This is a genomic window from Leptolyngbya sp. FACHB-8 (assembly GCF_014695575.1).
In the GTDB taxonomy this organism is placed as follows: Bacteria; Cyanobacteriota; Cyanobacteriia; order Elainellales; family Elainellaceae; genus Vacuolonema.
This window is the reverse complement of record NZ_JACJOO010000080.1, coordinates 1-57,671: the sequence shown is the minus strand read 5'-3', so window position 1 is coordinate 57,671 and position 57,671 is coordinate 1. Positions and strand designations below refer to the sequence as shown.

Sequence of the window (57,671 nt, the reverse complement as noted above, 5' to 3'; positions counted from 1 at the left end):
AGCTGGATTTTTATCTCAATAACCCGATTACGGGATAAGCCTAGATGGGCGTTTTTGAGTGCAGCGTACGGCGCCCGAAAACGCCTTTAACCCGAACTCAGGTTCAATAAATCCTCTTCGTTCAATCCAGTTACTTGATACATCAGGATACACAGCACAATGTGCCATATGTTTTTACGTTGACAACAAATTTGATACTTCAATCAAATTGCCGTCGGGGTCACGGATGTAAATGGAGAGAATGGAGCCGGTGGCTCCGGTGCGTTGAACGGGACCCTCAATAATGGGAACATTGCAGGCAGTGATGTGAGCGATCGCCTCCTCTAAAGGCACAGTAGTCAAAAAACACAAATCCGCAGAACCGGGGGTTGGGACGGTCGCTTTTGGCAGAAATTCCTTCCCTTGTTGATGCAAATTGATCTTCTGGTTACCAAAGGCTAATGCCCGACGCCCCTCCCCAAAGGCGATAACCTGCATTCCCAATACCTGAGTATAAAAATCACAAGTTCTGTCAATATCTCGCACGGTCAATACAAGATGGTCAAGATGGCTAATGTTCATATCCAGTGACATGGCACCCAAGGTGAAAACGTGTGTTCAGTAATATGTAATTCTCTTTGTAAAGATGTTGCTGTACCGATGCCCTCACAAAGAGAATTACATATTAAATAAATAAAACCGAGAGAGTGGGCTTCGCCCACTCTCTCGGTTTTATTTTCAAGCAAGTTCGTAATCACTAGGAACGCTATGAACGAGAAACCCATCGTCGATGTTAGGAGATTTCCAGAAAAGAACTTCCCCATTTTTTGGAAAAAAGGCGCGGCTTTGCCGCGCCTTTTTTCCAAAAAATGGGGATATTGTTTCCCAGAAATCTCCTTAGTTTGTGAATTTGATGAAAATACCTCACGCGCAGGCGTCCGTCGGCTGGAAATTCGGTATCAGGTCGATGACGAAACCTGGAAGGAACTAACCCAGCAGGCAAGGATGGTATTTCAGGGAGAACCTTACTTCAACCTCGCCCCGTAAAAGGCTCGAAGTGAGCCTCACAAGGTAAGACATGTCACACCCCAATTCTGCCTCTCAATCACTTGACGCAGCTTATAACTCGCTAGTCGGATTAGCGGTTGGTGATGCTTTTGGTGATCAGTTTTTTCGGCTTTTGGCGCAGTACGAATCACCCGCTGAAAATCGTATTCTTCCGCCCAGGCCCTGGTCCTGGACCGATGATACCAACATGGCTCTTTCGATTTATTCAGTGCTTCGACAGGATGGCCATATTGAGCCCAATCGTCTGGCTCAAGATTTTCTTGAGCGTTATAACCCAAGCCGTGATTACGGCCCGGCGCTGAATCGCTTGTTGCGTGAAACAGCCTGTGGAGCAGACTTGGTACAGGCAGCCAAGACTCAATTTGGTGGGCAAGGCTCTTACGGTAATGGTGCGGCAATGCGAGTCGCTCCGCTTGGTGCTTTTTTTTCGGCTGATTTGTCGGCTGTTGTGGAGCAAGCTCGGGCATCAGCGCTCACCACACACACCCATCCAGAAGCCGTAGCGGGAGCGATCGCCGTTGCAGTGGCTGCAGCTTATGCAACTCAGTTGTGTGGAAGTCCACCCCCAATACCCCGCGAGTTTCTCACCCTGGTATTGCCCCTTATCCCACCGAGCGAGGTAGCCTCAAAGGTTGCGCGGGCATGCGAGTTTGAACCGGGGATGTCGGTTTACCGCGTTGCGGCAAAATTGGGCAGTGGCTCTAAGATTTCGGCGCAGGATACGGTTCCATACACACTATGGTGTGCAAGCCAGCAGCTAGGGAATTATGAAGAAGCCCTATGGCTGACGGTAAAAGGGTTAGGTGATGTAGATACAACTTGTGCGATAGTCGGGGGCATCGTGGCGTGCTATACCGGGCAAGCTGAAATTCCCATGGAGTGGAAAAATGCCTGTGAACCGCTACCCTCTTGGATTGATTGAATAAAGAGAGGGGGGTGCTTAGCACCCCCCTCTCTTTATTCAATCGCGATAGTAAAGCGAAACGTTACTGGGGAATTGTGATATCGACCGGAGTCACTCTGCCATTGGGGGCAATGGTAGAAAGGGAGGGTTGAATTCCTGCCGCGTTACCGACAACGAGGGTAACCAACTGCTCAGGCTTCAGTTGACTTTGGGCCGCTTCCAAAACGTCTTGAGGAGTAATCGCTTCCACTTCTTTCTGGTAGCGGAAGATGAAATCATCGGGGTAGCCGTAGTACTCGTAGCGGATCAGGCGGGAGAGCGTTTGATAAGGTTCCTGAAAGTTGAAAACAAAAGCATTCAGTACCGCTTCCTTGGCGCTAGCAACCTCCGCCTCACTCACAGGTTCCTCCCGTACTTTCTCAACCTCAGACATAAACGCCTGGATGAACGGAACCGTAGCATCGGTACGAGTCTGCCCGCCACCGACAAATAGGCCAGGGTAATCAAATCGCGGGCTCCAATAGGCATATACCACATAGGCTAAGCCCTGGCGCGATCGCACCTCATTCACCAACCGTCCCCCAAAGCCATTCAGCACTTCGTTCAGCACCGACATGGCTGCGTGGCTTGGGTTATCTAACTGTCCACCCAGATGGCCGATCTGGATGTAGCTTTGGGTCAGCTGCGGTTGATCAACCAGGAAGACACCACCCGTTTGGGCCTGGGCAACCGGGGGTAGCTCCGTGCGGGCACGGTTAGCCTGGGCCGAAGCGGGCCAGTTATTGAAGGTGGTCTCAATGAGCGATCGCATCTTCGCCGAGTCAAAATCTCCCAGAATGCCCAGAATCATGTTGTCGGGGTGGAAGTATTGCTGGTGAAAACGCACCAGATCATCGCGGCTAATCGCGTTGAGCGTGGCGTACTCCACCGTTCGAGCGTAGGGGCTCTCTTGACCGTAGATCAGCTTATTAAACTCACGGCTGGCGATGCCATCAGGCTCATCGTTACGGCGGGCAATGGAGCCTTGCCACTGGGTTTTGGCCAGGTCGATTTTGTCCTGGGGAAAGGCAGGTTGGCGTAGCACTTCGGCAAACAGGGTGAACACGGTATCCAGATCCTCAGTCAGGCTGCTAAAGCTGACCGATCCACTGGTGGTATCAATGCCCGTTTCAATGTACGCAGCCCGCTGTTCTAACAGTTGATTCAGCACATCACCGGGATGGGCCGTACTGCCGCCAATCCGCATCACCTGGCCAATGATAGCGGCTAAACCAGTTTGGTTCGCTGGTTCCAGGCGAGCACCCGTACGGATGGTAGAAAACCCGCTCACCAGGGGCAATTCGTGGTCTTCCACCAGATACACCACCATGCCGTTGCTCAGCTCGAACCGGGTGTAGTCGGGCAGCGTCACCTCAGGCAAGGGGGGAAACTGAATCTGGTCGTAGTGCAGAGCTTCATTGGCTCGAACTGGAGATGGTAACCCCATCAGTGCAACCATCAAGCCTGCCAGAAAAAACATCAGGGAGCGTTTGTAGAATCGTCGCCCTGGGACGAGCCCACGCTGACGGGAAAAAATTGTCTGTATCGGTACCCACAACATAGGGGTCAAAGTCTCCTTTCAAGTCGCTGGATAAGATCGATGGGTGTCACAACCCCTCAATCGAAATCGTGTTTAAGGATTTTTCTGTGCATCTTGCCCACAGAAGAACCTTCAATCTAGGGCTGCGTTAGAGCAGTTGTTTTTCGTACGCTTGGCACAAAAAACCCGTTGACCTAGGGCTGTGTTGTGGTGGACAGGAGCCGACCCACAGTTAATTTTTCCGGTACAAAGGTCTGTTGAGCCACCTGCTGTACCTGTGCAGCATCAACAGCTTCCAGCGCTTTCAGATCTTCGAATAAATTGCGCCAACTCCCGGTTTTGGCTTCGTATTCAGGCAACAGGCTCGCCATGCCCTGATTGGAGGACAGCGTTTGCAGGGTACCAACGCGCACCTGGGTCTTCACGCGATCCAGCTCCTCCACGGAGACGGGTTCGGTCTTCAGCCGTTCCAGTTCCCGATCCAAAACAGTGGCAACTTCTTCAATCGTATGACCGGGACCCGTGAGGGCATAGAGCAGCATGGCGTTGGGGTAGCGATCGCCCGGAAAGCTATTCGCCACATCCACACTTAGAGCCAGGCCAGTTTCCACCAGCGTTTGATAGAGGCGGGAAGTGCGACCTCCAACCAACAGAGACGTTATCACCGAATAGACCTCATCCGTGGGGTCTGTAAGGCTGGGACGCTGATAGCCTTCCAGATACCAGGGTTCACTCTGGAGGTTAAGCACAACTTCTCTGGGCGCAGTTTGCTGGGGAGCCTCGGCCACAACATCCGGGGCTCGCGATTCTCGATTGAGCCGCCCGAAGTAGGTTTCAGCCATGCGTTTCACGGCCTGGGTATCTACATCACCGACCACAGCCATCACCATGCGATTGGGGGTGTAGTAGGTGTTGTAGAAGTCTGCAATATCCTTTCGAGTCAGCGTCGCAAGGTCTTCTGCATAGCCGATCACAGGCCGACCGTAAGGGTGGCCCGGAAATGCGGCTTCCAGAAACGCTTCGATCATTTTGCCGATGGGAGAATTATCCGTCCGCATCCGGCGTTCTTCTAGAATCACGTCTTTCTCTTCGTAAAATTCACGAAAGACGGGTTCCAAAAAGCGTTCAGATTCCAGCGACATCCATAGCTCTAGTTTGTTGGAGGGGAAGCTATAGAAGTAACGGGTGGCATCAGCGGAGGTGGTAGCGTTCAACCCAACTCCCCCGGAGCGCTCAACCAATTGCCCGAACTCATTTTGCTTCACATAGGTGGCCGCCTGCTGGCGCAAGGTATCAAATTCGGTCTGTAGCTGAGCCACTTCAGACTCTTGCTGCTTAGCTCGGGCATCCAGGAGTTTGCCAAACACCTGATCCATCTGCTCGAATAGCCGCTTTTCTGCATCGTAGTTGGTGGTTCCGATACGATGTGTTCCTTTAAATGCCAGGTGTTCCAGGAAGTGCGCCGCCCCGGTTTTGCCTTCCGTCTCGTAGGCAGCACCCACGTTTACGTAGGTCATGAACGACACCACAGGGGCTTGATGGCGTTCCATGACGATAAATTTCATGCCATTGTCGAGGGTAAACTCGCTGATGCGATCCAACACTCGGTCGATGTAGGGCTGAAGGTCGAGCGTCGGTGAGGCGGTTTCGGTGCGGGCGATCGCCGTCAAGGGCAAACTGCACCACATCCATACCCCCACCAGCACCATCAGAACCAGGCGCTTAAGGGAATTGACCATAAAATTTCTAAGTGCGATGAACGAAACGTGGGGGACTCTAAACCTTGAAGGTTGGCTTGCTATAGCCACCCCTCGGCATGGTAACCCAGGAAACTAAAGACAGGGATTGAGCTTGAAGGTTTCTGAGATGTCGATCTCAGGGTCCACTTAATCCACCGTCCACTATAGCCTTCCAACGAGCTAGGCGGCTCTCCGCTCATTCCGGCAAAATCTCTTTATATAGCACTACGCGCTTAGAAGCAGCAGGATTGTTTTTGGAAAGCCTTGCTGCACACAGCTTTCCAAAAACAATCGATTCTAACCAAACGATATAAAGCGATATATAGCAATGTGCAAGTGCGTTAAGTACAGCAACGGTGGTGTGGGGCACTTAGTGCCCCACACCACCGTACTTAATCGACCCGCACAGCGATATAGGCTGTTGAACCCAAAATTTTGGATGGATTGGCGTGTTACCGCGGTTCCTAGGCAAAATTTTGGGTTTAACAGCCCAGATACGCAAAATCCCTGGCTTGTCGACAAGCCAGGGAAGAGGTGTAGTCAGCATAGCCAGCGGGTGTAATGCCCTATTGCATCGGATGATTGTGAACAGCACGGTGATATTGGTGATAAAACACCAGGTAAGCATCGAAGAGGAACCCAACGAGACTACAGGCCACCGCAATCGTTAGTACGCCTGTAATCCAGTGGCCAGAGCCAAAAATTTGAAAAAATTGTAGGACTAACTGATTCAGCTCTTGCCCAATGGGGGCAATACCTGGAATGTGGCTCGCCAGGGCCGTGGTTCCTACAAGCCCGGTTAGCAGCAGCAGCGGTACCAGGAATGCAAAAAAGCTGGCGATAAAGAGCGATCGCATCAAACTCATCATGTCAATCATCAGGGTGACAGGGATCAATGTAGCGAACTCAGACAGCACAAAAGCGCAAGCTTTTCGTGCAGAGAGGCGATAATTCTACGATAAGGGGTGGAAGGGCGATCGCCTGTAGAATGCCAGAAATCTTAAATCGCTCTCAGAAAAGCCAGAAAATTTTGCGTAGGCTTCTCATATAGTGAGCAAGGCAGGTTAACAGGGGTTCATGAAGCCGTTTGTTACGACGACAGCAAGTAGGTGGCAGCATGGCACAGGATGTGGGAACAGGTAGCTTGAGACGGTGGGCAGAGCGTCTTACCGCCGCCGTTTTCTTGGGAGGGCAGGTGCTGGTGCATCTGTTAGGCGGGAAAATCCACCGCCGCAACATTATGGAACAGATGGCTATGGTGGGGCCGGGGTCATTGCTGATTGCCCTGCTCACCGCTGCCACTGTGGGGATGGTGTTTACCATTCAGGTATCCCGCGAGTTCATTAATTTGGGGGCAGGGACTGCGGTTGGGGGGGTATTGGCCCTGGCCCTTTCCCGCGAGTTGGCTCCGGTACTGACCGCTGTGATCGTGGCGGGTCGGGTTGGCTCGGCCTTTGCTGCCGAGATTGGCACTATGCAGGTGACTGAACAGATCGACGCATTGTATATGCTGCGTACCGACCCCATCGACTATCTGGTAATTCCCCGGGTAATTGCCTGCGGATTGATGTTACCGCTGCTGTCTCTGCTGTCGTTCGTCACTGGGATGTCTGGAGGGGTACTGATTGCCAACACGATGTTTGGTATTGACCCCAAAGTATTCCTTGATTCTGCTCAAAATTTCTTGATGGTTTCCGACTTAACCAGCGCCATCATCAAATCTGTGGTGTTTGGGGTTTTGATTGCCATTATTGGCTCCAGTTGGGGGCTGACCACCACGGGCGGTGCAAAAGGGGTCGGGCAATCGACCACGACTGCTGTGGTGACATCCTTGTTAGCGATCTTTGTGACTAATTTTTTCCTGTCCTGGCTGTTATTTCAGGGCTTAAGCTAGTCCTGCACGGTGAAATCAACCTGTGTTGGATGGTGTGGCATACGAGACCCCTCACCACCCAACATAGACAAAATTAGGAGATTTCCAGTAATGGAATTACCCCCAGAATGTTGGTACTTTGCCCGCGAAGCGGGCAAAGTACCAACATTCTAGGTAAATTCTTATGCAGAAACCTCCTTAAGCCGCTGAATAGGCTTTTTAGGAGAATTCCTCTAGCAAGTTGAACCGAAAACACGTCAGTTCGGGAAAGCCGAACCGCCCATTATTGCGTGCGCGACGCGCACGCAATAATGGGCTTTTTCGAGTGCCGCGCTTCGCGCGGCACTCGAAAAAGCCCTTAACCCGACTGACGTTAAAACCACTCATTGCCAACAGCGCATAAAGCTGATCCTCTCCCACCGATGCGAAGCGCCACATTCACCTCCCATCAATAACCCTTTAGCGCAAGGGGGTCTGGGGGAAGGTGCCCCGTCCTCCAGCCGAGGGGTTTGGGGAGCAGCGCGTCCCCAAGCAGAGTCTCTAATACTCCCCCCTGATTGCACTGTTCAAGTTAATTCAGTGCAAAAGGTAGTGTGTGGCGTGTAGTGCCACACACTACCTTTTGTACTGAATCAACCTACTAACACCGTAGGACTTGCTGTGAAGGATCACCTTCTTTCAGGTAAGTACTGACCACCATCAACCACACCAACAATTTCCAGATCATCATTAAAAATGGCGAGGTTAGCGATTGCCCCCTCCCCAATCCAGCCCAGTTCACCATCGACGCCGATCGCCCGCGCCGGATATAAAGTCGCCATCCGAAGCGCTTCCTCCAGGGGAATATCAACATGGTGAACGCAGTTGGCAACGGCTTCTATCATAGTCAGTGCCGAGCCACCCAAGGTGCCATCTGCCGACACACACATTCCATCCCGATAGAAAACCTCTTGCCCACCAATCATGAACGATGCCATGTCAGTCCCGACAGGCGGCGTTGCGTCCGTAACCAGAATCAGCTTCTCGCCCTTCAGTTGTTTGGATAGGCGAATGCTGTCGAAATGAACATGATGCCCATCTGCAATAATGCCAGCGTAAACATCAGGCCTACAGAAAACAGCCCCGACCATACCGGGATTGCGTCCTTGCCAGGGGGTCATGGCATTAAACAGGTGCGTTGCCATCCTCACCCCAGCATCAAACCCAGCGATCGCCTCCCCATAGGTGGCATCCGTATGCCCGGCCGACACCAAAATGCCCTGCTCTGTCAGCACTTGAATTTGTTCAGCACTGGCCTGTTCTGGAGCCAGGGTCACCAGCTTCACCGTCTCTCGGCCCGCAGCAGCGATCGCCTCCAACATTTCCCAGTCAGGCTTTCGAACAAAATCGCCGTTGTGAATGCCCTTGCGTGTTGGGTTTAGGTATGGCCCCTCCAGATGCAGGCCCAAGACCCGGTAGGGGTGGGCCTGACGATAATGGGATACGAGGGCGATCGCTTCCCGCATATCTTTATCCCCAGCCGTAATTAATGTGGGCAGATAGCTGGTAGTTCCACTTTGTAAGTTCGTCTGGTGCATGATGTCCAACGTTTCCGCAGTGATAGCGTCATTGAACATCACCCCACCACAGCCATTCAGTTGCAGATCAATGAAGCTGGGGGAAACGTTGGCCCCAGCTAAATCGATCGTGGGGCAATTGGCGGGTAATGCATCCAGGGAACTGAAGGAGTGGATGCGATCGCCAGCGATGACGAGGGCGCGATCGCGTACTATCGCCATCCCCGTGTAAAATGTCCCATTCACCAACGCGTACTGATTCATACCCCTCACTCCCACACTGAGCTACTACAGGCCTTACTTCCTGCAACACCTAATAATTTAACGGCACAGTTCATCCTATCGCGACACTTTATTTCTTCAATTTCTACAGTGCTGGATGGATCGATTCAGCAGTTAATGTGTGGAGGTAATCTCCACACATTAACTGCTTGTGATTCTATACAAGTGAAATGCCTTATTTAATTTAATCAACATCATATGCTATACAGCGACTATAAATCCATATATCTACAATCACCTATAGCGGCACGGAATCAACCTACATAGCACCTTTATCCTTCATTAAGTGGATGTAGTAATAGATATTGCATAACGTTTGAGACACCACGAGCTTATCTCCCAGAAGCATTTTATAGATCATCTAAGAATGCTTCTTTAACATCCTTGAATGATCTTCCATTTCTCGGAAATAGCGTACCGTCTTGACTTTTAGTTCCAGGGTTGCATCGTCATCACACGCTATGAGTGCACGCGGATGCCATTGCAACGCCGACACAGTCCACATATGATTAACGCCTCCTTCGATCGCCTGTTGAACGGCCTGGGCTTTCTTAAATCCCTGCGCTAGAATCATCACCTCACGGGCATCCAAGATCGTGCCAACTCCCACGGTTAAGGCTAATTTTGGCACCTTACTCAGATCATCCTGAAAGAAGCGGGAGTTAGACAGGCGGGTGCTGTAGGTCAACGTCTTCAATCGCGTGCGAGACTTTAAAGACGAACCAGGTTCGTTAAAGGCAATATGACCATCTTCCCCTACACCGCCAATAAATAACTCAATCCCGCCATACTGTTCAATTTTGGCTTCATAAGCTGCACACTCGCGATCGGGATTATCGGTATTGCCATCCAAAATGTGAATTTGGTCAGCCGGGATGTCAACATGATCAAAGAAATTCTGGCGCATGTAGGTGTGGTAACTTTCGGGATGATCCTTCGGCAGTCCCACATACTCGTCCATGTTGAAAGTAACGACGTGACGAAAGCTGAGGTCACCCGCACGGTGAAACTCGACTAAACGGCGATACATCCCGCGAGGCGTGCTACCTGTGGGCAGACCAAGAACGAAGGGGCGATCGCTCGTTGGCCCAAACTCCACAATCCGCTGCCGCACATATCGCGCCGCCCACTCTCCAACCTGACCGTTGTCACATACAATCAACCGCATTGCTGTTCCCTAATATCCTGCGCGTCTGGTTTTTATTGTGATGGCCCCTCGACCCTATCAGCTATAGGTGTTTACCGCTGATGCCCCTTAAAAAAGGGAGTCCCCTGCTACCAGAAAACTCCCCCTATCTTTATTTCACACCGTGCAGGTTTTAAGTACCGGCCCCCTGAGTCAGATGATTCTGAATCTCATTGGCATATTGATCAGCTCCAAGACCTAAAAGGATGTGTAAAACCCCCTCTGGTAACCGCAGAATTCCTTCTGCCCCTGCATTCCGTAAACCTGCCTCATCGACGGCGTTACTGTCGGCCACTTCCACCCGTAAGCGGGTGAGCGCCACAGGCTCAGCTCGACGAATATTCTGTATCCCACCCAAAGCACGGATAATAGTGCTTGCCTTTTGAGCCGCTTGGGGGTCGCGTTGTTGAGCGGGAGGGCTCGCCACTCCATTCGTCGGCTCTGCTGCTACCAGATTCGCAGGAGGAGCCTCAACCACATCAGCTTCTGGCCCAGCCGTTTTGAGATACTCACTCATATCCGTCTTCAAGTTCTCAGAGCGAGGGCCAAAAATAGCCTGAACACTGTTGCCCACCTCCAAAACCCCCGTGGCTCCCAGAGCTTTTAGCTTGCCCTTGTTCACCTTGGCTTTATCCTCAACAGTAACCCGCAGACGGGTAATACAGGCGTCTAACACTGCAATATTGTTGCGACCGCCAAAGGCCCGTACCAGTTCTCCAGCCATACCGCCCGTGGCTGCCGCAGCAGCCACCTCCCCAATGCCCTCGGGGGTGACCTCCTCATCTTCTCGACCTGGGGTTTTGAAATCCAGAACGCGAATGGCAAAGCGGAAGACGAAATAATACACCGCCGCCACCACAATGCCGCCACCAATGATGAGTTTCCAAACCTCGCCCTTGTCGCCGTTCCAGTTACCCAACTGATTAAACAGCGCAAAGTCAATAAACCCCTGGGAGAAGGTAAAGCCCATCCGTCCCCCCAGCGCCACAAACAGAAAATCACAGATTCCAGCCATGACGGCATGGATCACATAGAGGAGCGGGGCAACGAATAGGAAGGAGAATTCCAGCGGTTCGGTAATCCCTGTCAGGAACGAGGTGAGTGCGGCTGACACCATCAAACTACCCGTGATTGCACGGTTTTTGGGCTTAGCGGAATGCCAGATGGCCATCGCCGCAGCTGGAAGGCCAAACATTTTGAACCAGTAGCCCCCGCCTAAAATACCTGCGGTGGGATCCCCGGCAAAAAAGCGGTTAATGTCACCCCGTACCAATTGATTCGTTACCGGATCGGTGTAGGAACCAATTTGGAAGAAGAAGGGTACGTTCCAAACGTGGTGCAGGCCGAAGGGGATGAGCGATCGCTCCACCAACGCATAGGTCCCCGCCGACACTGGTATGTTGCTGCCACTCGCCGCTGCGTTCGCAAAGTTATTGATCGCACCACCCACAGGAGGCCAGATTATGCTCATCAGCACCCCAACGACGATCGCCGTCAACCCGGTAATAATCGGGACGAAGCGCTTTCCGGCAAAGAATCCTAAATACTGGGGTAACTGAATTCGGAAGAAGCGGTTGAATAAATAGGCAGCAATACAACCGATGATCAAACCGCCGAAGACCCCCGTATCCAGCGTTTCAATCCCCAGAACGGGCTTCATCCATACCGCAGGGGTTGGGTCCCCTGCCTGAATCAGTTCCTGCACCTGGGATTCAGTGACAAATTCTCGAAATGCTCCGACCGCTCCCAGAGATGCGATGAACACCATGAAACCAACCGTGGCCGCCAGAGCCGAAACCCCGTCGTTACCGGTATAGGCGATCGCCACGGCAATGGCAAAAATCAGCGGCAAGGCCCCAAAAATGGCATCCCCTGACGCCTTCATAATGGTCGCTAGAGATTCGGGCAACCACCAGAAGGTAGCCTTGTCAATCACACCACTTTCCAGGTTTTGCAGTTCAATCAAACGAGCGCTTCCCAACCCCAGCAGCAAGCCAGCAACCGGAAGCACCGATACAGGCAGCATCAGGGCCTTTCCCATCTGCTGCAATAGCGCAAAAGCTCTTTTCCACATAATGACGAACGTCGTGAAGGGATTTATTTAGATGGAAAGGTTTAAGACACCCAGCGTTTTCCAAACCATGGGTGTCTACCCGGACAAACTACTCTTCGATGAAGGGGCTGAGGTCGCGCACAGCAGCGGCAGTCTCTGCAGCCAAAGCCCTTGATGCTAATTCTCGGCACTCTACCAGGCTCAGGTTACGGATCTGGGCTTTAATGCTGGGAATGGTGGGTATGCTCACGCTCAACTCTTTCACACCCAGCCCAATGAGGATCGGTATAGCTTGAGGATCGCTGCCAATTCCACCACAGACCCCGACCCACTTGCCGTAGCGGCTGGCTCCGCGCACCGTCAGGTCAATCAACCGCAGTACCCCTGGATCCAGACCGTCAATGAGGGGGGCCAATTTGGGATGGCCACGGTCCATCGCCAGGGTGTACTGAGTCAAGTCATTTGTTCCAATGGAGAAGAAGTCGACTTCCTGGGCAAACTGGTCAGCCATCACCGCAGCCGAAGGCACCTCAATCATGATGCCAACTTCGATGGGAGCCACCCCCAGCCGTTGCCGTTCCTCCTCTAACATGGCTTTGGCCATGCGGATTTCGTCCAGCCGCGCAATCATGGGAAACATGATCCGCACAGTGCCTTGCTGAGAAGCTCGGAGAATCGCTCGCATTTGGGTACGCAAAATTTCGGGGCGATCGAAGCCAATGCGAATCCCCCGTTCTCCCAAAAACGGATTTTCTTCGTGGGGCATGGGCATATAGGGCAAAGGTTTATCCCCCCCCACATCGAGGGTCCGAATGATAACCGGACGGCCCTTCATTACAGCAGCGATGTTACCGTAAATTTGGCTTTGCACCTCTTCAGATGGGGCACTGGCGCTTTCCATGAAGACAAACTCGGTGCGCAGCAAGCCTACCCCTTCACCACCGAGGCCAATAGATTTTTCGGCCTCCTCCTGGTTGCCAATGTTGGCAACCACTTCAATTGGGTGGCCATCACGAGTGGTAGCAGCTTGTTCACGGGCAGCAAAGTCTACTTTTCGCTTCTCAGCCACGCGCTGAATTCGCTGGCGGGTGCTCTCCATTTCCTCAGAGCTGGGATTTAGCCGCAGACGTCCCTTGCTACCGTCAAGGATGACCGGCATGCCATCGGCTAGCCCCATTACCCGTTCTTCAGAACCCGCGATCGCCGGAATATCCATTGATCGGGCCAAAATTGCTACGTGTGACGTTGACCCACCAGCCACGGTGCAGAACCCAATGACGCGGGTGCGATCGAGGGTAGCCATATCCGATGGCGTCAAGTCTTCAGCCACCAGAACGGTCTGTTCGGGATAGGTTGCCGTTTCTGTCGTCACGCCGGTCAGAATCCGGAGTACTCGCCCGCCAACGTCTCGCAAATCGTTGGCTCGCTCAGCCAGGAGGGTATTCTGCAACTTTGCCAACTGATTGGCCTGGCTGGTATACACGTGCTTCCAGGCATAAGCAGCACTTTTCCCTTCGGTAATCAGGCTTGCCGTTCTGTCATAAATCTCTGGATCCTCCAAAATTTCCTGGTGAGCCGCAAAAATTGCAGCCTTCTTGGGATCCCCCTGGCCATGGACCTTGGCCCGCAGAGCTTCCACCTCTAATCGAGCCTGTTCAATCGCCTGTTCCAGCTTGCGCTGTTCCTGATTCGGCGTGCCCCCGACCTCTTCTACGGCAATTTCCTGATTTTTGACCTGGTGCAGGTAACCGACAGCCATCCCCGGAGATGCGGCCACGCCTAGAATCACATTGGGGTCCTCCGAACGAGGGCGCGGGGCGGGTTTAGCCTCTTCCATCTGGGCAATGCTAGAAGGAGCGGGCATTGGCTTTGCTCCCTCTTCACCCAGACCGGAACGAATCGCTTCAGAGAGCTCAGCGATCGCCCCCTCCGCATCATCCCCCCGGCCCTCCAGAATAACCACATCTCCCCGGTTGATTTGCATCCCCATCAGGGCAACGACACTGCGGGCATTGGCCTGGTCATTACCACGCCGTAGCCGCAACTCAGCCTTATACTTCTTGGCCAAATTAACCAGCACCGCTGATGGCCGCGCGTGCAACCCTTCAGGGTTCGGAATCACAATTTCCTCGGAACGCACCACATTTCCCTCCGTGGAGAGGGCTCCGGTGGCAGCAGCTGAGAGGGCGAGTTCCAGCACCATATCGCGGCCTGCAACCACGTTGCCCGTTTGTGGAACGAATTGCGCCACGCGATCGCTATTGGTAATCACGACCTGGGTCAGCAAGCTGACAGCATGAAGCGCGACATAATCAGCATCAAAGGCGATGAGGGGATCTCCAACTTTGACGCGATCGCCCACTGCCACCTTCGGGCTAAATCCCTGACCCCGTAACGTTACGGTATCCAGACCAATATGCATCAATACTTCCAAGCCCTCTGCCGTACGAAGAGTAATGGCATGGTTGGACGGATGCAATTGGATGACTTCCCCATCACAGGGAGCTTGCAAAATTTGACTGGTTGGATCAATGGAAATGCCATCACCCACCATTTTCTGGGCAAAAACTGGATCCGGAACACGGTCAATCGGTAAAAGCATACCCGAAAGCGGAGCTACCAATAACACACGGGTCGCAGACGACTTCGCGGTTGTTGTATAGGCCATTTAGTCTCTCCCAAGCTTCTATTTTTAAAAGTGACTTCAAAGCCTTAAAAATCAGATGTGTTTTGAAAGACTGACGTCAGCTACTGATCACTTAAAGTCATTGGATAATATTCCGATTGAGAATCCATGTGCCTTAAGCAACGTTTTCATTTAAGAAGCTTGAAGACTTATTACAACTGCTCCAAACAAATAACACTTCTCAAACCATATTCGCGAACGATAGCCCTTCTAAATAGGACTCAAACGCACGCGTATTCGGCTTGCGCACATATATAACCCTTACGGCTCCGGTAAAGGACGAGGGATGGATACGAGAGTTCGGTCCACATCCATCTCTCATCCCTTCTAAAGCAAAAAATGCTGTAAGTGCGAACAAACGCTTTGCTTTTTTTCAAAAGTTCCCCATAGATACCTGCTATCTATTTACCTCGTTTGTAATGCCGCTTTCCATTTTTAATTTGCTTGTTGTTCTGAGTTTTAATACTTAATAACAGACGGTTTCTCTCTATCTTACTGAGTAGCCTGGCTGTTCTTTTTATCACTACAAAGAAGGAGTCTAGAATAGGATTTAAGCCCTTAAAAAGCTGTATCAATCTAATACAGCACTGTGTGAGTTGATTAAGTACAGAAGGTAGTGTGTGGCACGCCACGCCACACACTACCTTCTGTACTTAATTAGCCTGGATACCGCTATATTTAATGACTGAAGTTTGCGTATGTTTAGAAATGGACTACTATTCCGACTGAGCAACGCCATTTACTAGCCGTAATAGTAGAGAAGGGTGAACGCTTAGCGCCCACCCTTCTCTACTACTACGGGTCGTTCAATAGTTATTCAGCAGAGACTTCTTCTACGGTTTCTGTGCGCGTCTCTAAAGCAGTCACAGCGTGTTGCCGGGTCTCTTCCAGCCCATCTACAGTCGGCAGAGCCTCCGTTACAGGAGTGGATTCTAATGGCTGATTGCGCTTAGAAAAACCCCATATGAAGAGGAGGGCGATCGCCCCAATCATCACAAACTCGGGCGGAACCAATTCTGGATGGATCACGCGAACCAGCAACCGCAGTCCCACCAGGGATACCGTCAAGTAACCGGCATCTTCCAAGTGCGTGTATTCGTCCAACCAGCGAATAAACAATCCCGCCATTAGTCGTAACGACAGCACTCCAATCAGCCCACCCGTTAGCACCAGCCAGATCTCATCGGAGATAGCAATCGCGGTCGTCACACTATCCAGAGAAAACGCCAGATCCGTAATGGCGATCACCGGAATCGCTTGCCAGAGGGAGCGAAACCGCGGCCCACGATGATGAGCTTCGCCACCCACCTCTTCTTCGTCAGAGGTGAAGTATTGAAACACCAACCACAGCAAATACAGGGCACCCGCCAGCTCAAACTGCCAGAAACGAATGACCCAGGTGGCCGATAGAATCAGTACCACCCGTAACAGAAAGGCTGCCAGCAAACCCAAATTTAGCGCTTGTTTCTGGAGTTTGGCTGTACCCAACCCCTGGGCGATCGCCGCCAACGCAATAGCATTGTCTGCTGACAAGACAGCTTCTAGCGCAATTAGGACGGGCAGTAACAGCAGAGTATCTGCCCCAAAATTTGGCTCAAGTAAAGAATCCAGCATGAACCCCACATCAGACGACTGGTGAATTGCAACCGGGGAAGCGATCGCCTCTACCCGGGTAGTCTTGGCTTACCGGGACAAAAGTGCTACAGCTTGCAAATTCCCTTTAATCAGCTTAACGTGGAAAACTCATAGAAGCTTGATTTTAGATTTGAGTTACCGGGGAATCGCCTCACGGGAGAGCATGGCGTTGTTGGATAGTTTACTTATACAGTTGCGGGCAACCTGGCCTATGGCAGTGGTTGTAGCCGAGTTTGTGACCGTACAGGATGGGCAGTTCATCGTCCGGGCATTAGTCCAGGTTAATGGTATGGCTCTGGCATCAGGTCTGGCCGCCGCTCATACGATTGAAGCCGCCGAGGATCGGGCTAAAGAACGGGCTATTCAAGCACTCAAGCTCCCAGCAAGCCCCTCATCTAGTTCCTCCATTCCCAGTCCTGAACTACCATTAAGTGGCAGTTTTTCAGCAGCAGCGACAGTTACGCCTCCCTTGCCAGCCATAACCACACCAATTGGGCGATCGCCCCTTCCAGAACCGCTGCCACCTGCAATATCAGCCCCCATCCCTGCACCTTCCTTTGACGAAGATTTTTCAGCAGGGCCAGTGGTTGCCGACCTCTATAGCCATACATATCAAAATCCTCTCGACGAACCTGACGATGGCCCCGACCCACGTCAGGTGTTGGAACAGATGATCCCAGCCAGCGAGCTGCTCAAGAAAAATCCTGAGGATAGTGCCTCCAGTGGCACTAAAAAGCCTCGTCGTAAGGAAACCAGGGCTGAGCCCTCCCGAGTCCCTGAATCAGTAGATTTATCAGATGTCATCGCGCAGACGGATGTAGAGTTGCAACGCCTGGGCTGGAGCCGAATCCGCGGACGAGACTATCTGTCTCAAACTTATAACAAGCAAACCCGCTCAGAGCTCACCGAGCTAGAACTCTACGAGTTTTTGAGCTACCTCAAAGCTCAACCGTCTCCCCCAGCTCTGTAAAGTAACTCTAGTTCGGCTTAAGGGCGTTTTTGAGCGCGCAGCGCACACGCAAAAATGGGCAATGTATATATAGCGCTGTGCGAGTTGATTAAGTACGGTGGTGTGGGGCACGAAGTGCCCCACACCACCGTTGCTGTACTTAACGCACTTACCATTGCTATATATTCTGGCTTTTGGCGCAGGATAAAAAACAGGTGCGCCTATGACGCACCTGTTTAAGACTTCTGTCAAGTTAAAGCTAGCTAGCCGCTGTAACCGGAGGACGGCTACCAACTGCTGCCTTGTCAATAACCTGATCAATCAGGCCATACTCTACAGCTTCCTGAGCAGACATAAAGAAGTCGCGCTCTGTATCCCGCTCGATCTTTTCAAGGGGTTGGCCAGTATTGTTTGCCAGCCAACGGTTCAGATTTTGCTTGTGATACAGAATCTCCCGAGCTTGAATCTCGATATCTGTGGCTTGCCCTTGAGCACCCCCCAGAGGCTGGTGGATCATAATACGGGAGTGAGGCAGGCTGCTGCGCTTGCCCTTGGCCCCTCCTGCCAGGAGAAATGCGCCCATGCTGGCAGCCAGACCAACACAGATGGTGCATACGTCAGGGCGGATGTGGTTCATGGTGTCAAAAATACCCATCCCAGCGGTAACGGAGCCACCCGGCGAATTGATGTAGAGATAAATGTCTTTTTCGGGGTCATCCGCTTCTAAGAAAAGCAACTGGGCCACTATCAGGTTGGCAACTTCCGAGTCAACTTGCTGCCCTAGAAAAATGATCCGCTCCCGCAGCAGGCGAGAGTAGATATCAAAGGCGCGTTCGCCGCGTCCGGACTGTTCAATTACGGTTGGAATCATGCCGCGTTGCTTCACAATCGAGGAATTTCTCTCATTCTACTGATTTCCCCGGCGAAGCGGAGTGCGGATTCACGATCGCCCACCTACAAATACGCTCAAAACTATTACTCCCAAAACTGTGCCGTTCGGAGTGCAAGCGGCACAGTTTTAGGAATCCATTTCACGGCTCCGAAGAGTGCTGCGGTTCATCCGGCTCTAATAGGTTAGTCAGGAGAGCCTGTAACCGCATTCGTCCAATGTAAGGCCACCCCCCACTCGCCTCAATATCCCGTAGCAAGGCGTAAAGTTCATGGCGCGTTTTAGGAAGGGTTTCCTGAAACAGTTCGTCCCGAATCTCTCGATGGAGCTTTTCGAGAATCCTGAGCAGACCCAACAACGCCTCCCCATCGCCTCGATAAGAGTCAGCAGTCTTCTGAACCAGTTGGGCGATCGCCTCCTGATCCTTCTCCTGCTGTTGCCTCTTTACAATACTTTCTTCAATAGGATAGTTCTCCATAGGATGCTAACGCTCCAAACAAAGTAGCAAACCAGTATGCCGCAACCATAGCGTATATAAAATAGTCTCCCTGATAGCCGCCCTAACCCAAAACCAAGGAGCAAATTTATCCATACCTTCATGCAACGGCAGTCTTTTCCAGATTCTCCCGCCCCTGCACCAACAACCGTTCACCATGAACGACTGGTCCGACTGCATGCACTTTTTCGCGCGAAAACTTGGATTGAATAAGTACAGAGGGTAGTGTAGCGCCACGTGCCACAACACTACCCTCTATACTTAATTAACTTGATACCGCTATAGAGATGATGAATTCTCATGCAATCGGAGGCGTCAGGTACTTCATGTCCCCTGCCCTTAACACAGAACGGCCCAAACTAGAACAAAACCTTCGGCCAGAAATGTTGTGAGAAGCCAGAGAACAGAGGCGCAACCTCCTGTAGAATGCTGATTAGCTGATCTGTATATGGCTTCGGCCCACCCATCCAAAAACAATCAGATTAAGAAAAGAGATATTCGAGGTTCATCATGAGGTATCGCGCTCTCGTTGTCGCATTCCTTGCATTATGCATGGGCTTGCTGACGGCCTGCGGTCAGGCTCCCTCTGACAAAGGCCCCCTGACCTACGAACAAATCCGAGGCACAGGTCTCGCCAACGCCTGCCCTGAGGTCACCGAAATTCGTCGGGGCTCCATTCCCCTTAACGCTAGCCAATCTTACTCTCTCGTTGATCTTTGCCTGGAACCTACCAGCTACGCGGTCAAAGAGGAGCCCGTTAACAAGCGTCAAGAGGCTCAATTTGTCGAGGGCAAAACCCTAACCCGCTACACCACCACAATTGACCAGGTACGCGGCTCTCTTAAGCTTGGCGAGAATAACAGCCTAAAATTCGTTGAAGAAGACGGGTTTGACTTCCAGGCAACTACTGTTCTTCTCCCCGGTGGCGAAGAGGTTCCCTTCCTGTTTACCATCAAAGGCTTGGTTGCTTCCGCCGCCGGCTCTGGCAGCATTAACGCATCCACCGACTTTGAAGGAGAGTTCAAGGTTCCCTCTTACCGGACGGCTAACTTCCTGGATCCTAAAGGCCGTGGTTTGGCTACGGGCTATGACAGTGCTGTAGCCCTACCTGCTCAAGCAGATAGCGAAGAGCTACAACGGGAGAATAAGAAGAAGTTCGATGTGGGCCGTGGCCGGATCTCCATGCAAGTCACCAAAGTTGATGAAGCAACGGGCGAAATCTCTGGCACCTTTGAGAGCATTCAACCTTCCGATACTGACATGGGTGGTAAGGAGGCAGTGGATGTCCGAATCCGTGGTCGCTTCTATGCTCGGGTTGAGGCAGCCTAGAATCTGCTTTAGAAACCTACCAGTCTGAGAGTTCTTAAATCTAGCTCTCAGAATTCTATTGGAACTTTTAGGAAGGAGCCTTTTGGCTCCTTTTTTTTAAAGACCTGTTTAGTTTTATTTCAAACCTGTGGATGGGATGTGGAAGAAAGAGCACGGTTATGTCTTTTCCTCCACACCCCATCCACACTTCCAGAACATAACTCAAGGCCTTATGCGTAAGGCGATCGCAGCCAGACCATTCTCCTAGTACTCGACAGCCTAAGTTTGTCAAAAGTGAGGGGTATAGAGCCCCCTTCCCCTTTCACCACATCCATCCACCTGCTTGAAACATGACTGATGAGGCGAGAGAGAAATTTTACATTTCCTTCACAAAGAAATGGATCTCATGTCATTTCTATAAAGTTCAAGCGAGAAATATCCCATCAAAAACCAGAAGGTTTTAAGTAGAAATGGGAGGAATTTGAGATATAAAAGGGAAATTCATGAAATAATGTCGGGAGCTCAGTACAACCACCGCCACTAGCGCAACAAATGATAAAATCCTTTGTTTGAAAACCGACCAATGTTTTATGAGCAATACACTTCCGTTGAGTTCACAAAATAAAGGCTGTTTTCTGTGCCCCTGGGCCGTACCCCCTAGCCTTTTCTCATGAAATAGAGCCGAATCTCGTCAATCTAAAACCGGAAAAAAATTAATATCTTTAGAAACTTCCAATAAATAATGATTAAATATTCAATTTGTCCAAAAGTTTGCTGTTTTTTTTAAGAATGTAACGGATTTGTCCGTAAGATTGGTGAGCATAAGGGGTTCCCGCTGAGCGATTGTGTTCAGATTCTGCCGACGCTGTTTCCATTTCTTTCGAATACCTCTGTTTTGCAATGATTTCACGGTCTCTATTAGCAAATGGGTGGTTCCGTAAAAATGCCGTTGATGAACAGTGGAGTCCCAGAATAGGTTTAATTAGCGTCTTCTATTTACCAAATGAGAGCCTGTTTTCCTCACGGATCTCGAGCCTCTAGCACTGAACTCCTTGTCCTAAATTCCCCCGAATATTCGTACAAGAATTCAGTGGTCTTTGTGTTGTCACCTGAACCTACCTGAAACTCGTCATGTCTATTCCAGTCACCAACGAACTTAAAAGCGAGACTCTAGAACTGTTGCGGGAGTACCAGAACAATCCCACTCCCCTCATTCGCAATCAACTGGTGAAACTAAATTTTGGCCTGGTTCGCAAGGAGGCCCACCATTGGGTTAACCAGTGCACAGAAAGTTACGAGGATCTAATCCAGGTTGGTAGTATGGGGCTAATTCGAGCCATCGAGCGGTTCGATATGGGCAAGGGCCACGCCTTTAGTTCCTTTGCAATTCCCTACATTCGCGGTGAAATTCAGCACTACTTGCGCGACAAGGGGTCTGCTGTTCGCATTCCTCGTCGTTGGCAAGCTCTACAGCATCAGGCTGCTGCTGTAACCCGCGAAATGCAGACTCAACTGCGCCGCCAACCCACCGATACAGAATTGGCAACAGCTCTGGAAATCTCTATTGAAGAGTGGCAGCAAATCAAGCTGGCCTACCGAAATCGCGCTCCGCTGAGTCTTGATGCTCCCATGCGTGATGAAGAGGATAGCTCTACCAGCCTGGGTGAGCTTCTGCCTGACCCCCAATACCGCAGCTTCCAATTGGCTCAGGAAGACCAAATTCGCTTACAGCAAGCGCTGGTTCAACTAGAGAAGCGCACTCGCGACGTACTAGAGTTCGTCTTTCTGCACGACTTGACCCAAAAGGAAACGGCAGAGCGCCTTGGGATTAGCGCGGTAACCGTATCTCGGCGCGTTAAGAAAGGACTGAAGCTGCTGAAGAAGTCAATGCACGCAGTTTAAGGCTCGATCGCTCTCAGGTAACCTATGAGGACGAGGGTTCACGGGACATTGTAAATTCGTGTAGTGGTACTACCTATCTATTTATTAATAAAAGAGAGTGGGAGCCTTGCTCTCACTCTCTTTTTGTCTAAAGCCCGTGGTTGATAGGGTTTTCCCCTTTAAAGTAGAGCCTGCCCACCACTCACGGCTTAGGCTAAAAGGTACTGGTCTGAGACAGCCAGAAAGGCTCAGAATGACAGGACAACCCAGGAATCCTTAGAAGTGTCTCTAGCATGGCAGGGAGATTTGATGAGGATGAAACTTTATTCTTTCTCCTCTGACAATCTTAAATTTGTTGTGGTAGATGCATTCAATTTCGTTTTTTACCAGTAGCTTAGAACTAATCCAAGCCCGACTGGTATATCTCTCCCTCATAGGGGGGATAAGCAAAAACTTAATAAATGTTACAATCTTTAATATTCACGAGGCCGGTGTCTCATTTTTGGAATCCATAAAAGATCCTGTTTATCCGCACCCATATTGTGTGTTGCTGGAGAGCAGTATTGAAATTTAGGGATCCAGTTCGATTTTGCGGAGAAAGGGCATAGGCATCTTCTAATCACGTCCGTAATTTTCTAGAGGATTGTATCGCTCAGTCTCTCAGTGCAAGGACTCTTGCATGGACATCACTCTAGCCTTTTAATTATTAGTACAATTGTTCTAACCTCACACGGAAGCGAGGTTTTCGCCATGAAAACATCCCAAGGTTCTACAGATCCAGTACGGGCTTACCTCCGAGAGATTGGGCGGGTGCCACTTTTAACCCATGAACAAGAGATTATTTATGGAAAACAGGTGCGCCGCCTGGGGCTGCTGCATGAACTCCGGGAAGATATGACTTCCGAGTTGGGCTATGAGCCTGATTTACCGGAGTGGGCTCAACGGGCTCAAATCTCCCTGGAGGATTTGGAGCAGGTGATCGCTGAAGGGGAACGTGCCAAACGGAAGATGGTAGAAGCCAATCTACGGCTTGTCGTTTCCGTTGCGAAAAAATACATTAAACGTAATGTGGATCTTCTTGACTTAATTCAGGAAGGTACTATCGGAATGCAGCGTGGTGTTGAAAAGTTTGACCCCTCCAAGGGTTATCGCTTCTCAACCTATGCCTACTGGTGGATTCGGCAGGCTATTACTCGGGCGATCGCCGAAAAGAGCCGTACCATTCGGCTCCCCATCCACATTACTGAGAAACTTAACAAAATCAAAAAGGCTCAACGGCAACTCGCTCAGAAACTGGGTCGCGCTGCTACCATGTCTGAACTAGCAGACGAACTAGAGTTATCGGTGAAGCAGGTGCGGGAGTACCTGGAGAAATCTCGTCTGCCCCTCTCCCTCGATCTGCGCGTAGGCGACAACCAGGATACAGAACTGGGTGAGCTTCTGGAGGACACCGGCCCATCCCCTGAAGATTTTGCCTCCCAAATCTCTCTTCGGGGCGAATTGGAAATCTTGATGGAAGACCTGACGCCTCAGCAGCGGGAAGTGCTATCCCTCCGGTTTGGTCTGGAAGATGGCCGTTCTTTAACGCTGGCAAAGATTGGCGATCGCCTCAATATTAGCCGGGAACGAGTTCGCCAGATTGAACGGGAAGCCCTTAACAAGCTGCGTAAGCGTCGGGCCGATATTCGTGAGTATCTAGCTAGCTAGGTCATCTCAAATTCGGCTGAACAAACTGTATTAAAGAATGGAGCGGCGCCTAACACCGCTCCATTCTTTATTCAAATGCTATCTATGGCACTACATACTTAGAGCCAACTAATTGGCCCAATTCTTAGTTCACCCCACCGATTCTGACGGTCCCCAATCTGCCTAGTAGGCTGCGGCCTAAGTTTGCAACCTATGTTTTTGTGTAGGGTGCTTCGCACCCTACACAAAAACATAGGTGATGGATTTCCGCCTCAGCGTACTAGTGGGATGTAGCGGGCAAAGCCCGCTACATCCCACTAGGCAGATTGGGTGTGGGGAAGTACTAGATTGCACCCGGTAGGGAGCAATGCGTCCTACTTTTTATCTTCAACAGCGAATGGGAGTTTCTACGATATCTGGCTGTTGAGTCGGAATGCGAACAATGAACTCGGTGCCTTGGCCTGGTTCGGATCGGCATTCTAAGCTGCCATTATGCTTCTGGACAACGATTTGGTAGCTGATGGAAAGGCCAAGACCCGTACCTTTGCCCACAGGTTTAGTCGTGAAGAAGGGATCAAACAGGCGATCGCGCGTCTCAGCATTCATACCTGGCCCGTTATCGCGAATGTAAACGGTAACCGTGCCGGGCTGAATCTCCTTAGCTCCGTTCCAGGAGGAGGGTTTGGTGGAGTCCTCCTGCGGGGTGAACTCAGTGCGAACGCTGATGATGCGGGGTTCGCCGTAGTTTTCCAGGGCATCGATGGCGTTGGCAAAGATATTCATGAATACCTGGTTGAGCTGCCCGGCATAGCACTCCACCAGAGGTAGGTGACCATATTCTTTAATGAGCTGAATGACACCCCCATCAGGGCAGGTCTTCATGCGGTTTTGCAGAATCAGTAGAGTGCTGTTAATCCCTTCGTGGACGTCCACCGGCTTCTTCTCGGCTTCGTCTAGCCGGGAGAAGTTGCGGAGGGATAGGACAATTTGGCGAATGCGATCGGCTCCGATCTTCATGGAAGACATCAGCTTAGGCAGGTCATCACTGACAAAATCGATATCGATGGCCTGGAGTGCTGACTGAATTTCTGAGGTAGGGGAGGGGTTGTGCTCCTGGTAGAGGCGCAGCAGGTGTAGCAAATCTTTGGTGTAGTTGTTGGCATGCACGAGGTTGCCATTGATGAAATTGACGGGGTTATTGATCTCATGGGCAATGCCAGCCACCATCTGGCCCAAACTGGACATTTTCTCTGTTTGGATCAGCTGGGCCTGGGTTTGTTGCAAGTTTTGTAAGGCTTCACTGAGCTGTTGAGCCTGTGTCTCTGCCGCACTGGCAGCGGCACGGCTCTTAGAGTAAAGCTCAGCCTGGTCGATGGCGATCGCCACCTGATCCGCTACTGCCTTCAATAACTCAATTTCACTGTCACTCCACAACCGAACATAGCCATGGCTACAGACAATTGCACCTAAACGTCCCGAGCGTGTCTCCAGGGGAATCATGATTTGGGCCAGCGCATCCATATGCTCCAACACCTCCTGTAGTTCAGGATCACGGTGTTCGGCCTCCTGGGTCAGATTGTCGACCCGCACCATCTCGAGATTGAGAATACGGCGGGCAAGAATGGCGGCCTGAGGCTCAGGGTAATCCCCCCGAAAACTGGGCAGTTTAGGATCCCGCGCCTCATGGGTAATCACCAGGGTAGGTGCATCCTGGCTGGGCCAGCACCAGAGGAAATGACAGCGATCGATCTGCAACAACGACCAGATCTCATTGACAGTCGTTTCCAGAATTTCATCCAGGTTCAGAGAATCCCGAATCTGGCTGGCTAGCCGGAACAATAGCGCTTCTCGACGGCTCATCAGCTCGGCGCGAGCCAGGGTGCGATCAATGGCAACTGCAATATTGTTTGCTACCAGGCCGAGAGTTTTGCGGACTGCCTGGGACATGGGTTTGCAATCGAACAGAGCCATGACGCCAAGTAGGCGATCTTCCACAATGAGCGGATAACCCGTGAAGCTTTGAAGCTGCTCCCGTTCCAACCAATCCTTTGCGCCAATGCAGACATCATTCGTTACAGTGTCAGTAAAGTAGGGCTGGTGGCTCTGCGCAATGAAACCAACGATGGAAATCCCCAGGGGAATGCGAGAGCTAAACTCCTTCGGCTGGCTATGATGCCCGGCAACGGCTTGAAGCTCGAGCAAGCGGGTGTCAGGGTTCAGCGTCCACAACCGTACGAAGGGAACATGCAGATAGCGCACCATCAGATTCGCGCAAGAGGTTAGCAGTTCATTCACAACTCCACCATGGGAGAGGACGCCACCCATTTCCGCTCCCAGCTCAGCCAGGTGCGATCGCTCTTTCAGCTCGTCTTCGGTATGCTTGCGCTCGGTAATATCCGTGGCAATGGCAATGTAATACTCAGGAACACCCTGGTCATTGGGAACCGGAACAATCGTGGTCTCCATCCAAAACAACAAATTGGTTTTGGTACGGTTACAGATTTCACCGTGCCAACTGTGCCCTGAGGTGATGGTTTTCCAGAGATCTTGAAAAAATTCGGGGGGATGATAGCCCGAGTTGATGCGGCGATGGGTCTGGCCGATCAGCTCGTCGCGCGTATACCAGGAGACTTCGCAGAAGCGATCGTTCACATAAGTAATCGTGCCGTCCCGGTCTGTCATCGACACGACACAGTGCTGGTTTTGGGCAGCAATCAGAGCGGCGGTGGTAGTGGCATCGGTTTCGGATTGGGGGCCGGGGAGATGCCCCAGATGGGTATGGGGGGTGGCAGAGAGGTAGATCAGCGATCGCCCCGATAGCGCTGTCAGGTTCCAATCTACCCGGCTATAAGTCCCATCCGTATGGCGGCAGCGACTCTCTACAGTGACTTGATGATTGCCACCGATCACCTTCTGGATCTGCTTCAGCACCTTCTCGCGATCATGAGGGTGAATGAAGTCTAGAAATGGCTTCGCCATTAACTCGGCGTTGCTAAACCCTAAAGATCTGCGCCAGCTTGGATTCAGGTTCTTCAGATAACCGTCAAAACCCAGTAGGCCAACCAGATCTGACGTGAGATTGTGAAAAAGTTTCTGATCGGCTTCGATTTGATGGTGACGGGCAATGGTTTCTGTGAGAACGACAGTCCGTCGCCGCAGTTCTAACTGAGATATCACCTGCCGGGCCAGAGCTTGCAAGCTCATCACCTGACTGGCCGTGAACATGCGGGGTAGCCAATCCATCACGGCCAACACCCCCAGGGATACCCCGCCCGGACTGACCAGTGGCACCCCACTGTAGGCCCGAATGGGCGAATTGGCGGCGGTCACAATGCCGTCGTCAGAGAAGCGCACATCGGTGCGGGTGTCGGGCACCACCAGCCCTTCTGCTTGTCGCAGGGTAGTGGTAAATAGCGAGAGGTCTTGCAGGGATGTGGTGGGTTCGTTCCACCCGACAACCGCTTTAAACCAGTAGCGTTGATTGGGTTGGGAGCCTGATTCCCCCCGGCAAAAGGCAATAAGCGCCACCGGCGATTGGCAAATTTGGGCCGCCATGGCGGCCAGATCATCAAAAGCGGTTTCCGATTCGGTGTCAAGGATGTGGTATTGACGCAAAATATCGGCCCTGACCGCATCGTCCTCAGGAAACTGAACTGGCATGATATGAGGGTTCGAGTGGGAGTAGAGATGCACCGGGAGATTTTGCACAATCTGTAGAAACAGCCCTGGTAGACCTTTGGATCACTTTATCCAAAGGACAAAAAATTCAACGAATCACTCTGTAGAATGCCCAATTTTATGCTCACAATAGAAACGATTGGGGGCAGTTTTAGTGGCTGAAACCTTGAATAATAGGAATTTTCATCAGTTTTCTCCTCTAGTAAGACACGCCCATAGGATTTAGCGTAACAAGGGTGCAGCACCTCCCGACTGAATAGCCAATTCGGCCTGGAGGAAGTCGACGAACTGTCGGGCTGTACGCCCCGATCGCCCGTTATGGCGTGTAGCCCACTGCAATGCCCGAAACTCCAGCTCTTTTGCCTCAAGAGTAACTCCTGAACGTTGAGCGAGATGACGCACAATAGCCAGATAAGTGTCCTGGTTGGCGGGTTCAAAGGTAAGAGTGAGGCCAAATCGATCGCTGAACGATAATTTTTCTTGCACCGTATCCCAGGCATGCACCTCGTCGGCATCGCTAGGCCGGGGGCGATCGCCCATAAACTCCCGAATCAAGTGCCGACGATTGGACGTAGCATACACCACGATGTTTTGAGGCCGAGCAGTGGCGTTACCCTCCAACACGACTTTGAGAGCCTTAAATGCATCGTCATCCTCTTCAAATGACAAATCGTCTACAAAAACAATAAACTTCTGGGGCTGCTCTCGCAGGCAATCCACAATGGTTACTAAGTCTCTCAGTTCAGAACGGGATACTTCTACAAGACGAAGGCCGCGATCGCCATATTGATTTAGCAGAGCCTTAACCATAGAGGACTTGCCCGAACCACGACTGCCATACAGCAAGACATGCAGGGCAGGGTAACCCGCCAGCAGGGCTTCTGTATTCTGAAGTAACATCTGGCGAGGCAGGTCATAGCCGACCAATGCTTCCAGGGAAATCGGATCAGGATGGGCAATACCAAACAAGTCTCCCCCCTGCCAGCGGAAAGCTCGATAGCGGACAAACTGCCCGACCCCTACCCGCTGATGGTAGGTGATCAGGTCTTCAATGGCATTGCCCCAGTCTGCATGTTGCAGAAGTTGGGTGGCGATCGCCTGCTCCGAGTGACTCCCCTCTCCCGAAACCGGATCCCAAATTGGGGGTGCCGTCGGTAGGCCTGCAGCATTTTGTACCCACTCAGCCACCTGAGGCCCCGTTACTCGATACAGACTCTGGAGTAGCCGCAAATCGTGCTGAGCTGCATGGGTGAGAGAAGCTGGCAAATCTGTTAGAGCCTTTTGGGCTTGCCGTGTAAAGGGATTGTCGTTTGTCAAGAGCTGCTCTAGCACGTAAGCCGACCAGGTTTGCTGGCGATCGGCCAGGGCACTAAACCAGACGCCATAAGCTCGTAGCACATCCAGGTGAGACCCATCTCTGCCGTTACCACCGCTGCCTAACGTCTGTAATAAGGCTAAAAATGTGCGCCCAGGTAGCTCCAAGCCGACACTCTGATATAGCACCAGAGAGGCCATCTGCTGTTGCAAAGTCTGAACCTGGCGAAGCAAGTGTAACTCCATAACTCCGTTGCACTCAATCAATTAAAGGTGTTTTAGAATGTGAGCCGAGTTAGAGGACAAATCCCAAAACAATTTATTATGGGCACGACTCTGAACATTTTTCCTGTAACCCTTGATTCTGCATGCGCTTTGTATGGCCAAAATCAGGGGGTTTAGAAAAAATATCGATCACAAGTAAATGTCAGTTTTTTTCGCATTGTAGCTACTGCTATACCATAGAGAATGGTGATGGGTGACTTGCGGCACTGGGGAGCGTTCGTAAGGCTGCCCATCGCTTCCACCGTTAAGCTACAGCTTTTTCTTTAAACCTTATGTTGAGATGGCTAGTACGCTGAGGCGGAAATCCATCACCTATGTTTTTGTGTAGGGTGCTTCGCACCCTACACAAAAACATAGGTTGCGAACTTAGGCCGCAGCCTACTAGCAGGATCACTTCGTGCTGCCATCCATCTCAACACCCTACAGGCTCAATTCCGTTTACAAATGACTGCGATGGGACCACCTCCAGGGGGGCCTTGGTGCTCGCTACCTCCAGAAATATAAATCATGGGATCTTGTACCACAGAGGCGACAACGGCTCCTACAACAGCCCGAGCCATACGAGTATGGCTAATGTCAGAGTCATCCAACATGGTGTGACGGCATCCCAAGATTTCTCCTGATGGAGCCGCTTCGGCTTTCGCCAGTACGGTGAAGACGCTGGCCACATCTGAACCCTGCTCGTCGCTTAAGTGTTGGGGGATAGCCTGTTTGACCGCAGCCGTATCTAAGGCATGGGTCATGACACTATGGCCAATGACATAATCGCTATGGCTTGCAGGAGAATTACCCAACACCAGAATTTCGCAGTTGCGGAGTTCGACTCCGGCCGACGTTGAAGCTACTGATGAGTAAAGCTGGTAGTTGTGGCAAATATCTGCCTCCGTGAGCTGATCGGCATTGATTTCTCCCAGGGCCAGAGCCACACCCAACGCCGAAGCTCCACGGGAGTAAGCCATCGATTTGTAGCTGTCTTGAGTGATGGGGGATTGCCCTTCGGTCTGACGTGAGGCTGTGATCAAAGGGCATTTGATTTGCACAAAGTGAACATCGGCAGGGGAAAGACCGGCATCGGCGATCGCCCCCCTCACCCCATCAGCCACCTCCCGCACCATCGCCAGCGTACCAATCTCATCTACTAAGAAATCACGTGTGTGGTGAATCCCTAATGCTAAGCCGGGATGCGGCTCACCCGTTAACCCCTCTTGTTGCCGCGTAAAGATGGTCAAATGTGGACTTAAAACCCCTTCCGTTCCACCCGACATCACAAACACGATGCGGTTAAGTTGTTCATTGGTTATGTGCGATCGCAAATACGATTTCAACGTTGCTACGGCAAACCCACGGGTAAAGTCATTCACACAACCGTTCCCTTCCGTTTTACCCATAATGGCAACGATATTTTGTGGATCCAATGTTTGATTTTGGATCAGTGCAATTAACTCTGTCAGGTCATCCGGTGCATTCTGAGGGACTTTAAAGACATCAACTTTCATTCCTCGTTCCTTCTCGTATGGATTTTAGCCACACAGCTTATATCATTAGTTCGGACAGTTTTTCTGAAACTTGATTTTGCGTGCGCGAAGCGCACGCAAAATCAAGTTTCAGAAAAACTGTCCAGAGTATTGTTATACGATCCCCGATTAAAGAAGCATACTATGCAGTGATGTGGCACGTTACGCTCCACCACTGCATAGTATGCTTCTTTAAGCATTCTAGGTTTGAGTGCAAGATGCAGTCAGCCCTGATTAATTGACATCGGGTTTGCGTTGGCTCCAGAGAGTTGCGGCAATGACCAAAGCGCCCCCTAGAAGCCCTCGGGGACCTAATGCCTCGCCCAACATCAAGAAGGCAAAGAGCGTGGCAAACACGGGTTCTAATGTGTAGATCAGGGCAGCTTCGTAGGAGGGAACCCAACGTTGGGCCAAGGCTTGCGTCCAAATAGGCGTGGCTGTAATGACCAACCCAGTGTATAGAAGCGTGCCGAAGTGGTGGGCGATCGCATCCATCTGTGTCAGGAGTTGGGGCAGTGCCCAAAGCGTGCCCAGCACCGCCATCACCGTGAGCTGCACAGCTACCAGAGGTAAGGTTGCATGACGCGGCGCAATCCGTTCTAACAACAGAATATAAACAGCTATCGCTACCGCGCATCCCAGGGTTACCACATCTCCCCAATTGAAGCCACCTCCTTCCCAGGACAACATGCCAACACCCGCCACCGCCACCGCCGCAGCCCCCAGCACATGGCTTGGCGGTCGCCGTCCTAATAGCAAACCAAAGAGAGGAACTAAAAATGCATTCAGACCGATAATAAAGGCTGAGCGGCTGGCTGGAATGACTTCCAGGGCAACCAATGAGAGCGCGCACTCGGCAAAGTAAATCGTGCCCAACAAGATGCCATCTCGCAGCAGGGACGGATTAACCTGCCGCAAACCGGGGAGAACGGCGATCGCAGCTAAGGAAAACCGCATAGCAATAATGGCGGCTGGAGACAAATCTGCCAGTATTCCTTTAAGCAAGGGGAAAGACGTTCCCCAGATAATGGTGGTGAGCAGCAGCAGCAGTAGCCCCTGGTAATACGGTTTTTGGCTCAGTGTGAGCATAGTAGTGCAGCCCAGATTGTTGTTCTAAGGTTCCCAAACCAAGAGAAGGGCCTCATGGCGAAGGCCATTCCACTTTGGGATAATCGATTCAATGGAAGGGTGAGTGCAGTGTTTGTTTATCGTGAAGGATTGTATCAATACCAACAAAAGGAGAAGTGCATCACGTCCATCAAGGAATTCGATAGATCATTTGCCCGCGGCCTGGCATGGTTTTGACATTCTGGGAGGCATTGCTGTGAATGACCATCGCCTGAACCCATTGAAGTTGTCACAACTTCAGGTGTTAATTGCTGTCGCTGATTCCGGTAGCTTCAGCGAAGCCGCATTACGGTTGCAAGTGTCGCAGTCGGCGGTGAGTTATGCGATCGCCACCCTGGAAGATGATCTGGGAGTTGTCCTACTCTCACGCGGTCGCTATGGAGCCCATGTCACTCCTGTAGGCCAGCAGGTCGTTGAGCGCGCGCGCCAGGTGATGTATTTGATGAATGACATTGTGAACCAGGCAAACCTAGCGAAAGGGTTGGATGGTGGCCAGTTGAGGATTTCGGCCTTTCGCAGTGCAGCAACCCATATTTTGCCAGATGTAATCGCACAGTTCTGTCAGCGGTATCCAGCGATCGCCATTCGCATTGCCGAATATGACGATCGCCCCGACGTAGAAACCGATTTGCGTCAGGGCCGTGCCGACATTGGCATTACCTATCTACCAACAGGTAGCGAATTTGAAACCTGGGAGCTGATGCGAGATGAGTTCGTCGTTCTACTGCCACCCGGCTTTGAGCTAACAAACCGACGGCTCGATTGGAGCGATGTTACCCGTTACCCGCTGATTATGGCCCCCGATGGAGATGGATGTGATGCGATGGTTTACGCTCACTGCGCCCACCATGGCATCAGCTTAGAAGCCACCTATAAAATTCGCTCGGATGCCACGATTGTGAATATGGTGGCCCGGGGCATTGGAGCGGCTATCAGCCCCCGACTGGCGGCAGAACCGATTCCAGCAGACGTAAAAGTCTACAGTCTGCCGGTTCCTCTATCGCGGATGATTAGTGTGGCGACTTTGTCGGATGCTTTGCTCACTCCAGCGGCCTATGCGTTTTTAGATTTACTCAAGCATCATCGGCAATACGAAGGCATTGCTGGGTAGGGTTGATTTCAAGATGAGAATTATAGTCTTCTATAGCAATGTGCAAGTGCGTTAAGTACAGCAACGGTGGTGTGGGGCACTTCGTGCCCCACACCACCGTACTTAATCAACGTGCACAGCGCTATAGACGTATGCATGGGTATGGTGAAAGGGGCACGAAGTGCCCCTTTCACCATACGTTTGGCACATGATCGTTTGATGCGTCAGCCGCATTCAAAACGATAATTCTCATAACGAATTGCCATCTTCTGAAATCCTCTATGGTATTCAAAGGCTGTAGGGTTTAGTTCGATGGTCCATGTCCCTAACCGAGGACACTCCGCCCCAGCCACCTCAACGGGAACGCTACCTCACTGCACTCCTGGAAGTGCAACAAATTTTGCTGGCGACCAAAGACAGCAACCCGTTCCCTGAGCTTCTGAAGGTTTTAGGGAAGGTGAGTGGGGCCAGTCGAGCCTATCTGTATGAGTACCAGCGTCAGGGCGATCTGCAGGGGAACGGTAAAGCCGGTCGCATTCCGAGGCTTTGGGCCCAGTGGTGCGCTCCCGGTATCTCCCCGCGCCAGGGTGACATGGAACCCCTAGAAGCGTGCTTTCCTGCGGGCATCGATCAGCTAGAACAGGGGCACCCATTAAATTTTCAACCCGGTACATTACCTGTCGCACAATACTTAGAACAGCTACAGATCAATGCATTACTCTACGTGCCCGTGCAGTTGGACGGAGGGCTATGGGGATGCCTCGGGCTGGATCAGTGTGGGTCTGAGTATTTCTGGGAAACGGCGGAGCTTGAGCTATTGCAGTCGGCGATCGCAGCAATCGTGCTCTGGAGTGAGCGGGAGCACACCGGCTTCCGTTTGCGCCAGAGTGAAGGCCGCTTGCGAATGATTGTAGAAAATGCGGCGATCGCCATTGTCACTTCTCACCCTGACGGTACTTTGCTGGACGCCAATCGGGCTTACCAAAACTTCTTGGGTTACAGTGCTGCTGAACTCAGAAATATGCATTACATAGATGTTACCTATCCCGAGGATGTGGCGCGGGATGTGGCGCTGACGCAGGAAATGATGGCGGGTAAGCAGGATGGGTATCAGCTTGAAAAACGTTATATCCGTAAGGATGGGCAGGTAGTCTGGGGGCGGTTAAATGTCTCGGCAGTGCGCGATCGCCAGGGCCAGGTGCAATATAACCTCGCAATTATTGAAGATATTAGCGCCCATAAACATGCAGAGGCCGCTTTACAGGAACGAGAAATTTTATTCCGATTAGTCTTTCAAAATTCGGCTGTGGGAATTGGGTTAATCAAACCGGATGGAACTGTTATTGCATACAACCCAGCATGCATGAAGTTATTAGGATACACAGAAGAAGAAATGTATGCGCTCAGCTTCTATGACTATACTCACCCTGATGATTTGATCTTAGATTTAGAACAGTATCGTGAATTACTAGCCGGTCGGATTGACGCTTATCAGATGGAAAAGCGTTACATTCGCAAAGATAAACAAATCATTTGGGTTCGACTGACCGTTTCAGCAATTCGTGATGCTCAGGGCCATACCGTTTTGACTTCGGGGTTGGTCGAAGACATTACCGAACATAAGCAGGCTGAAGCGGCTCTGCAAGAACGCACACGGCTTGCCATGCTAACCGCCGATGTCGGTCTAGCATTAACCCAGGGAAGCACTCTTCAAGAGATTTTGGGAAGCTGTGCCGAAGCACTGTTCCAGCATTTGGATGTCGCTTTTGCCCGTATCTGGACTAGACATGAACAAACGGGTCTGTTAGAGCTACAGGCCAGCGCTGGCTTGTATTGCTACCTGGATGGGAATCACAGCCGCATCGTCTCAAGCAGTACCAAAATTGGGTACATTGCAACCAGCCGCCAACCCTATATGACCAATGACTTGCTGCAAGATCCCCGGACCTCTGACAAAGCCTGGGTAGAACGGGAAGGAGTGGTTGCCTTTGCAGGATACCCCCTGATTGTGGAGGAGCAGGTGGTTGGGGTGATGGCCGTGTTTGCGAAGTATCCTCTACAGCCAGCCAGTCTGGAGGCGATGGGGGCGATCGCCCATGAAATTGCCCTGGGTATTCAGCGTAAACAGGGTGAAGAAGCCCTCCGTAGAGCCCTGGAAGCAGCAGAAATAGCCAACCGGGCGAAGAGCCAGTTTCTTTCTCACATGAGCCACGAGTTGCGCACCCCGCTCAACGTGATTCTCGGCTTCACCCAATTGCTTCTGCGGGGTCATGTCTCATCCCAACAACTCACCTACCTCGACACCATTAACCGCAGCGGTGAACACCTGCTGGCGCTGATCAATGATGTGCTGGAAATGTCAAAAATCGAGGCGGGTCAACTCACTCTCAACGAAACTGACTTCGATTTATATCACCTGCTGGACTGGCTCTACGCCATGCTATATCTCAAATCCAGCGCGAAAGGGCTGCAACTGAAGTTTGAGCGATCGCCCAACGTTCCCCCTTATATCCGGGGCGATCGCGGCAAACTGCTGCAAATCCTGATGAATCTTCTCACCAACGCCATCAAATTCACCTCTCGGGGTCAAGTTACCCTGCATGTTGAAGTCAATGGCTGGATAGGTACAGGGGCAGACGATTCCACTCGTCCACCCCATCCTATTACGCTGCGCTTCACCATCGAAGACACGGGTATTGGCATCCCGACCGAAGACTTCCCGCGCCTGTTTGACCCCTTTATGCAAAGCCATGCTGGGCAGGAAAGCCAGGAGGGAACTGGCTTGGGTTTAGCTATCAGTCAGCGCTTTGTCCGGCTGATGGGGGGGGAGATCACGGTTCAGAGCCAACTGGGGAAAGGGTCAGTCTTTGCCTTTGAGGTAGCCATGCATGCGGTTGCAGCCGCCACACGCGAATTGCAAAGTCTGAGCCAATGGGTTCAGGGGTTGGCTCCAGACCAACCGGCCTATCGCATCCTGGTGGCTGAGGACAAGAACCACAACCGTCAATTTTTAGTGGAGTTACTCACCTCAGTTGGGTTTGAGGTGCAGGCCGTAACTCAGGGGGAAGAGGCGATCGCCCACTGGCAGCACTGGCATCCCCACCTGATCTGGATGGATATCCGCATGCCTGTGATGGATGGGTACGAGGCGACTCGTCAAATTCGGGGTTTGGAGGCCGTGCAGGGGTGCGATCGCCCAACCACCATCATTGCCCTCACTGGCAGCGCCTTTGAGGAAGAGCGGCAGGTGGCGATTGCCCATGGCTGTGATGATTTCGTCCGTAAACCCGTTACCGCCGCCATCATTTTTGAAAAACTGACCCAATATCTCGGAGTTCATTACACCTATGCCAGCCCTAACGATATCCCAGACAACGCCCTCCACGTACTCGCGCCATCCCCCACCCTCGCCACAACCCTTCTCACGACCATGCCCCTTGCCTGGATCGAACAACTCCATCAGGCCGCCCTACAGGTCAATGCCAAAAAAATTCGCACTCTCATTCAGGAAATTCCAGCCGATTATCAGGACTTGACCCAACAACTCACGTATTTAATCGAGCACTTCCGCTTTGAAGACATTCTCAAGCTGACGCAAGGTTCCCATGCAAATTATTCATCCGATCATTAAACATTTCGTTGTCAAGAAGCCCTATAAATTCCTTTTAGCCAGTCTTTTGAGTTTCATCGTCATTGCTTGCACCCAAGCCCAACAGGTTGAGGTAACGCCTCAAGCCTCACCCTCCACGGCAGATGCCCCCCTGACCATCTGGTGGGAAAAGGGTTTCAACCTGGAAGAGGATGAGGCATTGCAGGCCGTTGTTGCCGACTGGGGGAAGAAAACAGGAAATCCCGTGGAATTAATTTTCCATACCACCGATGACTTTCCACAGAAAACCGAGCGCGCTTTGCAATCCGGCAACCCGCCCGATATTGTGATGAGCCACAATGCCGAGCGGGGACTGTACCCCAGACTCGGATGGGAAGGCAAGTTGGTCGATGTCACCGATGTGGTGGAGACGGTGCGATCGCTCTATCCTGACTCCATCATGGAGGCTGTGCAGTTCTACAACAATGCGGAGAAGAAGCGCAGCTACTACGCTGTTCCGTTTTCCCAATCCAGCAATTTTATTTCCTACTGGCGGGATATGGTGAAGCAAGCCGGTTACACCGATGCCGACATTCCTCAAGACTGGGATGGATTTTGGAATTTTTGGAAGGAACTGGGAGCGAAACTGCCTCAAGACCCCAAAACCTACGGATTGGGCTTCTCCTTCTCCGACAAAGCCGGAGATACGTATTACCTGTTTGAGCAGGTGTTGGAGGCCTATGATGTGCAGATTTTAACCCCTGATGGAGAGCTAAAAATTAGCGATCCAGCAGTGCAAGAGGGGATTTTGAACAGCCTGAAGTGGTACACGCAATTCTTCAAAGATGGAGTAGTACCACCCGACACGGTGAACTGGCTTAACCCTGATAACAACACGGTTTTTCTCAATCGTCAGGTGGCTATGACCCCAAACACATCGCTGACCATTCCAGCCACGGCACGGCAAGATCCGGAGGTGTATCAGAACAAGTTGGGTACGATGAGTTTCCCCTCGAAGCCCAACGGCAAGCCCATGCGGAACATTCTGACGATTAAGCAGGCCGTGATTTTCAAGGGCTCACGTCATGAGGCGATCGCCAAACAATTCCTCACCGACTTCGTCCAGCCCGCCACCATTAATAACTACCTGAAGGCAGCGGGACTGCGGAATATGCCCATCGCCAAACCCCTCTGGGATGACCCCTACTGGACAAACCCCAATGACCCCCACATTGCGGCTGGAGCCAAGGTGCTGACCTCGCCCAACACTCGCCCCTTCCCGTCGGTGTACCACCCCGCTTACAGTGTGGTGACGAAGGAGAACGTTTGGGGCAAGGCGATTCACCGGATTGTGGCGGATGGAGTCGCTCCGGAAAAAGCGGCTGAGGATGCGATCGCTGAAGTTCAAAAGATCTTTAATGAGTGGACATGATCAAACCGCTAAAATCGGCCATCCCAAACGGCGATAGCCCCCGCAATATCACCACTCGCGTCGCCAGCACCTTCCTATTGCTGTCGTTGTTAACAGTGGGCATTGTGGGTGGGGTGGCCTTTCTGCGGGCCAGGGATGCCTTGAAGCAGGCTGCTTTTAATCGGCTTAACGTCGCAGCCACTCTAAAGGAGGAAGAAATCACCCGCTGGTTTGAGGACCAACAACGAGACTTTTTCCTGATCACTCAGTTTCCCGATATCCAGTCCAACCTTAAAGTTCTGATCAATCCGCCCTCTCCCGAAACCCGACAATCTGCTGAGATTGCCCTGGGTAATTACCTCCAGGGTGTTGTCCGAATTAAACCGAATCTGTCGGAAATCTTTGTGCTGGATCGCACCAACCGCATTGTAGTTTCCAGCAATTTAGCCCGCAAGGGGCAGTACACGAATCTGGCCAGTGTGACGTATTTGAAGGAAGTAGCATCGGGCGATCGCTTTGCCCCCATCTTTTACGTCTCGCTGACCTCAGGCAAACCCACCGTGACCTTCGCAGCTCCCCTCAATGATCAAACCGGAAAGCGCCAGGGTGCAATTCTCGCCACCCTGAATCTCAATCAGGTTGATCAAATCGTTCGGGAACGGACGGGTTTAGGGGAAAGTGGCGAAAGCTATATGGTTGGGTCGCTGGTGAACGAGTTCAGTTTTATTTCGAAGGAATCGACCCCAGGGCAACAATTTAAGGGCGGAGTTAGCAGCCGGGGTATCGATACGGCGATGCAGGGTTTGAGTGGCTCAGGATTATACCAAAACTATGCCCAAGTGCCCGTCATTGGCGTATATCGCTGGCTGAATGACCAGGACATTGCCTTACTGGTCGAAATGCAGCAGGAAGAAGCCTTTGCTCCTGCCCGCCAACTGGCCGGGACAATCATTTTAGTAGGGCTGGTGTCTGTAGCGGGCCTTGCGGTTGGGGTACGTTGGCTGGCGCGGCAGTTACAGGAGTCACGAGAACAACTGGAACGCTACAGTCAACAACTGGAACAAAAAGCCGAAGAAGCCAATGCGGCAAACCGGGCTAAAAGCGAATTTTTAGCCAATATGAGTCATGAACTGCGAACACCCTTAAACGCAATTCTGGGCTTCACACAACTCATGACTCGGGATACTAGTATCAATGCCGTCCAACGAGATCAGTTGAATATCATTAACCGGAGTGGTGAACACCTGTTGACTTTAATTAATGATGTCTTAGAGATGTCAAAAATCGAAGCAGGGCAGGTCGCTTTGAATGAAGACAGCTTTAATTTAGGACAGCTTCTGATCACCCTTGAGGAAATGTTTCAACTGAAAGCGCGATCGAAAAAACTGAACCTGAGGTTTGAATGTGCGCCTAATGTACCACAACACATTAAAACCGACGAGGGAAAGTTGAGACAGGTGTTGATGAATTTGATTGGTAATGCCATCAAATTCACAGAAACAGGCTATGTGGCCGTGCGAGTGCGAAGAGCCCCAAACCCCGTTAGCCTCGATCCTCCTATCGACACCTTACTCTTCGAGATTGAGGACAGCGGCCCCGGCATTGCCAATCATGAAATCAAATACTTGTTTGAGCCCTTCGCCCAGACAGAAACCGGGCGAACATCCCGGCAGGGCACTGGATTAGGGTTACCCATTAGCCAGAAATTTGTGCAATGGATGGGCGGCGATATTCGTGTGAGTAGCGTACCAGGTCGCGGCAGTTTGTTCGCCTTTACCACTCCAGTACAGTTGGTTGATGCAGCAGAGGTGGTTGAAGTGCGATCGCTTCCCCCCGTCGTTGCCCTCGCCCCCAACCAGCCCAAATACCGCCTCCTGATTGTGGAAGACCGCTGGGAGAACCGCCAGTTATTGCTCAATTTGTTGGTACCCATGGGGTTTGAGCTGCAAGAAGCAGAAAATGGGAAGGAGGCGATCGCCCTCTGGCAAACCTGGCACCCACACCTGATCTGGATGGATATGCGAATGCCCATCATGGACGGCTATGAAGCGACTCGTCAAATCCGCACCCAGGAAGCAGCCCAAAAACTTACCACCCCCACCAAAATCATCGCCCTCACTGCCAGCGCCTTCGAAGAAGCCCGCTCCGTCATCCTGGCAGCCGGTTGCGATGACTTTGTGCGCAAACCCTTCCAGGTACACCAGATTTTCGAGAAGCTGGCAGAGCATCTGGGCGTTCAATATGTGTATGGGGAACCAACCGTTGCAGAACCTGTCGCCGCTCCTCAAGACGCGGTTGCAGCAGAACCGATTACCCTCGACACCATGCCCTCTAACTGGATTGAAGAACTGCGACAGGCGGCTACTAAGGTCAACGCTAAACAAGTTCTACAACTGGTACAGCAAATTCCACCAGAACATGCCGAGTTAGCACAAACGCTCACTCAACTGGTTGATCGCTTCCAGTTTGAGGACATCGTTATGCTGACCCAAACGGCCAAGTAAAAGAATAGGTTGGGGCAAAGCCTCAACCTATTCTTTTACTTGGCAGGGAAAGCCATTACGCTATGGTTTTACACAATTTCATCAAGACGGTCTCTGGAGAAGCCATGTGCCGCTAGACCAGCAATTCTCAGTATGGAATTGGGCCCGCCGCTTGCCTTCGGCAAGCGGTTTTCGGGCTTCAAAGCCAAGATTGCGCGCCCGTCGGGCGCGCAATCTTGGCTTTGAAGCTCATAATGAGAACTGCTGGCGCTAGACAATAGGGCGATCGCCATCGGAACTCATCGCTCGCAACCGCTGAGCCTCATGCCGCCAGCCCAGGACGAGTGGGTCTGTCTCCAAATCAAGCCCCAGCTTACGCACCCGACGTTTGCGAAATGCCAACTCATGCTGGGCTTTGACCAACTGGTCAGAGATGCGTTTATTGAGAAAAGGAATTCGACGGCTCTGGAACATGCGATCGCGCCGAATAGCTTCATACTCTTCAGGAGTAACCGCCTGTCCGACCTCATCCAACAGTTCTTCGCGAATAACCCGTCGTTCCCACACACCGCTGCGCCACAGCATGACGATCAGCAGCAGGATAAACGGCGCGTACATAATCAGGTCAAGAATACTTTTTTGAAACCAGGTTTCTAAAAAACCAGGGTTGGGAGGTGGGCCACCGGTCGGGGTCGGAGCTCCAGCGGCACGAGAGGCGATCGCAAACACCAGCCCCAAGCTATTGTTCACAGCATGGGCCAGCACAGCCAGAAACCACCCGAGGAAAATTGCCAACCAGCCCACCCAGTTTCGGGTGGTTTGCAGCATCAGACCCAGAAAAATTCCCAAAATGCCACTGTAGAGCGTATGCCCACTCAGGCCAAACAGAGCAAACCGCGCCCCCAGTTGTAGACCCCAGGGAGCAAAGCCATATTCAGCATAGGTTTGGGCCACGTATAGCGCTGACTCTAACCAGTTAAACCCAATCCCCACCAAGGCTCCATAGATAAAGCCATCGCGCATGTTATCAAACTCGGCATTGAGGAAAATCAGTAATGCCAGAATACCAATGCCTTTGATGGTTTCCTCAACCAGTGGGCCTGCAATAGGCGCACCAATTAACAAAGCAGCCTGAGGGCCAAGGGTCTCCTGAATCATCGGGTTTTCCGACACCCACCCGGCAAGCTGATTAATAATCTGGCCGTTGATGGGAGCCGACAATCCGGTGGCGATAATGCCACCCCAGAGCAGAGCCACGGCGATCGCCCAGGGTGACTCCCGCTCCCGCCGATCGAGGTACCACAGAATCGCGACCGGCACCACGGACAGCAGCGCAGTCGTTGCCAAGGCCGTCAAAAATATCAGAGCGGCATCTGGTTTGAGGGAGGTGAAGATAGCCAGCAGTTGTACCGTGGCAAAGGTGAGGATGGCCAACAGAATGCTGACCAGAATGATGGCGTTACGGCGACGGCTCAGGGGTGAGCCCAGCATTAGCCGATTGATGGGGGTTAAAGAGGTTTCGGTCATAGAAAGGGCGATCGTACCCAAAAGTTGCCCAGTATTTTCGTTCATTCACGATAATCCGGCAAGCCCACAGGGGCTTAGGTGCTACCTTTGATAAACCTTTTCAATTGGGTGAGGTACGAGAGATGAATGTGGGGCAATGCCCCACATTCATCTCTCGTACCTCATCCGATCGGAGAATGCCAGCAATTCTCAGTATGGGCCTCAAAGCCAGGAGTTCACGCCCTACGGGCGTGAACTCCTGGCTTTGAGGCCCGAAAACTGCGCGCCTTTGGCGCGCAGTTTTCGGGCCTGATTTCAAAATGAGAATTGCTGGGAGAATGCTAAGGCCAACGGCTCCAGAGGGTTAAATGCTAATGATAAGCATTTAACTTTACTTGTTATCAATCAGAAAATTTACCCCGTGTTGGGGTTGCGGGGCAGAATGGGTTCGGGTAGGGTAACTCCCGGCCAAGTTTCCAGAACCATAGACGTCTTCGGCAGTGGCAAGGGCGCGCACCGTCGGGTAGGGACGTCCAGCAAACACACTCATGTCGAGACGTGGAGCTAAGTTATAGCTTTGGCGAGCCGTGGGCTGGATAGGCATCGCCGCATTTCTGGCAGTGGTTGTAATACCCAGTACATCGAGTTCTGAAGAAGCCAGGGCAAGGAGGAGGGCGATCGCACCATCCACACCTGGATTGCAGTCGATCATAATGGGAAAGAAGGCCATGATAGGAAACCTGTAGAGGACGGCAAAACACCCCCTTGTCGTGGGGGAATGGCCCTGATTTTGCGATCTGCTGCCGATGTTTGGGAGCCCCCAGCATCTGTGTTCACCTTAGTAATTCGGATTCCTGTATGACTGCAACGATTCCATCTACTGAAAATCCGCTATTGATTGGTCACGGATTGCCGCCATTTGACGAGATTCGTCCAGAATACGTCGTCCCGGCTATGACGCAATTGCTGGCGGAGCTACACGACTCCCTGACGGAGTTGGAGCAAACCCTGGAGCCGACCTGGAGTGGTCTGGTAGAGCCGTTGCAACGGTTGGGCGATCGCCTCGGCTGGACGTGGGGCATTGTTAATCACTTAATGGGGGTGAGAAATAGCCCCGAACTCCGTCAGGCGCACGAAGAAGTGCAACCGGAAGTAGTCAAGTTCTACATCCGGCTGGGCCAAAGTGAAGCGATTTACAAGGGCTATGTGGCTCTGCGGGATAGCGATACCTGGAGCCAGTTAGACGAGGCCCAACACCGCATCATCGAGGCCGCCATTCGGGATGCAGAGCTATCGGGTGTAGCGCTCCAAGGAGAAGAGAAGGAGCGCTTTAACACCATGCAGTTGGAGCTGGCTGACCTCTCCACCAAGTTTTCCAATAATGTGCTGGATGCCACTAAAGCCTTCAGCCTCACCTTGACCCAACCCGAAGAAGTGGAAGGGTTACCGGCCAGCCTTCTGGCACAAGCCGCCCAGGGCGCTCGTGTTGCTGGAGCCGACGACGCTACTCCCGAACATGGCCCCTGGCGCTTTACGCTGGATATGCCCAGCTTCTTACCCTTCATGCAACACAGCCGTCGCCGTGACCTGCGGGAGAAAATGTATCGTGCCCATGTGACCCGCGCGGCATCGGGGGAGTACGACAATCAGCCGTTGATTGAGCGCATTCTCACCCTACGGAAAGAAATGGCGGGGCTGTTGGGTTATGACAGCTATGCGGAATTGAGCCTCGCCAGCAAGATGGCCCCCAATGTGGAAGCCGTGGAAGGTTTACTTAATTCTCTGCGATCGGCCAGCTACGACGCAGCGAAGGAAGACCTGGAAGCGCTGAAGACCTTTGCGAAAGAGCAAGGTGCGCCCGAAGGAGACGACCTGCAACTGTGGGATATTACCTTCTGGGCTGAGCGGCTGCGGGAGACCAAGTATGACCTGAACACCGAGGAACTGCGCCCCTACTTCCCGCTGGAGCAAGTGTTGGATGGACTGTTCTCCCTGGCCAAGCGGCTGTTTGGGATCACCATTACTTCGGCGGATGGGGAAGCGCCGGTGTGGCATCCCGATGTGCGCTATTTCCAGGTAGCCGATGAGAATGGGACGGCGATCGCCTACTTCTTCCTCGACCCCTACAGCCGCCCCGCCGAGAAGCGGGGGGGAGCCTGGATGGATACCTGCATCAACCGCGCTGTTCTCACCGAAAACGGTGTGCGTCAGGTGCGTCTACCGGTGGCCTACCTTACCTGTAACCAGACGCCTCCAGTGGATGATAAGCCCAGTCTTATGACCTTTGAGGAAGTCACCACGCTGTTCCATGAGTTCGGTCATGGTCTGCAACATATGCTGACCCGTGTGGATTATGGCCTTGCAGCAGGGATCAACAACGTGGAATGGGATGCAGTGGAGTTGCCCAGCCAGTTTATGGAAAACTGGTGCTACGATCGCCCCACTCTTTTCAACATGGCTCGCCACTATGAAACCGGCGAACCGTTGCCTGATGCAGATTATCAGAAGCTTTTGGCAGCCCGTAACTTTATGAGTGGGAGTGGGATGTTACGTCAGTTGCATTTCAGCCTGACGGATATTGAACTGCACCACCGTTATCAGCCAGGTGGCTCGGAGACGGCCAATGATGTCCGTCTGCGTCTTGCTAAGACGACGACGGTGATTCCGCCGTTACCGGAAGATCGCTTCCTGTGTGCCTTCGGCCACATTTTTGCGGGTGGGTATGCAGCGGGATACTACAGCTACAAGTGGGCTGAGGTTCTCAGTGCAGATGCGTTTGCCGCTTTTGAGGAAGCTGGATTGGAGGATGAAGGGGCGATCGCCCAGACGGGTCGTCGATTCCGCGATACGGTTCTTGCTCTAGGTGGCAGTAAGCATCCCATGGAAGTGTTCCAAGCATTCCGGGGACGTGAGCCAGATACGAAGCCCTTGCTGCGGCATAGTGGGCTGGCGGCTTAAAGCGGTTGAATTTTGGTGTGTTTGACGCACCAAAACTTAACTTTATACATGCCAAAGGGCAGTGCAGTGCATCGCCCTTTGGTATATCAAGGGCATGGTCTAAAGCTCCCTTGAAAGGTTGTTTTTCGTGCGCTTAGGGCGCGAAAAACAACCTTTAAAACAGACCCTGGCTAACGAGACAAAGGCTATAGTTGCTATGCTCCCTTGATTGCGATCGCCATGCAGACTTCACCCAATGCCCTAATCAAACTTCTGTTGGTAGATGATGATCCGATGATGCGAATTGGGCTCAAGCATTCGTTGATGACGCAATCTCAACTGGAGATTGCAGGAGTCGTAGAAGATGGATATTTAGGGGTTAAAGCCGCGACGGAATTACAGCCAGATGTCGTTGTGATGGATGTGGGAATGCCCCATATGGATGGGATCGCGGCGACTCAGCAGATTAAGCAAAAGCATCCTGAGATGAAGGTGATCATGCTCACCTCCCATACCGATCAGACAGAAGTAGTTGCGGCGTTGTCGAGCGGGGCCGATGGATACTGTGTAAAGGGGACAAGTGTAGAACAGTTGGTGAAGGCGATCGAGGTGGTTTACGAAGGGGCAACCTATTTAGATGCACAAGTTGCCCAATCGGTCATTACCCAACTTAAAACGCCAACCCCTGCGACTAAAAAGGCTCCATCTACAGCGGCTGGAACTTTATCGGAACGGGAGTTGGAAGTACTGCAATTGATTGTCGAGGGCTACAGCAACCCTGACATTGCCAAGGCGTTGTACTTGAGTGAGCACACAGTTAAAACCTATGTACGGGGTATTCTGAATAAGTTGTTGGTGAATGATCGAGTGCAAGCTGCCGTTACAGCGTTGCGATCGGGTTTGGTGGGCTAAATACTAAATACAGCGCTTTGCACTTGAATTAGCCACAGTTGTTTTTGTGAGAGCCGCGCTTCTCACGGCTCTCACAAAAACAACCAGATTTTAAACGCTTGAAAAGCGCTGTAAGTTAATTAACGTCAGTTCGGGATAAGCCGAACCGCCCATTATTGCGTACGCGACGCACACGCAATAATGGGCTTTTTCGAGTGCCGCGCGAAGCGCGGCACTCGAAAAAGCCCTTAACCCGAACTGAGGTTAATTACACATCCAGGGGGAGGGTAAACCAGAATGTTGAGCCCACTTCTGGAATACTTTGTACACCGATTTCGCCACGATGGGCAGTGATAATCTGACGGCAGGTGTAAAGCCCTAAGCCCAAGCTGAGCGATTGCCGCTTGTTAGGGCCACGGGTGTAGAGTTCAAATAGGTGGGCACACTGTTGTGGGGTCATCCCAGCCCCGTCATCACTCACCGTGCACCGAAGCCATCGAGAGGATGCCGATACTTTTTTGTGTAGATTGCCAGCAATCACTTCCGCATCCAGGGTTATGCGTAAGCCCGGACGATTGTATTTCAATGCATTGGTGATGAGATTTTCATACACCCGTCGAAGGTGAAGTGCATCAGCATGAACCGTGGGAAGGTTCACGGAAAGATTCGATGTGATACTGGTTTTTTCTTGCTTAAAAAAGGGTTGAAAGTCACAGAGGATGGAATCAACAAGAGCCTCTAGCTGGATTGGTTGAGGATGCAACGTAACCCCATGTAGCTCCGTTACGTGGGCTTCGAGCAGGGAGTTGATGAGTTCGAGTTGGCGATCGCCACTCTTAATCATCTGCTCCAACAAATCCTGTGGAATTTGGGCTGGCCGTCCAGATGGATTGAGGAAGCTTTTGAGGGTCATTCCCATCCCAATCACGGGATTACGCAGATCATGGGAAACGGCATGGAGAAATACTCGCAATTGCTGGCGCAAGTCATGTTCCCGCCGGATCGATTGTTCATGCAAGAAAACTCCTACATTAGCAACCACACACATCAATCCAATATAAAGACCACCCAGAACATAGGTTGCAGAGAACAAAACATCCGGATCACGCCATCCCATTAGAAACGGAATGACCGAGTATCCAATAACTATGGCCTGCGACAGGCAATGTAATTCCCACTTGACGGGGATAACGATCGCCTGAGCCGCATAATAAAGCAGCCAAATGTCAGCATCAAACTGCGCCTCACCTCGCACAATTGAAAGCACCTGGGAGGGAAACAGCGATAATGCTGTAATGAGCAACACGACTTTCTCGGGCTGCTTGCGAGTTAGTGGGTGATAGGTCAACGCGACCCCAATAACCCCACAGACAATTTCGGTGAGAGCAAGCTCAACAATACGCCTCAGCCGCTCCCCAACAATCAGCATCCTGGGGTCTCCCGCTGCATTCAGCATGGGAATTGTGAACGTCATATTCAACGTAAAGCTGATACTAACGGCGAACAGCACCATCCAGGCTAGTAACCGCACGCGATCGCCGATAAAGCTACGCCGCCACACCAAAAATTCCGATGCCACCCGGCCTGACATTTGCTGGCGATGCTGAAAGGATTCCTGCCAGTGCAGCCACGTGGTTCTGAATGTATTGGGAAAGGGGAGGCTTCTCATGCAATCGCCTTCTAGAGGACTTGAATCATGTAGCAATGGAATTGATAGCCGTATTCTGTATTGTTCTTTCCGAAGGGTTAGCGACCGGAACCACCCCAAAAGATTACGGTAGAGGAAACTTGTAATTCCCCCTACCGTCGGGTGAATTCTGGTGCTTGATCGAAACAGGACGTTGCACGAAGGGTTCCTGATTAGTAAGATTGTTCGCGCAATTTCCACAGCAGTTTTTGAGCACTCCAGGCTTGATCTAGCAGAGCCATAGCCGCTTCACCGGAGTATCCACCGGATGCGGTCATTTGCAGAGCACCATGCACAAAAGCTGTGAGATGTAGCTCAGCCATTGCTTCTGCGGAAATACAAACCGTGGGTTTTGCCAACGTTGATGGATGCATTGTGGTATCTCCACTCAAACATTTGTGATGCTCCTAGATTCTCTGGTTTAGAGGTTTTGAACTTCATGCGATCGCCCCAATCCGGTTATCGCTTGATTCACCCGATTGGGTGACCCATGAGACTAGACGACTCGGTGATGTGGAATCTCAAAATCAACCCCTACACTCAGCAGTAGAAACCTTCACGAGGGGGTACGACCAGATGCTATTTCTCATGATGCGAGGCAACCTCATGGTTACACCGCAACCCAACCTAAAAACCGATCGCTTGCTGCTCCGGCCTTTTACCCTGGCTGATGCGCCCCTCGTGCAACGATTTATGGAGGATGGGGCGATCGCCCACACCGCCCGCAGTATCCCCTATCCTTACGAAGACGGCATGGCCGAGCAGTGGATCGCAACCCATGCTCCAGATTATGAGGCGGGTGTGGCTGTGGTTTATGCGATCGCTCTACAAAACCACACGCTCATTGGAGCCGTGGGCCTCACCCTCAGTCCCGCAGATGCCTGCGCTGAGCTGGGTTACTGGGTTGGTCAACCTTACTGGGGTCAAGGCTACGCCACGGAGGCCACTCAGAGACTCATCCAGTTTGGGTTTGAAAGTTTGATGCTGAACCGCATTTATGCAACTTGTTTGGCCCGCAATTCTGCCTCTGCTCGGGTTTTGCAGAAGAGCGGTATGACCTATGAAGGATGCCTGAAGCAGCACGTTTGCCATCGGGGAAAACTGGAAGACCTGGAGCAATACGCTTTGCTAAAGCAGAACTATGACATTCGATCACTTGTATGAATTGTTGCGTGATGTTGTTACACAACAATTCACACCCTCAAAAACGATTGATACAAGAATTCGGCAACACATTTCAACTATGGTGTGAACCCTGTAGCCCAATTTTCGGAAGGAGTTCTAGAATGATGCATACTTCACTATTACGCTTCATTCGTTTACTGGGCGATACAAGCCTGATTGTGATCACAGTTGTTGCTATGATGCTCACCCATAACAAGAGCGAGATAAAGCGCCTCACAACCGTTCAATACACAGACGGCTCTGCGGATGTACAGTTAATTCCACCCAGAATCATGCAACGGAGCAACACGACACCCTAAAAAACTTGTGTGGTGTGCAAAGTACACCACACAAGTGCGTCCGTTCTAACGCTGTCACTTTCGGGTTGAGAGCGGCTCCTCAGTGCGAGGGCGATCGCCCACCTCTCCCCCATCACCATCCTGATCCTGCGCCCGACGCCGCACTGCATCGTGGAGAAACCGCTCAAAAATACGATCCTTCAGTCGCTCAATGTAAGTGAAGATCACCGGAACAATCACCAGGGTCAGCAGGGTTGAGGTAGTGAGACCGCCAATTACCGCGATCGCCATTGGGCTCCGAACTTCAGAGCCAGCCCCAAGGCCCATGGCAATGGGTAGCATCCCCGCAATCATGGCGATCGTGGTCATCAAGATCGGCCGTAGGCGGGCAACACCTGCGTCCAGTACAGCTTGGAACAGGGGTTTACCTTCCTTCTGGTTGAGAATTGCATAGTCCACCAGCAGAATCGAGTTTTTGGTCACAAGTCCCATCAGCAGCACAATCCCAATGAGGGCGTATAACCCGATTTCCTTCCCAGTTAGAAGCAATCCGACAAATGCGCCCCCTAGCGAAAAGGGCAGGGCCACCATGATAGTGAGTGGATGCAAAAAGTCATTGAAAAGTAGCACCAGCACAGCAAAGATAAAGACAACCGCCGCCGCCAATGCTGCTCCGACATTGCCAAATAGCTCGCGCATGATTTTGGCATTCCCTGCCCGTTCCTGTTGCACGGAGGCCGGTTTGTTTTGTAGGGCTGGAAGGGCGTTGACCTGTTGTAGAGCATTCCCTAACGCGATGCCTTGAAGGTTTGCTTCTACGGTAATTTGGCGCGATCGGTTGTAGCGATCGATTTGTGAGGGATCACTACCAAAGCTAATATCTGCAACAGTTTGAAGCGGAATGAGCGTGTCATCCTGCTTACGTACCTGCAAATTCTCAATAGTGCCAAGGTCGTTGCGATAACGTGGATCAATTTGAACGCGAATAGGAATTTGGCGATCGGGCAAGTTGAACTTCGCGAGACTTGCCTCGGTTCCTCCCAGGGTTGCCAGATACGCCGTACCAGCAATCTCTTGCACCGTTACCCCTTGGTCGGCAGCCCGTACGGGATCAGGACGAATGAGCAATTCCGGTTTTACCAGACTGGCCGTTGACACAACTTCCACTAAACCCGGAACCTGGCGCATTTCCTTTTCCAGAGCGTTAGCCGTTTGGGTCAGAGCATTGGGGTCTTCGCTCTTAAGAACGACAGACAGTTCTCGCGAGCCACCCGGCCCGCCTCGAGAAAAGCTCAACCGCACACCCGGAATTTGGCTAAACTGTGGCCGAAATTCATTCTCAAACTCGGGTTGAGATTCCCGTTCCCCCTTGGGTTTTAGCTTCACATAGAGAGTCGCTGAGTTGACCTGCTCATCCGTCTGCACCTGGCTGACATTGGGGTTTTCTAGAAGTAAGCGGGTGAGTTGTTGAGTAGCGCGATCGGTGTCTTCCAATGTTGAACCTGGCGGTAGCTCCATCGAGATAGTCGCCAATCCCAGATCCTCTCGACCAAATAGCCCAACCGGGATGGATGGCAGCAGCAGTAAACTCGCAATGAAGAAGCCGAGGGCGATCGCCAATGCCGTAACCCGATGCCGCAATGACCAGCGCAGTAGCGGATGGTAGAACTCCACCAGGCGATCGCGCCGTTGCCGTTCAGGCCGGGTCGATGTTCCACCATGGGGAACTTCGTTAGGCGTAAGTGGATTGGGAGGGGAAGGGGGGCGATCGCCCCTTTGCAGGCTGGCTTCTCGTTGTCTCTGCTTTCTAGTAGGGCTCTTGTGTCTATGGTCTTTCAGGAGGTAAGCGGCCATTAACGGAGTGACCATTCGGGCTACCAGCAGCGAGAAGAGCACTGATGCTGCAACGGTCACACCAAAGGGACGGAAGTATTGCCCGACCACACCCGTCATAAAGGCAACAGGGCCGAACACCGCGACGATCGACATTGTAGTGGCAACAACGGCCAGGCCGATCTCATCTGAAGCATCCAGCGCAGCACGAAAGGGAGATTTCCCCATTTGCATGTGTCGCTCAATGTTTTCGATCTCGACGATCGCATCATCCACCAAAATACCAACCACCAGCGCCAGCGCCAGCAGGGTCATGTTATTGAGGGTGTAACCAAACGCTTTGAGGATGGCGAATGTGGGAATGAGGGACAGAGGCAAAGCCACCGCTGTAATCAACGTCGCCCGCCAATCCCGCAGGAAGACCCAAATAGTAACAACCGCCAATACGGCCCCTAATACCACCGCTTCCACAGACGCAGCGTAGGATTCTCGGATGTATTGCGCCTGAACGTTGTTAATCAGTTCTAATTTGATATCCGATGGCAGGGTTTGTTGAAGGGTGGCGATCGCCTCCCTAACCCCTTCTTCAACCGCAACCAGGATGCTGCCATTACTCCGCAGCACCGAGAAAGCAACCACAGGTTGATTGTTAAGCCTCGCCGTTTGCCGCACTTCCGCCGTCCCACTGGTCACGGTGCCCAGGCTAGATAACGAGACAAAACCCCCTTGCGGCAGGGAAACTTGATACTGACTTAACGCTTCTACAGTCGGAGCACTGCCCAGGGTGCGAATGGTCTGCTCACTGTCACCAATCGTAGTGCGCCCACCCGGCAGGTTGGTGTTAAACGCCCGAACTTGCTCATTCACCTGGGTTGCGGTGATACTGAGGGCTTCCAGGCGAGCCGGGTTTAAGTCAATGCGAATTTCCTGATCAACTCCGCCAATGCGATTGACCTGGGCTACCCCCGATACTGCCAGCAATGCTCGGCTAATCTCCTCGTCCACAAGCGTACTCAGCTCGGTCACCGAGCGCTGGGGTGAGACTACCGCGTAGGTGACAACAGGGCCGCCTGTGGCAAAATCAACCCGTTCTACCACAGGCTCGTTGATGTCTTCGGGCAAATCCTGGCGAATCTGGGAGATAGCGTTGCGTACGTCATTGGTAGCGCGATCGCTATCCGTCCCCAACACAAAATTTACCGTCGTGGTCGAAAGCCCATCATTCACGGTGGAAACAATTTCGTCAATGTTGCCCAGGCTGGCGACAGCATCTTCTACAGGCTTCGTGACTTGCGATTCCAACTCCGATGGGTCCGCACCGGGCTGTGCGACGCTAACGGTTACTGCGGGAACGTCAACGTTGGGGTTTTGGTCAATGCCGAGAAATGGATAGGCAACTAAACCGGCAACGGTTAAAACCAGAAACAGGACGATGGTTGGAACGGGACTACGAATGGACCAGGCGGAGATGTTAAAGGACATGGGAAAGGGAGGGGGAGGATAAGTAGTGAGAAATGAGGGCGATCGCTCCTGGGGGACTTTGAGCGTCACAACGTAACCCAAGCGTCTTGACCAACCCGCCCTTGAAATCGGTAACGATGATGGCGAGGGCAGGTTTCGTTGTCAGGTTAACGGTGCAAGCCAGAGCGAGCGGTTCAGTCTGCTCTTGCGGGTATGAATGGCGATCGCAGGATGAACGCCGTATCCTTTCAAGGCGTTAGATCGCTCCTGGTACAATCTGGACGCGATCGCCATCACGCACATATCCGGCCCCTTCAACGACAACGCGATCGCCGATTTCTAGCCCTTTGCGAATCTCTACTCGGGTCTGGTTGGGATCCTCGCTGACTGTCCGTACACCCACATCAACCTGAGTAGCCCGAACGGTGTTATCGTCCTGAAGCACGTAGACGATTGAATTCCCATCGTTTTGCGGCAGAACGGCATCGGCAGGAATTGTCATAGCTTGCGCCGTTTGTACCGTTACAGCAGCGCGTAAGAACAGCCCCGGTCGCAGGAGTGGGCTCTCAGGCAGGCTGATCCGTACGGTGGCCTGGCGGGTTTGGGGATCTACGAGCGGGTCGATTTCGCGAACCTCGCCCTGGAGGTTAACCCGGCGATCGCTATCTGATGTAACTCGCACAGACTCTCCCACTCGCACCTGAGGCAACTCCGTTTCAGGCACTTTAGCTTCCAACTGTAAATTGCCATTCTGAATAATCGTGAACAGTTGGTTGCTGGCAGAGGTGACATTCCCTACCTTGGCAAGGCTCTCGGCAATCACTCCAGCCGCAGGAGCACGCACAACGGTTTGGGAGAGTTGCGTTTGCAGCTGTTGAACCTGGGCCTGCCTGCTCTGCACCTCTGCCTGAGCGCTATTGACTGCGGCTTGAGCCGCACCGACCGTTTCTCGCGCGGTCGTTGCAGCCGTAGTACGGGACTCTAGCTCCTGCTGGCTGATGGCCCCCTGATTAAACAGTTGTTGATAGCGTCGCTGGTTACTTTCGGCCTCTGCCAGGGTGGCCTGTTGCTGAGCCAGGGCAGCCTGCTGTTGCTGAACCGTTGCCTGGGCAGAAGCGACCTCGGCGTTAGCCTGGCGCAACTGAGCCTGCAAAACTGAATTGTTCAGCTCAGCCAACACCTGACCAGACTGCACCGTTTGACCTTCGCTCACTAACACCCGTTGTACTTGCAAGCCCGTTACTTCGGGCAACACGGGTAATAAATCTGTTGCCGCCACAGTACCCGTTACGTTTAACGTGCGAGTCACTGGGGTTATCGCGACCGCCGTAGCCGTTACACTCTGGCCGGGAGCAGCGACCGTGGGTCTGGTGGCAATGGGCTCTGATCTTCGTGATGCGATCGCACCCCAGCCGGTCATTAGAGCCACCCCAATTCCGAGCCCAATCAGGGTATATTTCCATCGCGCCTGTCTGCGAATGCGATCGCTTTCGGGCTCCTCAAATGGATCAAAGTCCAGGTCACGCGATCGCTCTAATTCAGATACCCCTCTTCTGGTGTAAGGGGTAGAGGGGTAATCTATCCTTTCTCGCCCGTCCGGGTCTGACATCTCATCCCTTGGGGATTTCATACGTTTTTGGCTCCTGCGTCCATCAATGTCTTACGTGAATCGTGCGACTCCAGCCACCATCTAAAGAGTCAGCACAACGGATCTTGGCGAAACACGCATCAAAGCAAGCTGCAATTCTTGTGGGATGGCCACCGCCCCATCAAGGTAGCTGAAAAACTCACCCCATTTATCGTCCTGATTTCCGTTCTAAGAAGCCGCTTGAAAAGTTCCGTGAAAAGTTGATTTTCGTGCTCAACGCGCACGAAAATCAACTTTTCAAACAGCTCTAAAAAGCAATCTTGCATCGGTCATAACCGCGCAAAATCAGCTTCTCAATAACCGCTTACTCCCGCTCCCGTCGATCGGTGTAGTCTTCAGAGGACTTGGGGTCGAGTTCCCAGCGGCGATCGTCTCGTTCCTCTAACATGTCATTGGTCCGCAGGAAGCTGCGATCGTCCGTTTGAATACCAACAGCAGCAGCCAGATCTTCGACAATGTCCTGATCAGGGGTGGCAACAGTTCCGCCGACGCCTTCTTCGCCCATCACAGCAGCATCTTCAAAGCTGGCATCGACATCACCACCTGTAATGACGTAGTCGGGTTCAGCCTGAAGATAGCTACCCCGGCGGGAATAGCGACCTGTGCGATCGGTCGGCTGTCCCTGCAAGCCGGTGCCGTAGGATTCAGTCATCTCCTGAGGGAGGTCGCTGATTACCTCGTCGTCATCCGCCGCATCGACAATGCCGTCGTCATCGGCATCCAGATTGTCGTCCGTATCATCGGCAGGAAGGGTATCAATGACCGCTTCGTTCAGATCCACTTGCTCTAAACCGACTTCCTCTTCAATTGACGGAAGCGTTGTAAAGTCTGGGTCTACGAGAGCATCAATATCCTCGTTATCCAACTCCGCCTCAAAGTCCCGCCGAGCAGCATCCAACCCAGCATTTGGCGTCATTTCTTTGGCGCTATCCATTGACATCCTCCTGGCAATCTTCTCTCCCTACCAGCACCTTAGCCAAAAGAGGCTGTTATTCCACTCTTCAAATAGGCAGACAAGTGCATACGAAGAAGGGTGCATCTCCGAAGCCAAGGTAGCCTTACAGACTTTTCTGAATTTCCGATGGCGTTCATCGTTCTGGGGGAATATTAGCGTTAGGAATTCCGCCTGCTGCGCCCTGAATCGTTTTTCTACCCTGAATCGTTTTTCTAGAAGTATTGTTCAAAGCAATCAATTCTTCTAGAAAAACCATCTCAAATATCCGTTTGCCCTTTACTTTTTGGATGCGAATAAGCTCGGATACTATATGTCAAAATCACACTTGAAGAAGCTATTAATTGGGGAGTTAAGCTGGCGACGATTCGTGCGATCGCTCCTCTTTATCTATGCTTTCTTCGCCGTCTATGTCTTCTTCCGGGCTGATAGCATGATTTTCTTACCACAGCCCTCCAGCTATCAAGATTCCAATAAGATTCTTAAATTACCGGTCACACCAGACGAAAGAATTTCAGCTACTTATCTCCCTAACCCCAAAGCAACCTATACCCTGCTCTACATCCATGGCAATGCTGAGGATCTGGGAGATGTTCAACCTATTCTGGATCGGTTACAGGAATGGGGATTTAACGTTTTTGCATACGACTACCGGGGATACGGCACAAGCACTGGAAAACCCGGTGAAAGAAATGCTTATCAAGACGCAGAAGCGGCCTATAACTATTTAACTCAACAGCTTCAAGTTCCACCGGATCGCATTATTGTGTATGGGCGATCGGTCGGAGGTGGTTCTGCAACAGAATTAGCAACCCGCCATTCCGTTGCCGGGTTGATTTTAGAGAGCACATTCACCTCGGCATTTCAGGTTGTGCTTCCAATTCCGCTACTGCCCTTTGACAAGTTTTCAAATCGCCAGAAGCTTCAGCGGGTGGATTGCCCAGTACTGGTCATACATGGCGAGGCAGACGAAACGATTCCCGTTGCTCACGGGCGGGCCTTGTATGAAGCGGCCGCCGAACCCAAGCTGTCTCTCTGGGTGGAAGGGGCAGGACATGATGACGTGACGTGGGTGGCGGGCGATCGCCATCACACCATCCTCCAGGCCTTTCAAAAGCTGCTTGAGCAATAAGAAACCTGACCATAAGTAACCTCAGTTTGGGTTAAGGGCTTTTTCGAGGGGCGCGCAAGGCGCGCCCCTCGAAAAAGCCCATTTTGTCGTGCGCTATGCGCACGACAAAATGGGCTCTTGGGCTTATCCCGAATTGAGGTTAAGTACATCCCTTCTCTAGATTTCTATTCACAGGTGGTATTGGATAATCATCCGAGAATCTCTCCTCCGACCTGTGCCCTGCTACAGCTCCTTGGTGCGCAGTCAGATGGCTGGAGGGATTCCTGCGAACCCAGTCCCCATGTAACCCAGTGTTTTCTATGGCTTCATCCCGTCATCCCCTGCTGTATCAGGTCAACACCCGTGTCCTGTTACAAATTCTCGCCAAGCAGCTCAACCGTCCTGCAACGCTAGACGATATTCCGGATACACTGCTCGATGAGTGGGCGATCGCAGGATTCGACTGGATTTACGTCTTAGGGATTTGGCAAACCGGCACCGCTGCCCCACAGGTATCTCGCTCAAACCCGGTCTGGATGGAGGAACACCGCCAGCTTTTGTCGGATCTGAACGATGAAGACGTTTGCGGCTCTTGCTTTGCTGTAACCGGCTACACCGTACATACTGCGATCGGTGGTCATGTAATGGCTGAACGGTTGCGCGATCGCCTTCACCAGCGCGGCCTCAAGCTGATGCTCGATTTCGTGCCCAATCACACCGCCCCCGATCATCCCTGGGTGCAAACCAATCCTGAATTCTACATTCAAGGAACAGAAGAACAGTTAGCACAAGAACCCGAAAACTATTGTCGTATCAAGCTCGCATCCGGTGAACAGGTCTTTGCCTATGGGCGCGATCCTTACTTTCCCGGTTGGTGTGATACGTTGCAGCTGAATTATGGCAATTCCAATTTGCATATGGCTCAGTTAGATGAGTTGATGGCGATCGCTCAACTTTGCGATGGTGTGCGCTGTGATATGGCCATGCTCATCCTGCCGGAAATCTTTCAGCGCATCTGGGGCATCCCAATGGAGCCGTTTTGGGAACGGGCATTTGAAAAAGTGCGCGCCCTCCATCCTGATTTTGTATTCATGGCGGAGGTCTATTGGGATATGGAGTGGGTGCTGCAACAGAAAGGTTTTGATTTCACCTACGACAAAGGTTTGTACGATCGCCTGCGTGAGCAACATGCCCGCCCCGTTCGCGAGCACTTCTGGGCCGACTTGGACTATCAAAACAAATCAGCCCGTTTTCTGGAAAACCATGACGAACAGCGCGCAGCAACAGCCTTTCCACCAGACGTCCATGAAGCGGCAGCCATCATCTCCTTCTTTTGCCCTGGCTTACGCTTCTTTCATCAGGGGCAGCGGGAGGGCTATCGGCATAGAATCTCGATTCATCTAAATCGTGGCCCTCAAGAACCTGTTGATCCGCGCCTGGAGGAGTTCTATAAGCGGTTACTTCAAACATTAAAGCAGCCCCTCTTCCGGGAAGGAACCTGGCAATTGTTAGAGGCTCAACCCGCCTGGGACGGCAACTGGACAGCGGATAACGCCATTGCCTTTGGCTGGACTGACGACAAACACCATGGCTTAGTGGTGGTGAACTACGCTCCGCACCAGAGCCAGTTCTATGTCAGCCTCCCTTTTAATGACCTGGACAGCACCATTCACCTTGAAGATTTGATGCACTCCAATTCGTACGATCGCCCTGACAGCACAATTCATCCGGCAGGGCTTTATTTCGATCTGCCACCGTGGGGCTATGGCGTGTTTGAGCTGAGCGATCGCCATCACTCCAAATCCTAAATTTTTGGGAATCTTACTAGTGGGTCATTTGACTCGAATATCGCCATTTTTTATAGGCGGCTGTCAAGATAGTAGGGAACCCTTGGGTGCCCTGCTATGACCCGTCGCCAAAAACATCCCCTGCGTGATCTGA

The 57,671-nt window shown here is 52.0% G+C and carries 39 protein-coding genes; 17 read left to right on the top strand and 22 right to left on the bottom strand.

Features of this window, described 5'->3' with window-relative positions; translation table 11 throughout:
• Window positions 1-174: 174 nt before the first annotated feature.
• Complete coding sequence (locus H6F91_RS22900) at window positions 175-561, bottom strand: VOC family protein (RefSeq protein WP_190775551.1); 387 nt, start codon at window positions 559-561, stop codon at window positions 175-177.
• 186 nt (window positions 562-747) lie between these two features.
• Here H6F91_RS22900 and H6F91_RS22895 point away from each other — a divergent pair, with 186 nt between their 5' ends.
• Complete coding sequence (locus H6F91_RS22895) at window positions 748-1,026, top strand: hypothetical protein (protein ID WP_190789506.1); 279 nt, start codon at window positions 748-750, stop codon at window positions 1,024-1,026.
• A 31-nt stretch (window positions 1,027-1,057) separates the two neighbouring features.
• Window positions 1,058-1,969, top strand: a complete 912-nt coding sequence (locus tag H6F91_RS22890; RefSeq protein WP_190775521.1) for an ADP-ribosylglycohydrolase family protein — start codon at window positions 1,058-1,060, stop codon at window positions 1,967-1,969.
• 64 nt (window positions 1,970-2,033) lie between these two features.
• Here H6F91_RS22890 and H6F91_RS22885 read toward each other — a convergent pair whose 3' ends face one another.
• The 3 genes from H6F91_RS22885 to H6F91_RS22875 all read right to left on the bottom strand — a co-directional run bounded on the left by H6F91_RS22885 (window position 2,034) and on the right by H6F91_RS22875 (window position 6,186).
• Window positions 2,034-3,449, bottom strand: coding sequence for a pitrilysin family protein (locus tag H6F91_RS22885; protein WP_347280073.1), 1,416 nt, complete (start codon window positions 3,447-3,449; stop codon window positions 2,034-2,036).
• A gap of 275 nt (window positions 3,450-3,724) precedes the next feature.
• Window positions 3,725-5,269, bottom strand: coding sequence for a pitrilysin family protein (locus H6F91_RS22880; protein WP_190775522.1), 1,545 nt, complete (start codon window positions 5,267-5,269; stop codon window positions 3,725-3,727).
• A 566-nt stretch (window positions 5,270-5,835) separates the two neighbouring features.
• Window positions 5,836-6,186 carry a hypothetical protein gene (locus tag H6F91_RS22875; protein ID WP_190789505.1) on the bottom strand — a complete coding sequence of 117 codons (351 nt, stop codon included), beginning with the start codon at window positions 6,184-6,186 and terminating at the stop codon, window positions 5,836-5,838.
• Between the two features lie 200 nt (window positions 6,187-6,386).
• Between H6F91_RS22875 and H6F91_RS22870 the strand changes: the two genes are divergently transcribed.
• On the top strand, window positions 6,387-7,163 hold the full coding sequence (locus H6F91_RS22870; protein WP_190789504.1) for an MlaE family lipid ABC transporter permease subunit: 777 nt from the start codon (window positions 6,387-6,389) through the stop codon (window positions 7,161-7,163).
• Between the two features lie 647 nt (window positions 7,164-7,810).
• Here H6F91_RS22870 and nagA read toward each other — a convergent pair.
• The 5 genes from nagA to H6F91_RS22845 form a co-directional block, all read right to left on the bottom strand.
• Window positions 7,811-8,962: an N-acetylglucosamine-6-phosphate deacetylase gene (nagA, locus tag H6F91_RS22865; RefSeq protein WP_190775524.1), complete on the bottom strand. Its 1,152-nt coding sequence runs from the start codon at window positions 8,960-8,962 to the stop codon at window positions 7,811-7,813.
• A gap of 379 nt (window positions 8,963-9,341) precedes the next feature.
• Window positions 9,342-10,148 carry a glucosamine-6-phosphate deaminase gene (nagB, locus tag H6F91_RS22860; protein ID WP_190775525.1) on the bottom strand — a complete coding sequence of 269 codons (807 nt, stop codon included), beginning with the start codon at window positions 10,146-10,148 and terminating at the stop codon, window positions 9,342-9,344.
• Between the two features lie 151 nt (window positions 10,149-10,299).
• Window positions 10,300-12,240 carry a glucose-specific PTS transporter subunit IIBC gene (ptsG, locus tag H6F91_RS22855; protein WP_190775526.1) on the bottom strand — a complete coding sequence of 647 codons (1,941 nt, stop codon included), beginning with the start codon at window positions 12,238-12,240 and terminating at the stop codon, window positions 10,300-10,302.
• A gap of 88 nt (window positions 12,241-12,328) precedes the next feature.
• Window positions 12,329-14,887 (bottom strand): phosphoenolpyruvate--protein phosphotransferase, encoded by a 2,559-nt coding sequence (gene ptsP / locus H6F91_RS22850; protein ID WP_190775527.1) that lies wholly within the window; start codon window positions 14,885-14,887, stop codon window positions 12,329-12,331.
• A gap of 831 nt (window positions 14,888-15,718) precedes the next feature.
• The gene (locus H6F91_RS22845) at window positions 15,719-16,519 is read right to left on the bottom strand and encodes a hypothetical protein (protein ID WP_190775528.1); all 801 of its coding nucleotides are present in this window, start codon (window positions 16,517-16,519) and stop codon (window positions 15,719-15,721) included.
• A 232-nt stretch (window positions 16,520-16,751) separates the two neighbouring features.
• Here H6F91_RS22845 and H6F91_RS22840 point away from each other — a divergent pair, with 232 nt between their 5' ends.
• Window positions 16,752-17,510: a hypothetical protein gene (locus H6F91_RS22840; RefSeq protein ID WP_190789503.1), complete on the top strand. Its 759-nt coding sequence runs from the start codon at window positions 16,752-16,754 to the stop codon at window positions 17,508-17,510.
• 238 nt (window positions 17,511-17,748) lie between these two features.
• On the opposite strand, the gene clpP is transcribed toward H6F91_RS22840, so the two are convergent.
• Both clpP and H6F91_RS22830 read right to left on the bottom strand, forming a co-directional pair.
• The gene (clpP, locus tag H6F91_RS22835; protein ID WP_347280072.1) at window positions 17,749-18,375 is read right to left on the bottom strand and encodes an ATP-dependent Clp endopeptidase proteolytic subunit ClpP; all 627 of its coding nucleotides are present in this window, start codon (window positions 18,373-18,375) and stop codon (window positions 17,749-17,751) included.
• A gap of 145 nt (window positions 18,376-18,520) precedes the next feature.
• Complete coding sequence (locus H6F91_RS22830; protein WP_199308005.1) at window positions 18,521-18,856, bottom strand: hypothetical protein; 336 nt, start codon at window positions 18,854-18,856, stop codon at window positions 18,521-18,523.
• A 528-nt stretch (window positions 18,857-19,384) separates the two neighbouring features.
• Here H6F91_RS22830 and H6F91_RS22825 point away from each other — a divergent pair.
• The 3 genes from H6F91_RS22825 (at window position 19,385) to H6F91_RS22815 (ending at window position 23,770) form a co-directional block, all read left to right on the top strand.
• Window positions 19,385-20,203 carry a photosystem II manganese-stabilizing polypeptide gene (locus H6F91_RS22825; protein WP_190775531.1) on the top strand — a complete coding sequence of 273 codons (819 nt, stop codon included), beginning with the start codon at window positions 19,385-19,387 and terminating at the stop codon, window positions 20,201-20,203.
• 1,110 nt (window positions 20,204-21,313) lie between these two features.
• Entirely contained in the window at window positions 21,314-22,084 is a 771-nt protein-coding gene (locus H6F91_RS22820) for an RNA polymerase sigma factor SigF (protein ID WP_190775532.1), read from the top strand.
• A gap of 729 nt (window positions 22,085-22,813) precedes the next feature.
• A complete protein-coding gene (locus tag H6F91_RS22815; RefSeq protein WP_190775533.1) occupies window positions 22,814-23,770 on the top strand; it encodes an RNA polymerase sigma factor, RpoD/SigA family in 957 nt (318 codons plus the stop codon).
• A gap of 366 nt (window positions 23,771-24,136) precedes the next feature.
• Here H6F91_RS22815 and H6F91_RS22810 read toward each other — a convergent pair whose 3' ends face one another.
• From H6F91_RS22810 to H6F91_RS22795, 4 genes are all read right to left on the bottom strand, one after another.
• Window positions 24,137-27,409, bottom strand: coding sequence for a GAF domain-containing protein (locus H6F91_RS22810; protein WP_199308004.1), 3,273 nt, complete (start codon window positions 27,407-27,409; stop codon window positions 24,137-24,139).
• 240 nt (window positions 27,410-27,649) lie between these two features.
• Window positions 27,650-28,987 (bottom strand): ATP-binding protein, encoded by a 1,338-nt coding sequence (locus tag H6F91_RS22805; protein ID WP_190775534.1) that lies wholly within the window; start codon window positions 28,985-28,987, stop codon window positions 27,650-27,652.
• Window positions 28,988-29,454: 467 nt separating this feature from the next.
• Window positions 29,455-30,522, bottom strand: a complete 1,068-nt coding sequence (locus tag H6F91_RS22800; RefSeq protein WP_190775535.1) for a ring-opening amidohydrolase — start codon at window positions 30,520-30,522, stop codon at window positions 29,455-29,457.
• A 252-nt stretch (window positions 30,523-30,774) separates the two neighbouring features.
• Window positions 30,775-31,629: a DMT family transporter gene (locus H6F91_RS22795; RefSeq protein ID WP_190775536.1), complete on the bottom strand. Its 855-nt coding sequence runs from the start codon at window positions 31,627-31,629 to the stop codon at window positions 30,775-30,777.
• Between the two features lie 235 nt (window positions 31,630-31,864).
• Between H6F91_RS22795 and H6F91_RS22790 the strand changes: the two genes are divergently transcribed.
• The 4 genes from H6F91_RS22790 to H6F91_RS22775 all read left to right on the top strand — a co-directional run bounded on the left by H6F91_RS22790 (window position 31,865) and on the right by H6F91_RS22775 (window position 40,262).
• Entirely contained in the window at window positions 31,865-32,779 is a 915-nt protein-coding gene (locus tag H6F91_RS22790; protein WP_190775537.1) for a LysR substrate-binding domain-containing protein, read from the top strand.
• 298 nt (window positions 32,780-33,077) lie between these two features.
• On the top strand, window positions 33,078-36,389 hold the full coding sequence (locus tag H6F91_RS22785) for a PAS domain S-box protein (protein ID WP_190775538.1): 3,312 nt from the start codon (window positions 33,078-33,080) through the stop codon (window positions 36,387-36,389).
• Window positions 36,364-37,779: an ABC transporter substrate-binding protein gene (locus tag H6F91_RS22780; RefSeq protein ID WP_190775539.1), complete on the top strand. Its 1,416-nt coding sequence runs from the start codon at window positions 36,364-36,366 to the stop codon at window positions 37,777-37,779. Before H6F91_RS22785 ends, H6F91_RS22780 begins: the two co-directional genes overlap by 26 nt.
• The gene (locus H6F91_RS22775; RefSeq protein ID WP_190775540.1) at window positions 37,776-40,262 is read left to right on the top strand and encodes a hybrid sensor histidine kinase/response regulator; all 2,487 of its coding nucleotides are present in this window, start codon (window positions 37,776-37,778) and stop codon (window positions 40,260-40,262) included. The genes H6F91_RS22780 and H6F91_RS22775 overlap by 4 nt, the downstream gene beginning before the upstream one ends.
• 249 nt (window positions 40,263-40,511) lie before the next feature.
• On the opposite strand, the gene H6F91_RS22770 is transcribed toward H6F91_RS22775, so the two are convergent.
• Both H6F91_RS22770 and H6F91_RS22765 read right to left on the bottom strand, forming a co-directional pair.
• Window positions 40,512-41,813, bottom strand: coding sequence for a PrsW family intramembrane metalloprotease (locus H6F91_RS22770; protein ID WP_242035935.1), 1,302 nt, complete (start codon window positions 41,811-41,813; stop codon window positions 40,512-40,514).
• 325 nt (window positions 41,814-42,138) lie between these two features.
• On the bottom strand, window positions 42,139-42,477 hold the full coding sequence (locus tag H6F91_RS22765; protein ID WP_190775541.1) for a nucleoside hydrolase: 339 nt from the start codon (window positions 42,475-42,477) through the stop codon (window positions 42,139-42,141).
• 128 nt (window positions 42,478-42,605) lie between these two features.
• Here H6F91_RS22765 and H6F91_RS22760 point away from each other — a divergent pair, with 128 nt between their 5' ends.
• Together H6F91_RS22760 and H6F91_RS22755 are read left to right on the top strand one after the other, a co-directional pair.
• A complete protein-coding gene (locus tag H6F91_RS22760; protein WP_190775542.1) occupies window positions 42,606-44,705 on the top strand; it encodes a M3 family metallopeptidase in 2,100 nt (699 codons plus the stop codon).
• Window positions 44,706-44,924: 219 nt separating this feature from the next.
• On the top strand, window positions 44,925-45,596 hold the full coding sequence (locus H6F91_RS22755; RefSeq protein ID WP_190775543.1) for a response regulator transcription factor: 672 nt from the start codon (window positions 44,925-44,927) through the stop codon (window positions 45,594-45,596).
• Window positions 45,597-45,843: 247 nt separating this feature from the next.
• Here H6F91_RS22755 and H6F91_RS22750 read toward each other — a convergent pair whose 3' ends face one another.
• Together H6F91_RS22750 and H6F91_RS22745 are read right to left on the bottom strand one after the other, a co-directional pair.
• Window positions 45,844-47,244 (bottom strand): HAMP domain-containing sensor histidine kinase, encoded by a 1,401-nt coding sequence (locus H6F91_RS22750; protein ID WP_190775544.1) that lies wholly within the window; start codon window positions 47,242-47,244, stop codon window positions 45,844-45,846.
• A gap of 191 nt (window positions 47,245-47,435) precedes the next feature.
• Window positions 47,436-47,636 carry a hypothetical protein gene (locus tag H6F91_RS22745; protein ID WP_190775545.1) on the bottom strand — a complete coding sequence of 67 codons (201 nt, stop codon included), beginning with the start codon at window positions 47,634-47,636 and terminating at the stop codon, window positions 47,436-47,438.
• Window positions 47,637-47,838: 202 nt separating this feature from the next.
• On the opposite strand from H6F91_RS22745, the gene H6F91_RS22740 reads away from it, so the two are divergent.
• Window positions 47,839-48,426: a GNAT family N-acetyltransferase gene (locus H6F91_RS22740; RefSeq protein ID WP_206754963.1), complete on the top strand. Its 588-nt coding sequence runs from the start codon at window positions 47,839-47,841 to the stop codon at window positions 48,424-48,426.
• 122 nt (window positions 48,427-48,548) lie between these two features.
• The gene (locus H6F91_RS22735; RefSeq protein ID WP_190775546.1) at window positions 48,549-48,746 is read left to right on the top strand and encodes a hypothetical protein; all 198 of its coding nucleotides are present in this window, start codon (window positions 48,549-48,551) and stop codon (window positions 48,744-48,746) included.
• A 54-nt stretch (window positions 48,747-48,800) separates the two neighbouring features.
• Here the strand turns inward: H6F91_RS22735 and H6F91_RS22730 are convergent, their stop codons facing one another.
• From H6F91_RS22730 to H6F91_RS28045, 3 genes are all read right to left on the bottom strand, one after another.
• Window positions 48,801-52,040 (bottom strand): efflux RND transporter permease subunit, encoded by a 3,240-nt coding sequence (locus H6F91_RS22730; protein WP_190775558.1) that lies wholly within the window; start codon window positions 52,038-52,040, stop codon window positions 48,801-48,803.
• 235 nt (window positions 52,041-52,275) lie between these two features.
• Window positions 52,276-53,649, bottom strand: coding sequence for an efflux RND transporter periplasmic adaptor subunit (locus H6F91_RS22725; RefSeq protein WP_242035934.1), 1,374 nt, complete (start codon window positions 53,647-53,649; stop codon window positions 52,276-52,278).
• A 322-nt stretch (window positions 53,650-53,971) separates the two neighbouring features.
• Window positions 53,972-54,601: a DUF6335 family protein gene (locus tag H6F91_RS28045; protein WP_242035933.1), complete on the bottom strand. Its 630-nt coding sequence runs from the start codon at window positions 54,599-54,601 to the stop codon at window positions 53,972-53,974.
• A 331-nt stretch (window positions 54,602-54,932) separates the two neighbouring features.
• Between H6F91_RS28045 and H6F91_RS22715 the strand changes: the two genes are divergently transcribed.
• Together H6F91_RS22715 and H6F91_RS22710 are read left to right on the top strand one after the other, a co-directional pair.
• On the top strand, window positions 54,933-55,751 hold the full coding sequence (locus H6F91_RS22715; protein ID WP_190775547.1) for an alpha/beta hydrolase: 819 nt from the start codon (window positions 54,933-54,935) through the stop codon (window positions 55,749-55,751).
• A gap of 299 nt (window positions 55,752-56,050) precedes the next feature.
• A complete protein-coding gene (locus H6F91_RS22710; RefSeq protein WP_190775548.1) occupies window positions 56,051-57,538 on the top strand; it encodes an alpha-amylase family glycosyl hydrolase in 1,488 nt (495 codons plus the stop codon).
• The last annotated feature ends 133 nt before the right edge of the window (window positions 57,539-57,671 follow it).

Excerpts from the sequence above, each read along its gene's own strand:
- H6F91_RS22900 (WP_190775551.1), bottom strand. The coding sequence starts at position 561 with ATGAACATTAGCCATCTTGACCATCTTGTATTGACCGTGCGAGATATT.
- H6F91_RS22895 (WP_190789506.1), top strand. The coding sequence starts at position 748 with ATGAACGAGAAACCCATCGTCGATGTTAGGAGATTTCCAGAAAAGAAC.
- H6F91_RS22890 (WP_190775521.1), top strand. The coding sequence starts at position 1,058 with ATGTCACACCCCAATTCTGCCTCTCAATCACTTGACGCAGCTTATAAC.
- H6F91_RS22885 (WP_347280073.1), bottom strand. The coding sequence starts at position 3,449 with ATGGTTGCACTGATGGGGTTACCATCTCCAGTTCGAGCCAATGAAGCT.
- H6F91_RS22880 (WP_190775522.1), bottom strand. The coding sequence starts at position 5,269 with ATGGTCAATTCCCTTAAGCGCCTGGTTCTGATGGTGCTGGTGGGGGTA.
- H6F91_RS22870 (WP_190789504.1), top strand. The coding sequence starts at position 6,387 with ATGGCACAGGATGTGGGAACAGGTAGCTTGAGACGGTGGGCAGAGCGT.
- nagA (WP_190775524.1), bottom strand. The coding sequence starts at position 8,962 with ATGAATCAGTACGCGTTGGTGAATGGGACATTTTACACGGGGATGGCG.
- nagB (WP_190775525.1), bottom strand. The coding sequence starts at position 10,148 with ATGCGGTTGATTGTATGTGACAACGGTCAGGTTGGAGAGTGGGCGGCG.
- ptsG (WP_190775526.1), bottom strand. The coding sequence starts at position 12,240 with ATGTGGAAAAGAGCTTTTGCGCTATTGCAGCAGATGGGAAAGGCCCTG.
- ptsP (WP_190775527.1), bottom strand. The coding sequence starts at position 14,887 with ATGGCCTATACAACAACCGCGAAGTCGTCTGCGACCCGTGTGTTATTG.
- H6F91_RS22845 (WP_190775528.1), bottom strand. The coding sequence starts at position 16,519 with ATGCTGGATTCTTTACTTGAGCCAAATTTTGGGGCAGATACTCTGCTG.
- H6F91_RS22840 (WP_190789503.1), top strand. The coding sequence starts at position 16,752 with ATGGCAGTGGTTGTAGCCGAGTTTGTGACCGTACAGGATGGGCAGTTC.
- H6F91_RS22830 (WP_199308005.1), bottom strand. The coding sequence starts at position 18,856 with ATGGAGAACTATCCTATTGAAGAAAGTATTGTAAAGAGGCAACAGCAG.
- H6F91_RS22825 (WP_190775531.1), top strand. The coding sequence starts at position 19,385 with ATGAGGTATCGCGCTCTCGTTGTCGCATTCCTTGCATTATGCATGGGC.
- H6F91_RS22820 (WP_190775532.1), top strand. The coding sequence starts at position 21,314 with ATGTCTATTCCAGTCACCAACGAACTTAAAAGCGAGACTCTAGAACTG.
- H6F91_RS22815 (WP_190775533.1), top strand. The coding sequence starts at position 22,814 with ATGAAAACATCCCAAGGTTCTACAGATCCAGTACGGGCTTACCTCCGA.
- H6F91_RS22810 (WP_199308004.1), bottom strand. The coding sequence starts at position 27,409 with ATGCCAGTTCAGTTTCCTGAGGACGATGCGGTCAGGGCCGATATTTTG.
- H6F91_RS22805 (WP_190775534.1), bottom strand. The coding sequence starts at position 28,987 with ATGGAGTTACACTTGCTTCGCCAGGTTCAGACTTTGCAACAGCAGATG.
- H6F91_RS22800 (WP_190775535.1), bottom strand. The coding sequence starts at position 30,522 with ATGAAAGTTGATGTCTTTAAAGTCCCTCAGAATGCACCGGATGACCTG.
- H6F91_RS22795 (WP_190775536.1), bottom strand. The coding sequence starts at position 31,629 with ATGCTCACACTGAGCCAAAAACCGTATTACCAGGGGCTACTGCTGCTG.
- H6F91_RS22785 (WP_190775538.1), top strand. The coding sequence starts at position 33,078 with ATGTCCCTAACCGAGGACACTCCGCCCCAGCCACCTCAACGGGAACGC.
- H6F91_RS22780 (WP_190775539.1), top strand. The coding sequence starts at position 36,364 with ATGCAAATTATTCATCCGATCATTAAACATTTCGTTGTCAAGAAGCCC.
- H6F91_RS22775 (WP_190775540.1), top strand. The coding sequence starts at position 37,776 with ATGATCAAACCGCTAAAATCGGCCATCCCAAACGGCGATAGCCCCCGC.
- H6F91_RS22770 (WP_242035935.1), bottom strand. The coding sequence starts at position 41,813 with ATGAACGAAAATACTGGGCAACTTTTGGGTACGATCGCCCTTTCTATG.
- H6F91_RS22765 (WP_190775541.1), bottom strand. The coding sequence starts at position 42,477 with ATGGCCTTCTTTCCCATTATGATCGACTGCAATCCAGGTGTGGATGGT.
- H6F91_RS22760 (WP_190775542.1), top strand. The coding sequence starts at position 42,606 with ATGACTGCAACGATTCCATCTACTGAAAATCCGCTATTGATTGGTCAC.
- H6F91_RS22755 (WP_190775543.1), top strand. The coding sequence starts at position 44,925 with ATGCAGACTTCACCCAATGCCCTAATCAAACTTCTGTTGGTAGATGAT.
- H6F91_RS22750 (WP_190775544.1), bottom strand. The coding sequence starts at position 47,244 with ATGAGAAGCCTCCCCTTTCCCAATACATTCAGAACCACGTGGCTGCAC.
- H6F91_RS22745 (WP_190775545.1), bottom strand. The coding sequence starts at position 47,636 with ATGCATCCATCAACGTTGGCAAAACCCACGGTTTGTATTTCCGCAGAA.
- H6F91_RS22740 (WP_206754963.1), top strand. The coding sequence starts at position 47,839 with ATGCTATTTCTCATGATGCGAGGCAACCTCATGGTTACACCGCAACCC.
- H6F91_RS22735 (WP_190775546.1), top strand. The coding sequence starts at position 48,549 with ATGATGCATACTTCACTATTACGCTTCATTCGTTTACTGGGCGATACA.
- H6F91_RS22730 (WP_190775558.1), bottom strand. The coding sequence starts at position 52,040 with ATGTCCTTTAACATCTCCGCCTGGTCCATTCGTAGTCCCGTTCCAACC.
- H6F91_RS22725 (WP_242035934.1), bottom strand. The coding sequence starts at position 53,649 with ATGAAATCCCCAAGGGATGAGATGTCAGACCCGGACGGGCGAGAAAGG.
- H6F91_RS28045 (WP_242035933.1), bottom strand. The coding sequence starts at position 54,601 with ATGGATAGCGCCAAAGAAATGACGCCAAATGCTGGGTTGGATGCTGCT.
- H6F91_RS22715 (WP_190775547.1), top strand. The coding sequence starts at position 54,933 with ATGTCAAAATCACACTTGAAGAAGCTATTAATTGGGGAGTTAAGCTGG.
- H6F91_RS22710 (WP_190775548.1), top strand. The coding sequence starts at position 56,051 with ATGGCTTCATCCCGTCATCCCCTGCTGTATCAGGTCAACACCCGTGTC.